49 protein-coding genes and 1 pseudogene (2 of these 50 running past the window's edge) are annotated in these 57,671 nt (G+C 62.7%); 27 read left to right on the forward strand and 23 right to left on the reverse strand.

The features are described 5' to 3' along the window. The 5 genes in view from ACFWAD_RS03695 to ACFWAD_RS03715 are tightly spaced (at most 48 nt apart) and all read right to left on the reverse strand, a layout consistent with a single transcriptional unit that may run on beyond the window. On the reverse strand, nucleotides 1-646 hold the 5' portion of the coding sequence (locus ACFWAD_RS03695; protein WP_378541453.1) for a CaiB/BaiF CoA transferase family protein. 491 nt of this gene lie to the left of the window's left edge; only the first 646 of its 1,137 coding nucleotides appear in the window; its start codon is at nucleotides 644-646; its stop codon lies off the left edge, out of view. Continuing rightward, complete coding sequence (locus ACFWAD_RS03700) at nucleotides 643-1,740, reverse strand: hypothetical protein (protein ID WP_378541455.1); 1,098 nt, start codon at nucleotides 1,738-1,740, stop codon at nucleotides 643-645. The genes ACFWAD_RS03695 and ACFWAD_RS03700 overlap by 4 nt, the downstream gene beginning before the upstream one ends. 48 nt (nucleotides 1,741-1,788) lie before the next feature. Further along, nucleotides 1,789-2,745 carry an ABC transporter substrate-binding protein gene (locus tag ACFWAD_RS03705; RefSeq protein WP_378541457.1) on the reverse strand — a complete coding sequence of 319 codons (957 nt, stop codon included), beginning with the start codon at nucleotides 2,743-2,745 and terminating at the stop codon, nucleotides 1,789-1,791. A 30-nt stretch (nucleotides 2,746-2,775) separates the two neighbouring features. Continuing rightward, a complete protein-coding gene (locus ACFWAD_RS03710; RefSeq protein ID WP_378541459.1) occupies nucleotides 2,776-3,549 on the reverse strand; it encodes an ABC transporter ATP-binding protein in 774 nt (257 codons plus the stop codon). 11 nt (nucleotides 3,550-3,560) lie between these two features. After that, nucleotides 3,561-4,433 (reverse strand): ABC transporter permease, encoded by an 873-nt coding sequence (locus ACFWAD_RS03715; protein WP_378541461.1) that lies wholly within the window; start codon nucleotides 4,431-4,433, stop codon nucleotides 3,561-3,563. Nucleotides 4,434-4,668: 235 nt separating this feature from the next. Here ACFWAD_RS03715 and ACFWAD_RS03720 point away from each other — a divergent pair, with 235 nt between their 5' ends. The 3 genes from ACFWAD_RS03720 (at nucleotide 4,669) to ACFWAD_RS03730 (ending at nucleotide 7,529) form a co-directional block, all read left to right on the forward strand. After that, the gene (locus tag ACFWAD_RS03720; RefSeq protein WP_378541463.1) at nucleotides 4,669-5,559 is read left to right on the forward strand and encodes a LysR family transcriptional regulator; all 891 of its coding nucleotides are present in this window, start codon (nucleotides 4,669-4,671) and stop codon (nucleotides 5,557-5,559) included. Continuing rightward, nucleotides 5,556-6,482 carry a LysR family transcriptional regulator gene (locus ACFWAD_RS03725; protein ID WP_378541465.1) on the forward strand — a complete coding sequence of 309 codons (927 nt, stop codon included), beginning with the start codon at nucleotides 5,556-5,558 and terminating at the stop codon, nucleotides 6,480-6,482. The genes ACFWAD_RS03720 and ACFWAD_RS03725 overlap by 4 nt, the downstream gene beginning before the upstream one ends. Before the next feature lie 186 nt (nucleotides 6,483-6,668). Continuing rightward, nucleotides 6,669-7,529 (forward strand): alpha/beta hydrolase family protein, encoded by an 861-nt coding sequence (locus ACFWAD_RS03730; RefSeq protein ID WP_378541467.1) that lies wholly within the window; start codon nucleotides 6,669-6,671, stop codon nucleotides 7,527-7,529. Between the two features lie 67 nt (nucleotides 7,530-7,596). Here the strand turns inward: ACFWAD_RS03730 and ACFWAD_RS03735 are convergent, their stop codons facing one another. After that, entirely contained in the window at nucleotides 7,597-8,112 is a 516-nt protein-coding gene (locus ACFWAD_RS03735; RefSeq protein WP_378541469.1) for a hypothetical protein, read from the reverse strand. 68 nt (nucleotides 8,113-8,180) lie between these two features. Beyond that, nucleotides 8,181-9,080: a LysR family transcriptional regulator gene (locus ACFWAD_RS03740; protein ID WP_378541471.1), complete on the reverse strand. Its 900-nt coding sequence runs from the start codon at nucleotides 9,078-9,080 to the stop codon at nucleotides 8,181-8,183. Nucleotides 9,081-9,200: 120 nt separating this feature from the next. Here ACFWAD_RS03740 and ACFWAD_RS03745 point away from each other — a divergent pair, with 120 nt between their 5' ends. The 5 genes from ACFWAD_RS03745 (at nucleotide 9,201) to ACFWAD_RS03765 (ending at nucleotide 14,042) form a co-directional block, all read left to right on the forward strand. Continuing rightward, nucleotides 9,201-10,418, forward strand: coding sequence for an MFS transporter (locus ACFWAD_RS03745; RefSeq protein ID WP_378541472.1), 1,218 nt, complete (start codon nucleotides 9,201-9,203; stop codon nucleotides 10,416-10,418). A gap of 47 nt (nucleotides 10,419-10,465) precedes the next feature. Continuing rightward, on the forward strand, nucleotides 10,466-11,959 hold the full coding sequence (locus ACFWAD_RS03750; protein WP_378541474.1) for an amidase: 1,494 nt from the start codon (nucleotides 10,466-10,468) through the stop codon (nucleotides 11,957-11,959). A 20-nt stretch (nucleotides 11,960-11,979) separates the two neighbouring features. Continuing rightward, complete coding sequence (locus tag ACFWAD_RS03755) at nucleotides 11,980-12,498, forward strand: MarR family winged helix-turn-helix transcriptional regulator (protein WP_378541476.1); 519 nt, start codon at nucleotides 11,980-11,982, stop codon at nucleotides 12,496-12,498. 237 nt (nucleotides 12,499-12,735) lie between these two features. Continuing rightward, the gene (locus ACFWAD_RS03760) at nucleotides 12,736-13,119 is read left to right on the forward strand and encodes a hypothetical protein (protein WP_378541478.1); all 384 of its coding nucleotides are present in this window, start codon (nucleotides 12,736-12,738) and stop codon (nucleotides 13,117-13,119) included. A 56-nt stretch (nucleotides 13,120-13,175) separates the two neighbouring features. Continuing rightward, nucleotides 13,176-14,042 (forward strand): NmrA family NAD(P)-binding protein, encoded by an 867-nt coding sequence (locus ACFWAD_RS03765; protein ID WP_378541480.1) that lies wholly within the window; start codon nucleotides 13,176-13,178, stop codon nucleotides 14,040-14,042. 44 nt (nucleotides 14,043-14,086) lie between these two features. Here ACFWAD_RS03765 and ACFWAD_RS03770 read toward each other — a convergent pair whose 3' ends face one another. Further along, nucleotides 14,087-14,335, reverse strand: coding sequence for a DUF3253 domain-containing protein (locus ACFWAD_RS03770; protein WP_378541482.1), 249 nt, complete (start codon nucleotides 14,333-14,335; stop codon nucleotides 14,087-14,089). A gap of 104 nt (nucleotides 14,336-14,439) precedes the next feature. Between ACFWAD_RS03770 and ACFWAD_RS03775 the strand changes: the two genes are divergently transcribed. Continuing rightward, nucleotides 14,440-15,066, forward strand: coding sequence for a class I SAM-dependent methyltransferase (locus ACFWAD_RS03775; RefSeq protein WP_378541484.1), 627 nt, complete (start codon nucleotides 14,440-14,442; stop codon nucleotides 15,064-15,066). A 113-nt stretch (nucleotides 15,067-15,179) separates the two neighbouring features. Next, nucleotides 15,180-15,650 (forward strand): hypothetical protein, encoded by a 471-nt coding sequence (locus tag ACFWAD_RS03780; RefSeq protein ID WP_378530241.1) that lies wholly within the window; start codon nucleotides 15,180-15,182, stop codon nucleotides 15,648-15,650. Nucleotides 15,651-15,754: 104 nt separating this feature from the next. Here ACFWAD_RS03780 and ACFWAD_RS03785 read toward each other — a convergent pair whose 3' ends face one another. Next, nucleotides 15,755-16,780: a LacI family DNA-binding transcriptional regulator gene (locus ACFWAD_RS03785; protein WP_378541485.1), complete on the reverse strand. Its 1,026-nt coding sequence runs from the start codon at nucleotides 16,778-16,780 to the stop codon at nucleotides 15,755-15,757. Nucleotides 16,781-16,983: 203 nt separating this feature from the next. Here ACFWAD_RS03785 and ACFWAD_RS03790 point away from each other — a divergent pair, with 203 nt between their 5' ends. The 4 genes from ACFWAD_RS03790 (at nucleotide 16,984) to ACFWAD_RS03805 (ending at nucleotide 20,997) form a co-directional block, all read left to right on the forward strand. Continuing rightward, nucleotides 16,984-18,303, forward strand: a complete 1,320-nt coding sequence (locus tag ACFWAD_RS03790; RefSeq protein WP_378541488.1) for an aryl-sulfate sulfotransferase — start codon at nucleotides 16,984-16,986, stop codon at nucleotides 18,301-18,303. A 44-nt stretch (nucleotides 18,304-18,347) separates the two neighbouring features. Then, a complete protein-coding gene (locus ACFWAD_RS03795; protein WP_378541490.1) occupies nucleotides 18,348-19,214 on the forward strand; it encodes an ABC transporter permease in 867 nt (288 codons plus the stop codon). Nucleotide 19,215: 1 nt separating this feature from the next. Then, nucleotides 19,216-19,974 carry an ABC transporter ATP-binding protein gene (locus ACFWAD_RS03800; protein ID WP_378541492.1) on the forward strand — a complete coding sequence of 253 codons (759 nt, stop codon included), beginning with the start codon at nucleotides 19,216-19,218 and terminating at the stop codon, nucleotides 19,972-19,974. A 66-nt stretch (nucleotides 19,975-20,040) separates the two neighbouring features. Then, nucleotides 20,041-20,997: an ABC transporter substrate-binding protein gene (locus ACFWAD_RS03805; protein ID WP_378541494.1), complete on the forward strand. Its 957-nt coding sequence runs from the start codon at nucleotides 20,041-20,043 to the stop codon at nucleotides 20,995-20,997. A 37-nt stretch (nucleotides 20,998-21,034) separates the two neighbouring features. On the opposite strand, the gene ACFWAD_RS03810 is transcribed toward ACFWAD_RS03805, so the two are convergent. Beyond that, nucleotides 21,035-21,946 carry a LysR family transcriptional regulator gene (locus tag ACFWAD_RS03810; RefSeq protein ID WP_378541496.1) on the reverse strand — a complete coding sequence of 304 codons (912 nt, stop codon included), beginning with the start codon at nucleotides 21,944-21,946 and terminating at the stop codon, nucleotides 21,035-21,037. A 94-nt stretch (nucleotides 21,947-22,040) separates the two neighbouring features. Between ACFWAD_RS03810 and ACFWAD_RS03815 the strand changes: the two genes are divergently transcribed. The 3 genes from ACFWAD_RS03815 to ACFWAD_RS03825 are packed head-to-tail and all read left to right on the forward strand — an operon-like array spanning nucleotide 22,041 to nucleotide 25,033. Further along, on the forward strand, nucleotides 22,041-23,252 hold the full coding sequence (locus ACFWAD_RS03815) for a YbfB/YjiJ family MFS transporter (protein ID WP_378541498.1): 1,212 nt from the start codon (nucleotides 22,041-22,043) through the stop codon (nucleotides 23,250-23,252). A gap of 45 nt (nucleotides 23,253-23,297) precedes the next feature. Then, nucleotides 23,298-24,326 carry an NAD(P)H-dependent flavin oxidoreductase gene (locus ACFWAD_RS03820; RefSeq protein WP_378541500.1) on the forward strand — a complete coding sequence of 343 codons (1,029 nt, stop codon included), beginning with the start codon at nucleotides 23,298-23,300 and terminating at the stop codon, nucleotides 24,324-24,326. Beyond that, nucleotides 24,323-25,033, forward strand: a complete 711-nt coding sequence (locus ACFWAD_RS03825; protein WP_378541502.1) for a hypothetical protein — start codon at nucleotides 24,323-24,325, stop codon at nucleotides 25,031-25,033. The genes ACFWAD_RS03820 and ACFWAD_RS03825 overlap by 4 nt, the downstream gene beginning before the upstream one ends. 18 nt (nucleotides 25,034-25,051) lie before the next feature. On the opposite strand, the gene ACFWAD_RS03830 is transcribed toward ACFWAD_RS03825, so the two are convergent. Next, nucleotides 25,052-25,537, reverse strand: a complete 486-nt coding sequence (locus ACFWAD_RS03830) for a hypothetical protein (protein ID WP_378541504.1) — start codon at nucleotides 25,535-25,537, stop codon at nucleotides 25,052-25,054. 20 nt (nucleotides 25,538-25,557) lie between these two features. Further along, on the reverse strand, nucleotides 25,558-27,393 hold the full coding sequence (locus ACFWAD_RS03835; protein ID WP_378541507.1) for an acyl-CoA dehydrogenase: 1,836 nt from the start codon (nucleotides 27,391-27,393) through the stop codon (nucleotides 25,558-25,560). 460 nt (nucleotides 27,394-27,853) lie between these two features. On the opposite strand from ACFWAD_RS03835, the gene ACFWAD_RS03840 reads away from it, so the two are divergent. Beyond that, nucleotides 27,854-28,939, forward strand: a complete 1,086-nt coding sequence (locus ACFWAD_RS03840) for a PQQ-dependent sugar dehydrogenase (protein WP_378530265.1) — start codon at nucleotides 27,854-27,856, stop codon at nucleotides 28,937-28,939. Nucleotides 28,940-29,046: 107 nt separating this feature from the next. Continuing rightward, nucleotides 29,047-29,451, forward strand: coding sequence for a DUF4259 domain-containing protein (locus tag ACFWAD_RS03845; RefSeq protein ID WP_378541509.1), 405 nt, complete (start codon nucleotides 29,047-29,049; stop codon nucleotides 29,449-29,451). Between the two features lie 25 nt (nucleotides 29,452-29,476). Here ACFWAD_RS03845 and ACFWAD_RS03850 read toward each other — a convergent pair whose 3' ends face one another. Continuing rightward, nucleotides 29,477-30,160, reverse strand: a complete 684-nt coding sequence (locus ACFWAD_RS03850) for an SDR family oxidoreductase (RefSeq protein ID WP_378541511.1) — start codon at nucleotides 30,158-30,160, stop codon at nucleotides 29,477-29,479. 111 nt (nucleotides 30,161-30,271) lie between these two features. Here ACFWAD_RS03850 and ACFWAD_RS03855 point away from each other — a divergent pair, with 111 nt between their 5' ends. Then, a complete protein-coding gene (locus tag ACFWAD_RS03855) occupies nucleotides 30,272-30,877 on the forward strand; it encodes a TetR/AcrR family transcriptional regulator (RefSeq protein WP_378541513.1) in 606 nt (201 codons plus the stop codon). Here the strand turns inward: ACFWAD_RS03855 and ACFWAD_RS03860 are convergent. The 7 genes and pseudogenes from ACFWAD_RS03860 to ACFWAD_RS03890 form a co-directional block, all read right to left on the reverse strand. Continuing rightward, nucleotides 30,843-31,280, reverse strand: a complete 438-nt coding sequence (locus ACFWAD_RS03860) for an SRPBCC family protein (protein ID WP_378530273.1) — start codon at nucleotides 31,278-31,280, stop codon at nucleotides 30,843-30,845. The genes ACFWAD_RS03855 and ACFWAD_RS03860 overlap by 35 nt on opposite strands. A gap of 88 nt (nucleotides 31,281-31,368) precedes the next feature. Further along, entirely contained in the window at nucleotides 31,369-32,334 is a 966-nt protein-coding gene (locus tag ACFWAD_RS03865; protein WP_378541515.1) for a ferritin-like domain-containing protein, read from the reverse strand. A gap of 30 nt (nucleotides 32,335-32,364) precedes the next feature. Beyond that, the gene (locus ACFWAD_RS03870; protein ID WP_378541517.1) at nucleotides 32,365-32,577 is read right to left on the reverse strand and encodes a hypothetical protein; all 213 of its coding nucleotides are present in this window, start codon (nucleotides 32,575-32,577) and stop codon (nucleotides 32,365-32,367) included. A 192-nt stretch (nucleotides 32,578-32,769) separates the two neighbouring features. Further along, nucleotides 32,770-33,993, reverse strand: coding sequence for a lipase family protein (locus tag ACFWAD_RS03875; RefSeq protein WP_378541519.1), 1,224 nt, complete (start codon nucleotides 33,991-33,993; stop codon nucleotides 32,770-32,772). 319 nt (nucleotides 33,994-34,312) lie between these two features. Next, nucleotides 34,313-34,969 carry a TetR/AcrR family transcriptional regulator gene (locus tag ACFWAD_RS03880; protein WP_378542902.1) on the reverse strand — a complete coding sequence of 219 codons (657 nt, stop codon included), beginning with the start codon at nucleotides 34,967-34,969 and terminating at the stop codon, nucleotides 34,313-34,315. Between the two features lie 241 nt (nucleotides 34,970-35,210). Next, nucleotides 35,211-35,348 (reverse strand): annotated as a pseudogene (locus ACFWAD_RS03885) (hypothetical protein); the annotation flags it as partial. After that, nucleotides 35,341-35,586 carry a hypothetical protein gene (locus tag ACFWAD_RS03890; RefSeq protein ID WP_378541521.1) on the reverse strand — a complete coding sequence of 82 codons (246 nt, stop codon included), beginning with the start codon at nucleotides 35,584-35,586 and terminating at the stop codon, nucleotides 35,341-35,343. The pseudogene ACFWAD_RS03885 and the gene ACFWAD_RS03890, both read right to left, overlap by 8 nt. A gap of 228 nt (nucleotides 35,587-35,814) precedes the next feature. Between ACFWAD_RS03890 and ACFWAD_RS03895 the strand changes: the two genes are divergently transcribed. After that, the gene (locus tag ACFWAD_RS03895; protein WP_378541523.1) at nucleotides 35,815-36,519 is read left to right on the forward strand and encodes an SDR family NAD(P)-dependent oxidoreductase; all 705 of its coding nucleotides are present in this window, start codon (nucleotides 35,815-35,817) and stop codon (nucleotides 36,517-36,519) included. A 58-nt stretch (nucleotides 36,520-36,577) separates the two neighbouring features. Here the strand turns inward: ACFWAD_RS03895 and ACFWAD_RS03900 are convergent, their stop codons facing one another. Together ACFWAD_RS03900 and ACFWAD_RS03905 are read right to left on the reverse strand one after the other, a co-directional pair. Further along, complete coding sequence (locus ACFWAD_RS03900; protein WP_378530313.1) at nucleotides 36,578-36,946, reverse strand: hypothetical protein; 369 nt, start codon at nucleotides 36,944-36,946, stop codon at nucleotides 36,578-36,580. 25 nt (nucleotides 36,947-36,971) lie between these two features. Beyond that, the gene (locus ACFWAD_RS03905) at nucleotides 36,972-38,318 is read right to left on the reverse strand and encodes an APC family permease (protein WP_378541525.1); all 1,347 of its coding nucleotides are present in this window, start codon (nucleotides 38,316-38,318) and stop codon (nucleotides 36,972-36,974) included. 146 nt (nucleotides 38,319-38,464) lie between these two features. On the opposite strand from ACFWAD_RS03905, the gene ACFWAD_RS03910 reads away from it, so the two are divergent. Further along, nucleotides 38,465-39,136 (forward strand): DNA alkylation repair protein, encoded by a 672-nt coding sequence (locus ACFWAD_RS03910; protein WP_378541527.1) that lies wholly within the window; start codon nucleotides 38,465-38,467, stop codon nucleotides 39,134-39,136. 69 nt (nucleotides 39,137-39,205) lie between these two features. Here the strand turns inward: ACFWAD_RS03910 and ACFWAD_RS03915 are convergent, their stop codons facing one another. Then, nucleotides 39,206-40,576 carry a lysine N(6)-hydroxylase/L-ornithine N(5)-oxygenase family protein gene (locus ACFWAD_RS03915; protein WP_378541529.1) on the reverse strand — a complete coding sequence of 457 codons (1,371 nt, stop codon included), beginning with the start codon at nucleotides 40,574-40,576 and terminating at the stop codon, nucleotides 39,206-39,208. A gap of 312 nt (nucleotides 40,577-40,888) precedes the next feature. Between ACFWAD_RS03915 and panD the strand changes: the two genes are divergently transcribed. From panD to entS, 5 genes are all read left to right on the forward strand, one after another. Then, the gene (gene panD / locus ACFWAD_RS03920; protein WP_378532694.1) at nucleotides 40,889-41,284 is read left to right on the forward strand and encodes an aspartate 1-decarboxylase; all 396 of its coding nucleotides are present in this window, start codon (nucleotides 40,889-40,891) and stop codon (nucleotides 41,282-41,284) included. 114 nt (nucleotides 41,285-41,398) lie between these two features. Beyond that, nucleotides 41,399-48,034, forward strand: coding sequence for an amino acid adenylation domain-containing protein (locus tag ACFWAD_RS03925; RefSeq protein WP_378541531.1), 6,636 nt, complete (start codon nucleotides 41,399-41,401; stop codon nucleotides 48,032-48,034). Then, a complete protein-coding gene (locus ACFWAD_RS03930) occupies nucleotides 48,031-55,809 on the forward strand; it encodes an amino acid adenylation domain-containing protein (RefSeq protein ID WP_378541533.1) in 7,779 nt (2,592 codons plus the stop codon). The genes ACFWAD_RS03925 and ACFWAD_RS03930 overlap by 4 nt, the downstream gene beginning before the upstream one ends. Before the next feature lie 161 nt (nucleotides 55,810-55,970). After that, nucleotides 55,971-57,005: an iron-siderophore ABC transporter substrate-binding protein gene (locus ACFWAD_RS03935; RefSeq protein WP_378541535.1), complete on the forward strand. Its 1,035-nt coding sequence runs from the start codon at nucleotides 55,971-55,973 to the stop codon at nucleotides 57,003-57,005. 41 nt (nucleotides 57,006-57,046) lie between these two features. Beyond that, nucleotides 57,047-57,671: the start of an enterobactin transporter EntS gene (gene entS, locus ACFWAD_RS03940; protein WP_378541537.1), read on the forward strand. Its footprint extends 701 nt past the window's final position; only the first 625 of its 1,326 coding nucleotides appear in the window; it begins with the start codon at nucleotides 57,047-57,049; the stop codon falls past the right edge of the window.

Here is a 57,671-nt window from a genome sequence, read left to right on the forward strand (position 1 = left end):
GCCACTCGATCCAGTTGGCGGTCTGCAAGTGGATTGCGACGTCGAGCAGGGAAACTCGGACGGAGGATCCCTTGCCGGTGCGCTCACGTCGCAGTAGCGCTGCCAGTACCGCTTGAGCGACGACGTAGCTCGTTGCATGATCTATGACCGGTGCGCCCACACGTTGCGGTGGGCCGTCAGCCTCGCCCGTCACCGACATCAAACCACTCTCCGCTTGCGCGGCGATATCGAGCCCGGCGCGGGTCGCGGACGGGCCTTCCACCCCGTACCCGCTCACCGAGACGCTGATGATTTCTGGTCGCAGGCGTTGGAGTTCGGCTGAGGAGAATCCCAATCGATCAAGGGTTCCCGGGCGCAGATTGTGCAGCAAGATGTCGCTCGACGCGATCAGGTCCCAAGCTCGCTGCAGATCGGCGGAGTCCTTGAGGTCGAGGCAGATTGAACGCTTTCCTCGGTTGTACCCGTAGAAGATGCCACGCGCGTAGTCGGCGTCGATTTGTCGGGCTGGTTCACCGCCTGGAGGCTCGAGCTTGATGACCTCGGCGCCGAGGTCGGACAACTGCTGCCCGGCGCTGGGTATTGCGATCAGCTGACCGATCTCCACTACCCGGACACCTGCCAACGGCAGGTCTATTTCGTCGGTCATCGAATGATCTCCACATGAGGCGAAGTGACATCCTCAGCAGGCTCCAGGCAGCGCGCCAACAGAATTCCTTCGGTGTGGTTGCAGGGGTTCAGTCGGTTTCTGTCGCCGTCTGCTCCCCCGATTCGGATCGTCACGGTTCCGTCGTCATTGCGCTCGAAGTGTGCGTCGTTGAGGTTGACGGTATGGTCGCGGTACTCGAAGGACTCGAACCAGTGGTTGTACAGCATCACTCCGAAGTAGGTGCAGTCCGGGATGGTGAATGTAATGTCCACGGCAGTGGCGTCTTTCAGCGACCACCACCCGGCAACGTACTGGTTGGAGCTGGTGCCGTAGAAGTCTCCCCAACCTCGTTGCTCCGAGGTCACGCGAATCTCGTTGGGCGACTGACTGAGTGTTTCGATGAGCTGAAGACTGCGTCGGAGGCTGACGTCCATGCCCCGGGCAAGTTTCGTGAGACGCTGGGCCAGCCACGCCGTATCGAGATCGGGGCGTGCACCAGGCGGCGGGCCGAGGCGCTCGATGTGGAGCGCGGGATCGATCTCCGCGCTCCGCGTCTTGTGGTACACACGAACCACTACGTCGAAGCAGCGCTCGTCCAGCCGAATGCCGTTGCGCCCCTCAAGTTCTTGTGCAACGAAGATCTCGAAGTTGCCGTCCGCGTCGCACACCTTGTCGTCGATGACGATGTTGTCGGCAACCCTGTCGGTCCCAGACGCGCCAACACGATTGGCGAGGACGGCGACGTAGGGCACTGTGCCACGGTTACCGTGAATTCGATACGTCTCTTTGGGGTCGATCATCGCAGTCCAGTAGTCGACGTCGATGCCGTCTCCCCAGAACTTTCGCATCGGTGACATCAGAGTGAAGAGTTCAGGCCGGAGCACGTCTTGGCGTTCGATATTCATCTCGGCGAGGTAGCCGAACAGGCGAAGTGCGTGCCGCACACCTTCGGCGCTGTCCAGCGGCGATCCGGTGGCGGCAGCTGTCGAACCAAATGTGGCAAGGCTGTCGGTGACCGTGGACCATGCCTCTGTGAGCTGCCAGCGATCGTGCTGAGACTCGGATTGGGTTGCCTGGTCGGCGAGTTCTGTCATCGTTTCTTCTCTTTCGGTAGTTGTCGAACTGGTGTGTATGGCGTTCGGTCAGCAGAGGGGGTCGAAAGGTACGTCTGCGTCGGTCTTGCCCGAGGTCTGGTTGTTCACCCATGTGACGTTCTGTGTCCATCGGTGGGGTGAAATTTCGACCGGCCAGAGGTTCTTCTGAGAAGCCCACACCTCGGTGGCTTTGTCGGCAGGAACATTCATTCGCTCGGTGAGAAGTTCAGCTCCTGCTTGCTCGTTCGCGGGGTCGGCAATCCACCCTGCGGCGGCTTTGAGCGCAGCACAAACGGGGGCGGAGGCACCGGATTCAGCGAATTTCGCGGTCGTGACGAGCACGGTGCCCAAGCCGTATGAGCTCACGCCGTCAGAGTCCACTGGGTCTACTTCTGTAATCGGTGTCATCGGTATTCCTTGAGCATCGAATACGGCTTGGCTGGCAGCGGTGAGAACGGCGGCATCGATGTCGCCCTTTCGTGCGAGTGGTATCTGACTCGCTGTCGGTGCCGCTGCGATGAATTGCACCGTGGAGGCGTCGATGTTTCTCTCTGCGAGAAGCTGATTGACGAATTGCTCGGCCGCACCGCCACGTGACGGTATGGCGATCCGCTTACCGGGTAAGTCGTCGACGGTGGTGATGCCGCTGTCTTTCGTTACGGCGATGGCAAGATCGATCGACCCGAAGGGGGACAGCGGACGCAGTCTCTGCCCTTGCTCTATAGCCGGCACGACGGTGCCGGGTGCACCGACTGCGAGGTCGGTCGTACCGCCGATGAGACCGCTGATGAGCTCGGGCCCGTTCTTTCCGTCGATGAGTTCGACGTTGAGGCCTTCCTTGTCGAACATTCCTTGTTGGGCGGCGACGTAGACAGGCAGGGACAGTGCGCTCGCGGGGTAGACCCCGATGGCGACGCTACCGTCGTTCGCGCGACCTCCCCCTCCGCATGCGGAGAGCAGTAGGGCCGCTGCTATGACTGTGCCGACGAAAGGTCGAAGTTTCATGGATTTCCTGCTCCTTGATGGCTGGGCACATCAGTGGTCGAGCTGACCGCGCAGCCGGTTGAAGATTTCGATGTATCGAGGTTCGGCGGTGAGGGTTTCGAGTTCGCGGGGGCGTTCGATGTCAATGGAGACGTCGTCGATCACTCGGCCGGCCCCGAGCAGGAGAACGCGGTCGGACAGACAGATGGCCTCACCGAGGTCGTGGGTTACGAAGATGACCGTCCGGCCGACCTCTGACTGCCAAAGCTCGAGGAATTCGCGCTGTACTTCGACGCGGGTTTGCGCATCGAGGGCGGCAAACGGCTCGTCCATCAACAAGATGTCCGGATCCAGAGTCCACGTCCGGGCCAACGCGACACGCTGGCGCATCCCTTGGGACAGCTGCCAAGTCCACAGCTGTGAGGCCTCGGACATTTGAACGGCAGCAAGCCAGCGCGCTGATTGAGTTCGTCTCTCCGCCTTGGGCACTCCCCTCAATTCGAGACCGTACTCCACGTTCTTCCGCGCTGTTCGCCACGGGAACAGGGCATCGCGGGCCATCATGAAGCCCATCCGGGAGCGAGCCTCGAATGGTGTTGTGCCGAGGACCTCGGTCTTGCCTTCCGTCGCGTCCACCAATCCAGCGAGCGCGTTGAGCAGAGTGGTCTTTCCGCAACCGCTCCTGCCGACCAAGCTCACGAACTGTCCGCGAGGGATGGTGAGGTCGAGATTGTCGACCACTGTCTTCGCCGACCCGTCGGGCGAGGGGAAGGATATCGTCAGTCCGTCGAGTTGGACGGCGGGTGTAATCACGTTGGTATCCATGATGATTCCTGTCATCGTCGAGTCGGGGGCTGCCACCGAAGGAGGTAGCGCTCAGCGAAATTCATGACCTGGTTGAGGACGACTGCGACGATTGCGAGAAGGATCAGGATCGCGTAAACGGCTTCCATTCGGAACTGGGCCGAGTAGATCGACACAAGCTGGCCCAGCCCGTCCCGCGAAGAGATCAGTTCCGAACCCACCACGCCGAGTAGCGAGTAGATCAGCCCCAATCGAAGACCGGCAAAAATGCCGGGGGTCGCGACGGGGAGAAGAATGTGCCAAAACACCTGCGTCTTACTGGCATTCAGGACAGTGGAAAGTCGGAGCCACTCGTCGTCGACCGACTTCACACCGGCTCGTGCGCTCGAACACACGATGAAGAAGACAAGTGTGAATGCGAGAGCGACCTTCGCCGTCATCGTGATCCCGAAAATGACGATAAGCAGAGGCGCCAGCGCAAGACGTGGCATGGCATTCGCAGCATCCAAGAACGGACTCATGATGCGTTCGAGGGTCGGGAGCAGGCCGAGCGAGAGTCCTACCGCCACGCCGACGGCACTCGCAAGGATCCAGGCGATCACGACTGCAGTCATCGTGGCGCGCAAGTTGGACGAGATCTCACCCGAATTCACCGCTGCGGTGAAGTAGCTCCACGCTTCTCCTGGCGTTTTGGCCAGAACCGGCTCGATCCAACCTCGTGATGCGACCAGCTGCCACGCTCCGAGTAAGACCAAAAGCAACGCGAACTGGGCCAGTCGCACCACGATGGTGAGTCGAGTGCCCGTGCGACGCTGTCGGGCGGGCTTCGGCTCAGAACGTGCCCGCCCCGCAGCGTTGGGTGACATAGTGCCGGATGACGCACTCGTGGAGATGGTTTCGGTCATTTCCGTGCCACCTCCCGAGTGCTCACAGGCGGCGATGGGTGCTCGGCAAAAGCAGACGTATGCGTCTCGTCGAATCTCCCCGGGTTGTTGCTCACTGCGTTCATATGTGAAGCAGATCACGCGATTATTCTTCCCGTCTACGCCACATTTGAGAGGTATGCCATAGGGTTTCCCTATGGCTTGCCGGCGCGGAACCGAGCGAGCACGCAGACTTCTACAGAGACGGGAGCCCCCAATGGACCGACGTCACCTGGAATACTTTCTCGCCCTTGCTGATCGCGGCAGCATTTCGGCTGCTGCTCGCGGACTTGGAGTGAGCCAGCCGACCATCTCGGAGGCTTTGGTCAGAATGGAGAACGAGTGCGGGCTGACGCTCGTCCGGCGCGGCTCGCGGGGAGTCACTTTGACCGACGCCGGACGTGCCCTCACTGGTCCGGCGGCCCAAGTGCTTCGGGCGTACCGGGATCTGGATCACGCTTTACACCCATCGAACGTGGTGGAGCGTGGGCGGCTGACGGTCGTGTGCCCGCGGACATTGGCGCGTGATCCAGCGGCCACAGCCCTGGGCGCGTTCAAAAGTAAGTTTCCGAATGTTGCGGTGACGATGCTCAGCAACGACACCGACGGAATCGGAATGGTGGTCGCCTCGGGTCAGGCTGACGTAGGCATCGGGGTGGACGAGGTGTTCGACGAAGGTGTTGAACGTATCCTTCTCGGCCGGCAACAAATCGTTGCGCTGGTGCCGGCCGCACGAAGTACAGGCGAGGGAGTAGCTGAGTTGACGGATCTGTTGCGCGTCGGCTTGATCACCAGTCCGCGTGGTGATGTGACTCGGCGACTACTGGCAGAACGCCTCGGCGAGGGCACCGTGGACGAAGCGGTGGTTGCGGAGACAATCTCTGCGGCCTCGATGATTCCACTAGTACGCGCGGGAGTCGGAGTCGCATTCCTTCCCGAATCCGTCGCCGACACCGTCGGAGAAGGCGTGGTGCTGTGTCGTACTCGGCCCCCGCTCAGTCGAGATGTGTGGATGCTTCACGGTTCGACGCCATCGCCTGCGGCACAAGCGTTTATCGAGACGACTACTCGCTTACGTGACGAAGGCGGACTGGGGAATGCCGAATGAGCAACTTCGGAGAGTCTCCGGCGCCACGAATCGATCCGCGGCAACTTCAGGACTTCCTTGCGGTCGTCGAACACGGCAGTATCACGGCGGCAGCGGCGTACCGATTCACGGGAACATCGAGCGTCTCTCAATCAATTGCACGACTCGAAAGGCGCGTCGGGGGAAAGCTTTTCAACCGCGGTCGGGCAGGGGCGTCGCTGACTGCGCGCGGACGGAATTTCATCGATCCAGCACGCGATGCGCTGGCCGCACTCGACAGGCTGGTGGTTGAGAGCGAGTTTGCGCTGTCGGCATTCCCCCACCTCAGTGTCGCCACGACAGCGAGCCTTGCGGACGATCCCACCGCGGTACTGCTCGGAGCGCTGCGTACAAAGGTGCCGAACCTGAGAATCACCATCTCAGATCCGCCTGGGTCATCGGTGGCCGATGCGATTCACCCAGTCATGGCCGGCACAGCTGACGTGGCAATAATGGAGTCGCCGCCTGCCGGTGTCCCGGGGACGCGAATGGTGCGCCTGCCGGACCACCACTTGCGGCTCGTCTGCCCGCCTGGCACTCGAGCCCCGGCTGACGGGGTATTCATCGGCGAAGACCTCATGCGTATCGGTCTGGTCGTCGCACCGCGGTTCGAGACATCCGACGTCTATCGCCACTTGCGTTCGATCGAACCGCGGATCGACCACGCCTTCGTGATGAGGTCACAGCACCGCGATGCGTTCGCGGATTTCGCGTTCGAAGGGATCGGTGCTGTCATCCTCGAACTCGCCAGTGCTGAGCGCGCATCCGCACGCGGTTGCACTGTGGGTGAGATATTCGAACTGCCACCGCGCAAGATCGCAGCCGTAGCAAGGGAAGGCCAGAACACCCAGATCGTCGAACATTTCTTACGGCTGTGCGCCGAGCAATCCGCGTGCGAGCCGTAGGCGGAGGCGATTTCGGCCTTGGGTTGCGGGTATTCGCGACCACCGACGGGCTACCGAGAACGACGATTTTGTTCACAGACACAACACTTCTCGGATTATCGGTTTCCTCGAACAAAGCCGGCGCTTCGCCTCCCAGTGAACATGTAATACGCGTCACTTCGAATCAACTTCGAAAGGTTGACCTTCATGCGAAAATCTCTGAAATGTTTCGCGAATGCTGCAGCGACGGTTGCGCTGTGCGCGACACTCGGACTCACAGGCGCGACCGGAGCGGCGTCGGCCGATACGCCCGGCATTCCGAGCGTCGGGCACAACTGGGCGAGTACAGGGCCGTACACACCGAGTGTCTCGATCGGGCTGGTGCACACTCTGTACTACCCCCGTCAGCTCGGCGCGCGCGGTGAGAAGCACCCGGTTGTGATCTGGGGGAACGGGACCGGCGTGCTCCCCGGTGCATACACTTCCTTGTTACGTCACTACGCGAGCCACGGATTCATCGTGGTCGCCGCCAACACCCCGGCAAGCAACTTCGCCGTCACCATGCGGTCGGGAATCGACCTCATCGCGGACAAGGCAGCCAGCCCGTCGAGCGTCTTCTTCGGCAAAGTGGACCTGGAACACATTGGTGCGGTGGGGCACTCGCAAGGCGGGTCTGCAGCGATCAATGCCGCGATCGACGACCGCGTCGACACCGCTGTCGCGATCCAGCCTGGGCCGCTCAACGATGTCGACCTCATCGACGAGCCAGTTCTCTATCTCGCTGGTCAGGCCGACGCAATCGTTTGGCCGGCGATCGTGTGGGCGATGTACGAGGACGCCGACCACGTGCCCGCCGAGTATCTGGAACTGCGGGGCGCCACGCACTTCGGTACGGCGATCACCGGTGGGGATATGCGCGGACCGAGCACGGCGTGGCTGCGGTACTGGCTACTCGACGATCCGAACGCCCGCACCGAGTTCTTCGGAGCGAGCTGCGGATACTGCACTGACACCCAGCAGTTCTCGGACTTCGACCGCAACGATCTGGCCCTGCAGATCCCAGGCTGACGGTCAGCCTCGTCGAGTTATTCGGAGATGAACAGCCGCTTCGGCGGGGTCGGCGGGGATCTGAACATCAGATGACGACGTAGCCGTACATTCGTTCGCCCTGAGCCACAGCTCTGGCAGCCAGTTCGGCGAAGGCGGTCAGGAACGGCGCTGATTCTTCCGACGGTTCACTCGTCTCGTCGATCGCCCAGGCCGCAGCAGCAGTGGCGACACCCTCAGTGTTCAATTCCGCTAGTGCATCACGTAATTCGTCGGAAACAGCGAGCACGAGGGTGTCGCCGTCCTCGCTCATTGCGACGAGTGTCCCGCGGCGTGGGCCTTTTGCAACCTCGTCGTAGGGGCGACCGGTGAGAGAGGCCTCGAGCCGGCCGAGCGAGACGGCCGGATCGACGCCCTTCGCCTGCAGAATGGGAGTCCCGCTCGCGGCCAACTGAATCCGCGGTCGGGTGGCGACGTCCGGAGAGGTTCGATAGAGGGCTTCGTTGGCCTCGATCACTGCCGGATCCAGGTCGACGAGTCCTTCGAGCGCAGCAGCGGCGTGCTCATCCGAGGGTGCCGTGAAGTAGTCGGTGATGGCGGACATGGCGCGATCATTCCACACACGATGTGCACCAATGTCCCGGAGTCCTTCCGCGACTGGATTGATCGCCGTCAGGCAGGGCTTTTGTGTGCTTCCTCGATGGCCTTCGCGAAATGGCGAAGGCGGGGGCATTCGAGATCGGTACGCCACACGAGACCCAAGGCGGATTCGGGTAATCCATTGATCGGTACGAATCTGATGTCCGAGCGCTGACTGTAGGCGGCCGTCGCGGCGCACAGGATGAGGCCGACTTGACCGAATGCGACCTGAGACAGGCCTTCCTGAACGGTGCTCGCGCCACCCTGCGTGGGAACCTTGGCTCCGCTCGGCGTCGTGTTCGGGGAATTCACGCGCTGCCAATAGCCAGGGGCGGGTCCGGCGATGGGCACCAGGCATATCTGCGCTAACTGCTCGGCGTCGATCACGTCCAGTTCGCTGAACGGGTGATGGACTGAGACGGCCAGCGTCTGGGCCTGTCGAGAAAAGACGAGCCCGGTTGTCAGCTCGGGTTCTTCCACGGGGAGAAGGGCCACCGCCGCATCGATTCGCCCGGCGAGTACGTCACTGAACGGATCACCCAGCGGTAGTTCCTTGATGGTCACGCATGTTTGCGGATGCTGTTTCTCGAAACGAGAGACGGCCGTCGCGATCGAATCGTAAATTGCTCCTTGGAAACCCACCCGAAGCGGTGTCGGTATGTTGCGCGCCTTCGTTTGAGCGTCCTCGATAACTCCGACGAGTGCTCTGTGGGCGGGAGCCAACGACTCGAGAAATTCGGTGCCGAATTCAGTCAGCTGCACGCGGCGACTGGTCCGCGCTACCAGGCTTGTGCCGATACGACGTTCCAATGCGCTGATCAGTTGACTGACCCGGCTCTGGGAGATGAACAGCCGTTCTCCGGTGCGACCGAAGTGCAGTTCTTCAGCGAGAACGAGGAAGCACTCGATCTCACGCATCGGAGGCTCCGACATGTTTCACCCCGATCCTCGACTCATTCGACCACTCCATCATGGCTCATCGATGAATTGAGCTAATGGGTGGATGAGCGATTCGCCGTTGATCCGGTGACCTGCGAGGGCTTCTCTGGTTACATGCCCCACTCTGCATCCGCACAGAACAGCGCTGCGCCCACTTCCTCCACCCGCGCACACAGCGTCGAGAACCACTGGGCTGCCGTCGCCCTGATCGCAGCGTCCACATTCATCGTTGTCGCGGCGGAGATGATGCCCGTCGGACTTCTTACCCCTATCGGTGCCAGCCTGGTGGAGAGCGAAGGCACCATCGGGCTCTCGCTGGCCATCACCGGATTGGTGGCAGCGGCCACCGCGCCGTTCGTGCCCGTAGTGACCCGCCGCTTCGATCGTCGGTCGACGCTCGTCGTCTTGATGCTGTTGGTCGCAGCGGCGAATGCCCTCACGGCCCTTGCGCCCAGCTTCGCTGTCCTCGCTGTGGCTCGCGTCCTGCTCGGAGTGAGCATGGGCGGAGTTTGGGCATTCGCCGCAAGCCTGGCTCCGAGGTTGGTGGAGACCAGATCTGTCGGGTTAGCGACCACGATCATCTTCAGCGGAATCGCTGTCGCCTCAGTTCTCGGTGTTCCGGCCGGGACGTACATCGGGGCAGCGGCCGGGTGGAGCGTGGCATTCTGGGCTCTCAGCTGCGCCGCGACGCTGATCGCGCTCGCCATGTTCGCTGTCCTGCCCACGATGCCTGCTGATCAAGCCCTGTCGCTCGGCAGTCTCGTGGAGGCTTTTCGGAACCCGGGAGTCCGGGTCGGAATCGCGATTACCGCTCTCCTCATCACCGCTCATTTCGCGGCCTACACCTATGTGCGTCCGGGGCTGGAGTTCTTCGCAGGGTTGAACGCTTCGCAGGTCGGCACGATGCTCCTGATCTACGGTGCATTCGGTGTCGTCGGCAACTTCATCGCCGGGCCGTCCGCCGCCAAGTCCCCGAAGATGGTGGTCGTCATCCTCAGCGTGGGAATAGCGTTGACACTTGCCCTGTTTCCGATCTCGGCTGCTACCTTGATCGCCGCCGCCTTGCTCATGGCGGCTTGGGGCCTCTTCTACGGTGGTGTGTCCGTGAGTACCCAGACATGGATCGCGCAGTCAGATCCCGCCCACCGAGAGGCTGCTTCGGCGCTGTGGGTTGCAGTCTTCAATGCAAGCATCGCCCTCGGCGCGTTCGCCGGCGGACGCATTCACGACTACGCCGGTTCCCAGTCGGTCTTCTGGATTGCAGCTGGAATCGCCTCTCTCGCAATCTTTCTCGCGACGGTCCGCAAACCCGTCGTAGCGGACATGAACTGACAACCTAGTCGCCCACGGAAAACTTTCAGACAGGCAGGACAACAGATATGCGCGAGACACCCGATTCAACCTTCATGGACGTGACCGAGATGCTCCGGCGCTACCGAGACAAATCGCTGTCGCCGGTGGAAGTGCTCGAATCCACTATCGAACGAATCGAGATACTCAACCCAACCTTGAATGCAGTGGGGCACACTTTCTTCGATGCTGCACGAGCACAAGCGAAGTCAGCGGAACGCCACTACGCCCGCGGCTCGGATGCGGGGCTTCCGCTCGCCGGCGTTCCCGTGGTCGTGAAAGAGGACGAACCGATTCAAGGACAACCCTGGACTCAGGGTTCCAAGGTCTATGAAGGCGTGATTGCCACCCACACTTCGACTTTCGTGAAAAGGATCATCGACGCCGGTGCGATCGTTCACGCGCGATCGACGGCGCCCGAATTCTCCTCGGCCGCGTTCACACAGTCCGAACTGTGGGGAGTGACTCGCAATCCGTGGAACGCGGAATACTCCTCCGGCGGGTCTTCCGGCGGATCAGCAGTCGCACTTGCCACCGGTATGACGCACTTGGCCACCGGTTCCGACGTTGCGGGATCGATCCGGACTCCGTCGTCGTTCAACGGCGTCGTCGGGTTCAAGCCGCCACACGGCCGTGTCCCGGTCGACCCGCCCTTCAACCTCGATCGCTACTGTCACTGCGGCCCGATGGCCCGCACCGTAAGCGATTGCCTCACAATGCAGTCCGTCATCGCGGGACTGACCTCCACCGACATTGCCTCGCACGTGCAGGCATCGCAACTGCCCGACCCTGCAACGCATTCATGCGCTGGAATGCGTATCGCCGTGATACCCGCATTAGGTGACTGGCCGGTCGATTCGGACGTCGCCGCCAACACCGCCAATTTGGTGGATACCCTCACTGCGCTGGGCGCACGCGCCGAGATCGTCGAAGTCGACCTGTCCCGCACCGCCGTCATGCGCGCTGCTGCCATTCACTACGACCACGTGTTCGGTGCCTCGATCGCCGCCGAGGCATCCGCGCACCCCGACAAGGTAACGGAGTACGCGAAGGAATTCGCGCGATGGGCACGCCGCACCCGTGGCGACGCGACTTTCCTGGACGGACTCGCGATCGAAGCCGAACTGTATTCATCGATCGGATCGCTGTTCGACACCTATGACGCATTGATCACTCCGGCAGTGGCGACGGACGGCTTTCTTGCCGGTGACGACTACGTCGGGCACGGAATCGAAGTGGCTGGAACCGAATTGGAGTTCTACCTCGAGGCCGTACCGGCCATCACCTTCAACATCCTGAGCGGCTGCCCGGTGCTGACAATCCCCACCGGTTTCGCTCGGAACGGAATTCCAACGGGCACACAGATCGTCGCGCGGCCGCACGACGACCACACGGCCTTCGCGATTGGTCTCGCCCTCGAGAAGGTTCTGCCCTATCCGAATGCGCATCCAGACGGTTTCGCAACACGCGGGAATTGCTCGGGGTTCGAAACAAAGTCGGGTGCCTGGTTGACCAGAATGTAGTTAGGTGCCATATTAGTTGCATGGCAGTGGACGGAACCGATGACGACTCACCCACGTTGGATCAGGCACGGCGGCAGTTGGAGCACTACGGTCTCGGGGCCGACCCGCAGGCGGTACTCGTTGCGGTGCGGCTGATCTCGGCGGGTGCGCGACTCGGCCGAGCGACCGAGGTTCACTTTGCGAGGTATGGCCTGTCGACGGGTCGATACCGACTTCTTGCGGATCTGGAAGACCACGACGGAGAGAAGTCCCCCTCGCGTCTGGCGGCTGATCTCGGCGTATCGCGGGCCACGGTCACCGGCCTGGTCGACGGGCTCGAACAGGAGGGATTGGTCACTCGGCGGCCCTCCGTGGAGGATGGGCGCGGTGCCGTGGTCGTCCTGACTGCTCGCGGTGCTCAGCGTTTGCGTGACATGGCGCCCGAGCACTTTGCTCGTCTCGAGGAAATGGTCGATGAGCTCACCGTCGACGAGCGTGCGGTGTTTCTGGATCTGCTCTCGCGGGTCGTTCGCGGTATCGGTGCGCTGACTGCGGAGTAGTCGACCTGGGTCCCAGATGTTCGTGTAACGATCCGAATCGCCGTCAATTTCGACAGAGGCTTCTCTTTCCATACCCAAATAGTTAGCCACCTAATCATAATCGGAAAGTCGGTCTCCTTCATGTCCGGTCTCACCCCACCGACCTCGCGCGAAAACAAAAGGGAGAATACTAATTCCAAACGAAGAGCCTCAGTTGCCGACCGTCGCGCCGCACGACCCTTCACATTGTGGCGCGAGGTGCTGGTCGCCTACCTGGCCCCCGCACTGATGGCGGGGGCCGGCGGAGTCGCGTCTGGGCAGGCGGGTCTGACGCTGGCGGCATTTACGTCCATTGCGGGCACCTCGGCAGTGGTGGCGTTGCTGATCGGTTCCTGGCTGCAGCGCCGCGCAAGGTCGCGACCGTGGACCACGGCCCTGCCTCGCATCTTGGTGGCAGCAATTCTTGCCGTCGGAGCGGCTGTAATCGCCGGACTTGTCGGGTGGTTCGCCTCCCGTTGGCTACCAGGTCACACGAGCGTGGTCGACACCGCTTGGCTTGCTCGCCTGCAGTTCGATCTGCCGATATCTGCCGTCGTCGCTGCCGTCATCGTGGGCTGGCGATGGCGCGGTCAGAAACCTTGACAGGCAACACATATCAAAAGATCCCGGTTTTCCGGGGAACAACCGAAAGGAACACGATGATCGTCATCATGGGAGCGTCCGGAACCACAGGCGGCGCGTTGCTACGCAGTCTTGCCTCCTCGGGTGTGCCGAGCAGAGCGCTGTCACGCGACCCGGACGGGCTGCGCGCCAAGCTCGGCGACTTGGCCGACGGTTTGGTCGAAGTGGTGCCGGCCGATGCCGCGGACCTCACTTCGCTACGCACGGCTTTCAAAGGGGCCGAACAGCTTTTCCTCGCCATGGCCAACGGCCCGGAACAGGTGGAGCTCGAAACGCGCGTCATCGACATAGCAGCCGAGAGCGGCATCGAACACATCGTCAAGATCTCCGATCCCGCTGCCGCAGCCGACTCGCCTATCACTCTCTCCCGCGGCCACCATGCCGTCGGAGAACACCTGCGTGCCTCTGGGCTCCGCCACACTCTGCTCCGCCCTTATGCGTTCATGCAGAATCTGTTGCTCCTTGCTCCGGCGGTGGCGGCGCAGGGGGTCATTCTGGGCGCGATGAAGGACGCACCGTGCAATTGGATCGATTGCCGAGACATCGGTGACGTTGCAGCCGCCGTGCTCACACGCGCCGACCTCGCCGGCGGCACCTATGTCCTGACAGGCAGCGAGGCAGTCGGCTACGGCGGAATCGCCGACTCTCTGACCCGCATGCTTGGTCGCCCCGTCCGCTACATAGACCTGCAACCGGACGAACTGCGACAAAACCTCGTCGATCACGCCCACATGCCTCCATGGCTCGCCGAGCACATTCTGGAGATCCAGCACCTTGCCATCTCGCGCCCCGAAGCACCCACCGACACGGTGGTCCGTGTCCTGGGGCGCGAGCCCCGCAGCCTCGATGCGTTCCTACGTGAGCATCTTGACCGTTTCCGCTGACGTGACGCTGCGAGAGCAGTACCCGGCAGAAGTCACTCGGTTGGTCAACGAGCCCAGCGAATCCTTATCGGACCTCGTGCCGATTCAAGGTCGACGACTTCGCCGCCCTGGGTGATCTGGACTTCGCCGTCAGCGACCATTCGGCGGGCAGCCTCTCGGACGGGTTCCATCAGCGGACGCCAATTGTCGGGTGCCGTCGCGCGAGCCACGTCTGAGGGGCAGATGCTCGACTCGGCTGATCGCGTGCTGAGTAGTTCCCGGATCTTCGCCGACAGATCCTTTTCTTCCACCATATGAAACACCTTCCGGTCGTGACCGCTCGCAGTCAACAGCGAATGAACCTTCGATCCGGCGCGTTGTAGCGAAGGGATGGTGCACATCGATAATTATTGACGGCGTGGAGAATTCGAGTGCAAGACGCCGTGATGTAGTCCGAGAGTCATATTCGACCCGATCCCAGGAGTACACAGATCTCTTCGGTTCCATGGATTCGACGCACGCATCCGATCGGGCCCTGGTGACCAGTTGGGCTGCTGCTCTGACCGGCCCCGTGCTCGATGCCGGGTGCGGGCCGGGGCAGTGGACAGACTTTTTGGCCCAGAGCGGTCTGGCTGTGAGCGGGATCGATCTGGTTCCCGAGTTCGTCGAACGAGCCCGCACCCAATACCCAGATCTTTCCTTCGAGGTCGGGGGCTTCGAGGCATTGGACGCGAAAACACATTCACTGGGCGGCGTGCTGTCCTGGTACTCGCTCATTCACCACCACCCGCACGATATCGAGGCACCGCTGGCTGAATTCGCGCGGGTGATCCGCCCCGGTGGTGGGTTGCTGGTGGGCTTCTTCGAAGGCGCAACCGTGGAGCCTTTTGATCACGCCGCGACGACTGGTTATCGATGGCCGGTGACCGAACTTGCCCAGATACTGGTCACAGCGGGTTTCGATGTGATCGAAACCCATACCCGGACGGGGAGTGGTTATCGGCCGCATGGCGCAATCACTGCCAAGCGGCGCAGCGGCGAATAGGGGATCGAGCCAGAGCGAGCGGTCCTCTTTCATTCATTTCGTGTGAGTGGTGTGCTGGATGAGTCACTCCCCTGTTTTCAGCACCGGATCATCCACAGTTGAAGGAAGGCGCCATGACCACGATTCATCTTCACCAGACAACCACCGCGACGCCCGAACAGGTCCTCGCCGGCCTGACCGACTTCGGGCCGGGCCGCGAGGAAATCTTCGGCCGCAGCGCGGACAGCTACCTGAAAGTGCACCAACAAGGACCCCATGACGCGGATGTCACGGAGGGCTCCAGCGGTATTTGGGAACGCCTGCACTACGACTGGACCGACCCGCATCGCGTCGTGATGACAACCACCGACTCCAACTTGTGGGGCGGCGCGTCGAGCCACACCTACACACTTACGCAGCAACCGACGGGGCTGACCGATGTCGACGCCGTCGTGGTCCGCGATGGCAAGAATCTCAAGGGAAAGCTCCTGGCATCGGTACTCGGTCTCTTCGGCACCCAGGTGCTGGGTAAGTCGTTCACGAAGTCCATCGAGGCCATCGAAGCTCGCAACGGCGGAGCGAAAAAGCAGGCGGGAGAGGGCTGAAATTACCAATTCGGCAGTCGGCGGCTCCGGCTTCCGGATGGCGGTGGGCACCAAAATAGTGGTGAATTCCGAGCCTGCTGTGCGACCGGTCGGTGTGCACGCAGTCAGCAACCGCAGGTGTTGCCGACATGTAGGGATGGTTCCCAGGGTGCTGAGTGCGCTCCGGTCGTCTCAGGCGAGACGGCTTTGGCAGTCAACAATCTTTCGAGAGCATGTTGGGTGATGCTCTCAACCGGCTGTTGGGCGCTGGTCATGTCGAACTGTCCGTACTTCGCCTGGCTTCCGTCGAATGCCACGATCTTGACGTCCTCGGGGATCCGCAATCCGTGGTCGATTACGGCTCGTGTTGTTGCAGAGGTTTGGCCGTAGGTGCCGACAATGATGCCGGCTGGGGGCGCAGTGCACATGTCCAGGAACTTTCGTGTTGCGTCGTAGGCTCCGTCGGCGGTGAGGTCTGTGTGAATGTGCATGATTTCGGTTTCGTCCACGGCAATTGCACCTCGATAGCGTTGCTCGACAGTTTCGCGGTCACCGTGGTTCACGTCAGCCTCGGTGAACCCGCCGACGAAGGCGATGTTGCGACAGCCGTGCATTTCGACGAGATGACGGGTCGCGATCTCCCCGGCTTGTACGTGGTCGACTCCGACGATGGGCGCGTCAACGTCACCGCGAACATTGTGCATCCAGACCACCGGAATTCGAGCTTGCGCGCACATCGCCGCGGTTTCTGTTGCGTTGGAAGCGCCTACCACGATGAGTCCGTCGATACCTGCCTCGACGAATGCGGACACAAATTCCGCTTCTCGCACGGGGTCGTAGCCGGTGTTGGCGACAATGGTGAGGTGGTCACGGGCGCGTGCCGCCCTTTCGATGGTGCCGACGAACTCCCCGAACAACGGCATCGTCAGATCGGGTACCAGCAAACCGATCTGTCGCCACCGCCGCTGTTTGCGCAATGCCTGCGCGCGTCGGTCAGGCCGATAGTTCAACTCGGCCATGGCCTGAGAAACGCGGGCGCGCAGGACATCTGAAACTTGGCGAGGGCCGTCGTTGAGTACGTAGCTCACCACCGCCGTCGATGTACCTGCACGTCGCGCCACATCGGCGACGGTCGGACGTTTAGCATCCACTGCAATCCTCCTCTGCCTCATCATCTGCCCAGCCTCATCATCTGCCCAGCCATCACCGCAGCCCATAATCGCTCATGGGAAAAGAGATTGAATCACCATGATTGTGACAGTTCCACAGTGCTGGGGCCGTCCCTAATCTAATCGATTAGAAGAGTTGCGGCATCGACTCGCGGACGTAACAGAGGATTGGTGGAGTAGTCGGCATGGCATTCGTAAGGCTCACTGGCGTCACTTATTTGGACCCCGAACTTGTCCACGACAGTTATGTGCTGTTCACGGGCGCGGACTCGGTGACCCGCCTGATCGACCTTGCAGGGGCGGTTCTGCACGAGTGGCCATATGCGGGAGTCCCACCCCGCATTCTCGACCCTGCACTCAACGACGGGTTGGTAGGCGACGTGGGTGTGCAGTTGTCCGCGAGCGGCGATCCTCGCGGTGGCATTTATGCCAATGGCACCATCGGTCAGCTTGATTGGGCAGGCGAGCGACGCTGGGAATGGGGTGCCGAGGCTCACGACGGAGTCGCGCGCCAGAACCACGACTGGGAGTTACTTCCCAACGGCAACCGGCTGATCCTGGTGACTGTTCCACGGGTGGTGCCGACTCTCGGTGATTCTGTAGTCGGCGACCAAGGTCTCTACGAAGTCGCTCCGGACGGCGCCATTGTGTGGTCGTGGCTGGCCGGTGATCATCTGGAAGAGTTCGGATTTTCCGATGAAGGCTGGGCCGCGCTGCGCGAGACCGTCGCCCGGGACCCGGAAGACCCTTGGGGATACCTGGAGATGAACAGCGCCAAGTCGCTGGGACCCAACCGCTGGCACGATGTCGACCCTGACGGTGTTTTTGCGCCGGACAACATCATGATCAGCTTCCGTAAGGCCAACATCGTTGCTCTCATCGACAGATCCACCGGATCGCCCGTGTGGCAGTGCGGCCCCTACTACACCGCGCAAGCTGGTGCCCAACATCAGCGGATCAGTGTGCACAAAGTGCCCCGTCCACTCGATCAAACCTCGGGACAGCACAACCCACACATGATTGCCCCGGGACTGCCGGGGGCCGGCAACATTCTGATTTTCGACAATCAGGGTGGAGCGGGTTATCCGTCGGCGGCGATCGGAATCTATGCCGGCTCGCGGGTGCTCGAGATCGATCCGGTCACTTCGGAGATCGTCTGGCAGTACACCGCTGAGGACTCAGGGCAACCTCCCTGGGCCTTCTTCAGTTCGTTCGTCAGCAACGCGCAACGATTGCCGAACGGAAATACCTTGATCACCGAGGGGATGCAAGGTCGCCTGTTCCAGGTGACACCCGGCGGTGCTGTGGTGTGGGAGTACCACAGCCCGTACGAGGGGTACGGCGTTGCCGGCGAGCCCGAAGTCACACAGATTCGGGTACCTGGCGTCGACCGCCTCAGTCTGACTCCGCTGGTGTATCGGTCGCAGGCCGTCCCGTTCGAATGGACCCCGCTTCGCCCACCGACTATTTCACTGCCACACATCGATCTGCGTCGCCGGAACTGAAAGCGAAAAGCGCTTCCGCCCAATCAACTCATGAGAGGTAACCGATGACGACCGGTCTGCCACCCCGTGCCGACGAATCGACGCCGAACCGTGTCGTAGCGCCTGCGCCGCGCAAGGCGTGGTTGCCTGCCGACGCGATCCAACAGATCGGTGTGCGACTCGGTTCGGCCGGCTGGACCCTTCTCGGCCTGATGATCGCCGCGACGCTGTGGTCGGGGATCGTCGCCACCGGCCGCTTTCCTCGACAGCTGTTGCCCAGTGTCCCGGAAATCCTCTCGGCCGGGCAAACATTATGGCGGGACGGCCTGCTCACGGATGACATCCTTGCAAGTTTGTCGAGGGCTGCAAGCGGTTTCGTGTTGGGTGCGGCGATCGGGTTACTCGTCGCCGTTGTCACCGCAACAACTACAGCGGGACGCAAACTGCTCCAGCCAGTGCTGCGGGTGTTCTCACCCATTCCCACCATCGGGCTCGTTCCGCTGGCCATCTTGTGGTTCGGGCTGGGTGAAGACAGCAAGGTCCTTGTGATCGCGCTCGGTGTATTCGTGCCTGTCTGGATCAACAGTCACGCCGGATTATCCAGCACTCCAATTGATTACCTCGAAGCCTCCCGCTGTCTGGGTGCGGGCAGGTGGCAAACGTTGCGAAAGGTCATCGTGCCTGAGGCCGCACCCGACATTGTCTCAGGTCTGCGGGTTGGAGCGGCAATGGCATTTGTGCTGATCGTAGTGGCTGAAATGACCGGCACCACAGTCGGAATCGGCTATCGCATCTACCAGGCACAGCTGTTCTCCCAGGCCGACCGGTTGATCTTTTGCCTAGTCGTCCTGGGTGTGATCGGCGCGCTGTGTGACTTCGCTGTCAACGCAACCACGGCACCACTCATCAGCTGGGCGAAAGAACAACACTGACATGGCCATAGAGACCCACAACCTGGTTGTCCAATTCCCGGGTACCCCACGACCCACTCTCGACCGCATCGCGATGACCATCCCCGAAGGTTCGTTCACGGTGCTCGTCGGGGCATCTGGAAGCGGCAAATCCACACTGCTGCATTGTCTTGCGGGATTGACTACCCCAACCAGTGGCAGTGTCACCGACAACGGTGAGATCGTTACCGCCCCCGACCCTCGGCGCGGCGTCGCTTTTCAACGCGACGTGTTGTTCCCGTGGATGACGGTGGCCGACAACATCGATTTCGCGCTCGTCGCCCGCAGACTGCCGCACAAGATTCGCCAGGCGCGTATCGGTGAACTACTCGAGTTGGTCGGGCTCGCGCCGCAGGTCAGCAGGCAACGACCCGCCGAGTTGTCCGGGGGTATGCGTCAGCGCGTGAGCATCGCGCGTGTTCTCGCCGGCGAGCCCGAGGTCATGCTGATGGACGAACCGTTCGCTGCCCTCGACGCTCTCACCCGATTGCGTATGCAGGACCTGCTCATCGATTTGTGGACGCGCCTCAACCGCACAGTTGTGTTTGTCACCCACGATGTTGATGAGGCGATTCGGCTCGGTGACACCATCAACGTGCTGAGCGGCGGTGGTATCGCCGAGCGCATCGTCAATCCGCTCGACCGCCCACGCCCTGCCGACAGCCTCGCAGACCTGCCCGGTTACAGCGAAATTCGCAAAACCCTGCATCACCAGCTCGGCATCGACCACGCAGCGCAGTAACGAACTCTGCCTGCGATGGGCGGCGTTCCCGCCGTTCTTCTACTCATTTGCAAAGGACGATCTATCGTGACCACATCTCTACGCCGTGTCTTTCTGAGCGCGATCGCCGTCTTGGCAATCGCCGTATCGGCCACCGCATGCGCCGGTACGGATTCCGATTCCGACACGCTTACAGTCGGATTCGTCGTCGACCCGTCGTGGGCGCAGATCCCCGTCGCCGCCGAGACCGGATTGTTCGACGATCAGGACGTAAAAGTCAACGTCGTGAACTTTTCCTCCGGTGTGGAAGCGCTGCAGGCTTTGGCCGCCGGCCAGGTCGACATCACCACCGCCGCTGACGTACCCACTTCGGCGGCGATCGTCCGAAACCCGGCGTTGCGCATTGTCGGTGATGGTTCACGTTGGCAGGGATCCAAGATCGTCGCCCGACGTGACGCAGGAATCAACACCACCGCCGACCTCGCCGGCAAATCCATCGGAACTCCGCTGGGCACCAGTGCCGCTTACTACATTTCAAATGCACTGACTGCCGGAAACCTCGAGGCCGATCTTGTCCAGGTTTCGCCCGCAGCTGTCGTTACTGCCGTCAGTCAGCGCAATGTCGACGCCGTCTCCATCTTTCAGCCCTATCAGGCACAGGCTATCGAGGCGTTGGGCAAAGACGCTGTCGAATTGACCGGCGGCACATACAGTCAGCACAGCCTGTACCTCTCCACCGAGACGGCGATCTCAGCCAAGAGTGACGCAATTACCAAATTCTTCTCCGCGATCCGTGAGGCCGGCGCCAGCCTGACCAGTAAGAACGACGAAGCCGTTGATGCCGTAGCCAAGTCCACTCAGCTCGACGCCAACCTGTTGCGATCGATCCTGGGTGAATTCGACTTCACCCTCCAACTCGCGCCGGACCTTGCGACCAACTTGCACGAACTCGCGGAATGGGCGCAAGCTGAAGGGAATATCGTGGCTGGCGTCGGCCTGCCTGACTACGCCACATTTCTCGAAACTCGTTTCATCACATATTGATTGGGTGAGGACGCCGCAATAGGGTCGCCCTCCGCCATTACCAGTGGGGGTCGTCGGCCGGTAGCCATATTCCGTCTTCGTGGATTCCGGGATCGGCAACCTCGCGAGTGAGAGCGTCGACGGCCGCGAGAACAGCAGGGCGCGTTTCGTTCTCGCGGCACAGAAGCGACCACGTCCAGATTGCCGTCGGGTCGACCATCGAGCGTGCAGTGAGATCGGTTGGCAGAGTTGTGGTCTGGCCCTTGGGTGAGTTGACCACGGGGCGGCCGATGGCACGGACGTGATCGAAGAATGCGGGGCCGGTGATACCGCCGTCGTTGATGCGCAGGATCTGTGCGCCGGTATCGCGGGCGAATTCTTCGGCGAAGACGTTCCACGACAACCAGGAGGTGGTGTCGTCGTCGACCAGTAGGACGACGTCTTGCGCCTGCACCGGTGTGGTGTCCGCACCGGAGGAGACCGCGTAAATCCGATCCGCGCCGAGTAGTCGGGCCTTCAGGCCATGTTGGGCGACATCGGTTTTCCGCACCCAGGCTATGGCAAGGTCGAGGCTGCCGTCTGCCACGCGCGCGGCCTGCGCGTGCGAGGGCACCACCCACGGGTCGACGTGTAGTTGCGCGACCCCTGAGGTGCGCGCGATCAGATCTGTCGGAAGCCAATTGACGTAGCCGATCCGGACAGGCTCTGCTCCGGACAGACGTTCCGCGCGACGACGCAGATTCTCGGCTCGCTCGAGTAACGCGCGGACTTCGGGGAGCAGCGCCGCGCCGGCGGGGGTAAGCGCGACGGAGCGGCGGTCGCGGACGAACAGCTTGACGCCGAGGTCTCGTTCGAGCGCCATGATCTGCTGCGACAACGAGGGCCCGGCTATCAGCAGCCGTGCCGCGGCCCGGCCGAAGTGCAGTTCCTCGGCGACGACCTCGAAGTATCTCAGCTGACGAAGCTCCACGATCACAGATGCTACGTGCGGTGGGAGGCTGCGCCTATCAGTCAGGAGCAAAGTGGTCGTGGCGGTCCGGCACGACCGGGCACACGATAAGTCCATGACCTCAGCCCGGAATGGAGTCTCTCCGCGTACGCACGCTGTCCAGGCAGCCGCTGCGCTGGCCGCGAGCATGGGAATCGGTCGATTCGTCTACACACCGATACTGCCGTTGATGCACACGCAGGCCGGTCTGTCCGCCTCGCTCGGCGCCACTCTGGCCACCGCCAACTACATCGGGTATCTCATCGGCGCGCTCGCCGGAATCCTCATTCCCGGGGTCGTGCGCTCGGCAGTGGTGATGCGTACTTCGTTGGTGGTCCTCATCGCGACGTTGGCGCTCATGCCCACCACACACGACGGATCGATCTGGTTCGCCCTGAGGCTCGTCGCAGGCATCTCCAGTGCGCTCGTCTTCATGATCGCTGTCAGCGCTTCGCACGCGCACCTTCGGGGAAAGTTCCAACACCTCGCCGGATGGGGGTTCGGCGGAGTCGGGCTGGGTATCGCCTTGTCCGGTGTCCTCGTGTTCGGTATCCGCTTCATCGGCACCTGGACCACTGCCTGGTTGGCGTCCGCGGCCCTTGCAGTGGTGTGCGCCGTCGTAGCCTGGGGGCTGACACCGGAACCGCGTCCGATCATCACACCGGACGCCCCGGGAACTACCGGTCCCCGACGCGCCCATAGCTGGTTCATGGCCTTGTTCATCAGTTATTTTCTGGAAGGAATCGGCTACATCATCGCGGGCACGTTCCTCGTTGCCGCCATCGATCTCGCCGCACCAGAATGGGTAGGCAGCGCCGCCTGGATCGTGGTCGGGTTGGCCGCATTTCCGTCCTGCGCCCTATGGGCCTGGCTCAGCCGGCGTTGGTCGCGACCGACCTTGCTGCTCGTCGCACTCTTGATACAGGCAATCGGCATTGCGCTGCCTGCCGTGATCGGTGGCGTCGGCCCCGCGCTGATTTCCGCTTTCCTGTTCGGCGTGACCTTCCTCGGTGTCGGGTCCATCGTGTTGGCAATCGGCGCACACCTGCAGTTCCCACGCGCCGTGGCGCTGCTGACCGCTGGCTACAGCGTCGGCCAGATTCTCGGTCCACTCGTAGTCACTCCGTTGCTGCGAGACGGGTATCGCGATGCTCTGCTGCTCGGCAGTGCCGTCGTCCTTGCGGCGGCTGTGGCCGCCACAGCGTTACGGTTCCGATTCCCTGCCGATCTCGAGGCGGGCCCTCGGACGGCCACTTCGAACAAGGAGGTAGTTTTTGATGTCAGATGATGAAACCGCCGGAGCACTATCCGTCGAAGGACTGGAGATGTTCGAATGAGCGCACTCACAACCGATCTCGACCTGAAGGTCCCTGTCATCGCGGCTCCCATGGCCGGCGGTGCGTCAACGCCGGCTCTCGTCGCAGCTGCTTCTCGGGCTGGCGGTCTCGGCTTCCTTGCCGCCGGGTACAAGACGCCACAGGCTCTGGCCGACCAGATCGACATCGTTCGTGCCGCGGGAGTGTCGTTCGGCGTCAATATCTTTGCGCCCAACCCGGTACCAGTCGACGCCGACGCTTTCCGAATCTACGCCCAGGCGATCCAGGTCGAGGCGGATCGTTACGGCGTCACACTTGCCCAGGGCGAACCGGTCGAGGACGACGACTATTTCGAGGACAAGATCGATCTGCTCCTGGCAACCCCGGTTCCGGTGGTCAGCTTCACTTTCGGTTTTCCTCGGCCCGCCGTCGTCAAGGCGCTGCGCGCGGCCGGTTCAGTTGTCGTGCTGACCGTGACTTCGGAGGCAGAGGCAGTTCTTGCGGTCGACGCGGGAGCTGACCTCCTGGTCGTTCAATCCTCGGCTGCCGGTGGTCACTCCGGAACCATTACTCCCCTGCAGGTTCAGGCAGAAACACCGATCGTCGAACTTATCGCGCAGATCCGTCACCGCACGTCGGTTCCGCTCTTGGCGGCCGGTGGACTGGCGACCCCCGCCGACGTCGCAGCGGTAGTACGAGCCGGAGCGGAGGCCGCGGTAGCCGGTACTGTGCTGCTACGCACCGAAGAGAGTGGTGCCTCGGCTCCACACAAGGCAGCTTTGGCCGACACGTCACGCGGAAGCACCGTCGTCACACGAGCTTTCACGGGACGTCCCGCACGGGCACTTCGGAACGAGTTCATCGACCGCTACGACGCACAGGCGCCCATCGGCTATCCAGCGATCCATCACCTGACCAATCCCATGCGCAAAGCCGCCGTCGCGCAGAGTGATCCCGAGCGAATGCACTTGTGGGCCGGGACCGGGTACCGCCACGCCACTGCGGAATCGGCAGAGGTAGTGCTCGCGCGATTGACCAACTTGTGATGGCGCGGACGCAGGACATCACGTTGCCGGAAGTAGTGACGTACGACGGTTTGCCGGCGTCTGCGGGTGGTGCGCACTCGCTTCGAGTCAAGAGTCCTGACAAGGCATTTCAGTGCCTGCACACGTTCTCGCAGGCCTGCACCGAACCAGTGTCTTTGCCGTCGTGGACGTTCGAAATCTACAAGGGTGCACCGCAAGTGCCGACCGACCAGTTGTCATCGCTTGCCACCGAACTCTTCGGTGGGCCCCGCCACAAAGCGCAAACCCATACCGAATGGAACGTGGCGGCCGGATCCGTCAACGAAGCGCTCGACGCCCTCGTTGCGGTCGGCCTCGAGGCCGTGACGGCCTACGGGCGTTCGCTCGCGGCATTGACCTACAGTGCGCGCGTGCGTCTAATCGACCCGAGCACCAGCGCGCCGTACCCCGATGTCACTCCGGACGCGTTCGGCCACTTCGCTGTTGACGGGTATGGTCGGCTGTTGGGGGATTCTGGAATTCGCGCAACATTCGGCAACGGCGCGTCTTCACTGTCCGTGTGGCTCAACCTACCTGCAGACGAACGGTTGTCGCCCGGTGCGCGTCACCTACAAGACCATCTCCCGTTCCGGCTGTCCACAAAACACTGGCGTCTCTGGCGGCCGAACCGGAGCGGAGACTCGTACCGTTCCAACAAGATTCCGTCACCGGTTTTCGATCAGGCTTGAATCACGCAGCAAACGGTCTCAGCTCGAGCAGAGTTTGCCGATCTCGGCGACTATGCGATCCGAGCTGCGAACCACCCACACCGCGCGTGCGTCTCGTATTGTCGGCATCAAAAATCGATCTTTCTCAATGGGCCAGTGCACAAAGGGAAATCCGCGGGCCAGCTCATCTTGGACTTCTCCGGCGATCAGAGCCCTCAGCTCCTGCGCAGGCTGTTCGATGTGTGGCCCGCCGAACCCGAAGCCCCTCAGTGGGCTGGTTCCTGCACTCTTGTACTTCGGTCGCGGACCAGCGTCGAGCGCGAGGTGGCAGTAGCCGTCATCGAGCATCGACACCGTCCACGCGCAGTTCTGCATGTAGGTAGAAGGGCCGTGCCAGCGGCACTGCAGATCCCTGCCGACAGCCTGGCACGCAGTGGCGACGTTGGCGGGAGCGTCGTCTGGCGCATCCGGCCCCATGATCGGAAAGCTCCAGACTCCCACGTAGTCGATGTCGGGCATGTGCATGCCTTCACTGTGGCACGTTGTCAGAACGCTTCTTCCTCCAGTTCCATGATCTCGTTGTCGAGGGAACCCAGGATTTCTTTCGTCGACGCCAGGATGGGCAATATGTTCTTCGCGAAGTACGACGCGATGACCACCTTGCCGCGATAGAAGGACCGGTCTTTTTCCGACGCGTCGCGATCCAAGGCTGCCAGCGCGACTTCGGCCTGTACGAGTAGTCGCCATCCGATGAGCAGGTCACCCACCGCGTACAGAAAACGCACTGAGCCGAGGCCTATTTTGTACAACTCGGAAGGCTGGTCTTGGGAACCCATCAGATAGCCGGTGAGCGTCCCGGCCATCTCTTGCACGTCGATCAACGCGGTTTCGAGCAAAACTCGCTCGGCCTTGAGGCGACCGTTGCCTGCCTCGCTGTCGATGAACTCTCGTATGCGACCGGCTATGTGAGCGAGTGCAACGCCACGGTCACGGGCGATCTTCCGAAAGAAGAAGTCCTGCGCCTGGATCGCCGTGGTGCCCTCGTACAGGGTGTCGATCTTGGCATCGCGAATGTACTGCTCGATGGGGTAGTCCTGTAGATAACCGGAGCCGCCCAAAGTCTGCAGGCTCTCGGTGAGCAGTTCGTAGGCTTTCTCGGATCCGACGCCTTTGACGATGGGCAGCAGCAGATCGTTCACTCGTGCCGCCAATTCGGCGTCGGCACCCGAAACCAATTCGGCGACATCGGCATTCTGGTGTGCGGCAGTGTAGAGGTAAACCGCTCTGAGGCCTTCGGCGTACGCCTTCTGCATCGCCAGACTGCGTCGGACGTCGGGGTGGTGGGTGATGGCCACGCGGGGTGCGGTCTTGTTTGTCAGTTCTGTGAGGTCCGCGCCTTGAATTCGTTCTTTTGCGTACTCCAAGGCGTTGAGATAGCCGGTGGACAACGTTCCGGTAGCTTTGGTACCCACCATCATCCGGGCATTCTCGATCACCTGGAACATCTGGGCGATACCGTTGTGAACATCACCCACGAGCCAGCCGACGGCGGGAACGTCAGTCGCCCCGAATGTGAGTTCGCAGGTCGGGGAAGACTTGAGGCCCATCTTGTGTTCGACGCCTGTGACGTAGACGCCGTTTCGCTCGCCCAATTCGAGTGTCTTCGAATCGAAGTGGAACTTCGGAACGTAGAATAGGCTCAACCCCTTGGTGCCGGGGCCGGCTCCCTCGGGGCGGGCAAGCACCAAGTGGAAGAGGTTCTCGGCAGTGTCTCCGACGTCGCCGCCGGAGATGAACCGCTTGACACCCTCGATGTGCCACGTGCCGTCATTCTGCTCGATTGCTTTCGTTCGGCCTGCGCCAACATCGGATCCGGCGTCGGGTTCGGTCAGTACCATCGTTCCGGCCCAGCCACGCTCGAATCCTTCTTTGGCCCAGTGCTTTTGCTGTTCGTTGCCGATGCTGTAGAGCACGCTCGCCATCAGCGGACCCATGTTGAAAAAGCTCGCCGATCCGTTTGCCGCGACCAACATTTCGCCGATCGCCCAGACCAACGGCGCGGGAGCAGGAACGCCGCCCATGCCCTCCGGTAGTCCGAGCCGCGACCAACCAGCCTCGTTCACCGCCTCGACGGTCTTGCGTAGAGGTTCCGGGACCACGACGGCGTGGTTGGGTGCGTCGAATTCGACAGGGTTCCGATCCGCGTCGGCAAAGGATGCGGCGACCGGGCCCTCCGCCAGCCTCGCTACTTCGGCAAGAATGTTGCGCACAGTGTCGGTGTCGAGGTCCCCGTAAGCGCCGGCATCCAACAGTTCGCCGATCCCGAGTACCTCGAACAGGTTGAACTCGATATCGCGCACGTTGCTTTTGTAGTGACCCATTGTTCTCCGACCCTGGTGTTGTCAGCAATACGGTGTTGTCAGCAATACGGCTCGTCAGCGGTACACAAGAAAGCCTGCCCCACAAGGAATTCAGTACGCAACCGTAGGTTGAGACAGGTGTCGTTGCTGTGAAGTAACACGGTTGCGGTTCGTGTCGAACATGCACTCTTACAATCGGTTGCCGAATGTGGCGCGAGTCGGCCGAGGAATGCCTGTGCGACGCCCAGGTCGGTTCAAAGAGGTTGCACACCAGACGAAGTAATGATCCTCACCTCAGGGATTGTGCGCAGTCACCGTGATCAGTGCGTACGCAACTCGGTGAACCAGGAGTTTCCCCCGACGGTAGCGGAGGTGTTCCTTGATCGGTCGCGGCGGTGCCGAACGCCGAGCCGTTCCCGTTTCATGGACCAATTCGCGCTACCGTCGGGGTAGATACTGTTCGAACCGGGGAGAGGCGCCCATGACACGACGACAGATCCGAGGACTTGGCGCCGCCGTGCTCGTATCAGCCTTGATGACTGCTTGCAGTACCGAGGACACTGAAGGGCCTGGTCCGGGGGTAAGCACTGCAACAAGATCGGCACCCGCCGCGGCGTTCGGTGAACCCGAGAGCTTCGCCGACGGCTTGGACGCGCCCTGGTCGATCGCTTTCCATGGCCAGACGCCACTTGTCAGTGAGCGCGACACCGCGCGAATCCTCGAAGTCGACGGCAGCGGAAGCGCCCGTGAGGTGGGAGTTATTGACGGCGTCAGCCCTAGGAACGAGGGTGGTCTCCTCGGGATCGCTGTACATGAAAACGACCTGTATGTGTACTTCACCGCCGACGGGGAAAACCGGATCGAGCGTTATGGAATCACGGGCGATCCCGGAGCGCTTGCCCTCGGGCCGGCTGAGACGATTCTCGACGGCCTCGCTTCGGCCAACTACCACAACGGAGGTCGCATCGCGTTCGGCCCGGACGGGATGCTGTACGCCACCGTCGGTGATGCCGGTAGTCGCGACCGGGCTCAGGATCTCGATTCGTTGTCCGGGAAGATCCTTCGCATGACCCCGGATGGTGATGTGCCGCAAGATAACCCGTTTCCGAACTCGCTCGTCTACAGCTACGGTCACCGCAACTCGCAGGGCATTGCCTGGACCGAGGACGGCACGATGTATGCCAGCGAGTTCGGGCAAGACACCTGGGACGAGCTCAACAAAATCGAAGCAGGCGGAAACTACGGGTGGCCCGAGGTCGAAGGGATTGCGGGCGAAGACGGATTCATCGACCCGCTCCAACAATGGTCACCTGATGATGCCAGCCCTAGCGGAATCGTCATCCACGACGGCACGATCTACATCGCCAATCTCCGCGGTGAGCGACTCCGGGCTGTGCCGTTGACCGACCCCGCAACGGCTGACGAGCAGTTTGTCGACACGTACGGACGCCTTCGCGACGTTGCCATCGCTCCCGATGGGGCGCTGTGGATACTGACGAACAACACGGACGGTCGTGGCGATCCGAAAACTGGCGACGACCGCATCATTCGCGTCCCGTTGCGCTGACGTCGATATCCGGTGAACGCGCCCTCCATCCCGAGGATCCTCGCTGTGGCCAGTGATTCACTACTATCGGTGCGACGGATAACGAGGGCACGGATCGGAGAGACGGCATGGGGACTTGGGGTTCAGGACCTTTCGACAACGACGTAGCGGGCGACCTGCTCAGCGCAGTACAAGCGGGTGACTACGACATCGACGATTACGCACGCCACCCCGACGACGGTTACCTCGATGCCGATGATGCTCAAACAGCGATCGCTGTCGCCGAGATCCTTGCGGTTGCGCACGGGGTTGCGCCGAAGCCTGTGCAGCTAAGCGAAATTGATGCCGCCAGTTATGTCGAAACCTTGAGTCCGGAGCAGAAGGCGTGGGTCCTCGCCGCTCTCGAGCGCGCAGTCTCCGACAGTGACACGTCCGAGTTGCACGAGTTGTGGGAAGAGAACGGTCCGGAAGACCTCGAGGCTTGGCGGGCACCGATTTTGAGCAGATTGGCCAGTCTCAAAGCGCTGGGATGAGTGTCACCCGCCAACAAGATCTTGGTCATGCGGAGTTCGACGAGGACAGGCTTTGCTTGACGTATCGGGTGGTGTCGTCGGCGAGGATCTCGGCCAACCCGCTTTCGATGCCGTCCAGTGCCTGAGTGGCGACATCGGCAGGATCGATTTTCTGTTCGGCGGGTACGCCCGCGGCCATGTCGGTGTCCATGTATGCGACATGTAGTGCCGAGACGGAGATTCCGCGCGGCGCCAGTTCTTCACGAACGGCGTCGGTCATCGCCCATGCCGCGGCTTTCGATGCCGCGTAAGACCCCAGTGCGGCCGGATGGAACCAGGACAGTACCGAAAGAACATTGAGTACTGTTCCGCCGCCGTTGTTTTCGATGACGGGAGCAAAGGCTCGGGTCACGGTGAGTGGGCCGAAGAAATTGACGTTCAGCTCGCAGCGAACGTCATCTATGTCGCCGACGATCAACGGTGCCGAGGTAGAGATACCTGCGTTGTTCACCAGTAACGTCGCATCAGAGGCGGCCTGTGCCGCAGCCGCGATCGATTCGGCGTCCGTCACATCCAATTTCAGGGGGATCACGCCGGGCAGATCGACAGTTTCCGGATTGCGGGCGGCCGCGTACACCTTTGCGCCGCGTTCGACGAGTCCCGCGGCCAGATGACGTCCGAGCCCGCGATTGGCTCCGGTCACGATGGCAACCGTCTTGTTCAGATCCATGATTCTCCCAGTGCTGTGGCTAGCGTCGGCGGCTCCGACAATTAGATTATGAGTCAAATCTAAGTTCGAGCTAAGATAGATGTCAAGTGAAATCCAAACAGGAGGCGTTTGATGGGCCGCGTATCGCAGCAACAAGCGGAAGATAACCGTCGGCGCGTCGTGGAAACCGCGGCTCGCCTGTTCCGAGAGAAGGGCACTCACCTCAGCGTTGCCGACTTGATGAAGGCGTCAGGGCTGACCCACGGTGGTTTCTACAAGCAGTTCGCGTCCAAGGATGCGCTCATCGACGAAGCGACCGCCCATGCCTTTGCGGAACTGACTCAGCTGCACGCTGCGGGACTGGAAAGGCATGCCGGGCAACGTGACGAGGCTCGGCAAACCCTGATCGACAACTACCTCTCCGTGGAGCATCGCGACAACCCGGCAGACGGATGCCCCGCTGCCGCGCTCGCGGCCGACATGGCGCGCGAGCCTGCAGACAGCGAGGCCCGTCGGGTTTACACGGAGGGAGTGGGGGATTTTGCCGCAGCCCTTGCCGACGAACGAGCCGACGAAGAAGCCGACGACGACGCGGACGGTCTTGTCCGGCTCTCGACCATGCTCGGTGCACTAGTTCTTTCGCGAGCTACCAAGGGCTCTCATCTCTCCGAGGAAATTCTCGATTCCGCGCGCGCTGCACTGATCAGAGGGCTTCGAGAGCCTTCGTCATCTTCTTGACTGTTTCGGGTGCCACCTTGGCCTCGAATCCCGCTTTCAGGAGTGGGGAGGCGATCTTGGCCGCGCCGTTGAATTCGACGTTCGCTCGATAGTTGATTTCGGTGGAGCTTGCGCCGATCGCGGTCAAGGTGATGTCGTCGGTACTGGTAGCGGTCTTGTTCTTGCCTTCGAGGACGACGTGAGTCGGTTCGTCGGTCACCAAGGTGTACGTCAGTTCGGTGCCGATGCCGAACAGCTTGGACACGTTGTGCCACTGGGTTCCGATTGCGATCGGACCGTCCGAGGTCTGGGTGCAACTCTCGGTGCCCGGATCCCACAGTGGGGCGTTGGCGAAGTCGCGGAGAAACGCGGCCGCCTTCTCGATCGGTACTTCGGCGGTGAACTTTCGGGTGACTTCGACCATGTTTCGTGCCTTTCAGTTCGGTCTCGTAGGTCTAACTCTCGCGCATCCGGTTCCAAGAGTCAGACACAGAGCTTCTCGATCGAGTGCTCTAGTTGATTCCGACGACTTCCTGGGCGATCGCCGCGAGTCTTGCCTGAGCAGCGGAGACGACGCCGTGTCGGTTCTTGTGAGCTTCCTCGTACGCGACGATGTCTCGTACCTGTGCGGCCTCGGTCAGTTCTTTCACCGCGGAGACGGCTTGGGTGACGTTGAGTTCGTCGAAGTCTTCGATGGGAAGTTCCGTGGGCTCGAGTAGCCCACTCGACTTCCGTACCGAACGGAAGACATCTGCGGCACCGTCGGCACCCTCTCGACGAGTGACCTTCTCTGCAGTGGCAATAGCCGCATCCCTACTGGCCGACAGCGTCTTCACAGTCACATCGCCGGCATATGCGCCCCAGCTGATCAGCTCACCCAATACCGGCGGCGAGGTGCGGACAGCGTCGATGGCACGGTCGAGACCGCGAGTGGACCAGGAGACCGGAACGTTGACCAGCCGTATCGCCGCGCCGGTGGCAGCTTGCATCGGAGTGCGCCGCAAAGCTGCCGGTCCGCCGAGTGCCTCCTCAGCCAGGACGGTCGTCAGCCAGTCCACAGTCGCCGAATGTGCAGTGATGAGTCGGTCGGCCAATGTCGCGACGGTCTGATCGCCGCCCGCGGTGGCCAGGGCCTTGAGGTAGCGGGAACGGTCGAGGAGCTGATGTTCGAGCCCGAGGTCGCCGAGGATCGCCTCGTCGAAGGGCTGAGCCTGTTCCACCATTGCTTTCATTCCGGCTGTCGCCCGTCCGATGAACGGACCGATCAGTTCGGGTACTCCGCCCAGATCGCGAATGGTGGCCTCGATCGAACCGGCCCTTTCGCGACCGTTCTCTGCATTTTCCGTGAGTTCGCGTCGAACAGCTTCGGTTCTAGCCTGCGCGACGCGTGTTTCGGCGACCTGAATTTCGGCGTTCGTCAAACCCAGCAGGATTCGCAGCTGCGTGATCAAGTCAGCCGTGGTTTCGGAGTTACTCATAACGGGGTCGTCCCTTCGTCGGTGCGTGCTTTACGTGATGTTCAGCTTCTGCTCGACGAGTGCTCCGCGGGCCGCGGATCCACCGCCGCTACGCGGGCTACCCCGACCTACCGCGTAGTAACCACGAAAGATGAAGGGATTGTCATTGCCTGGACGAGTGAGATGCCGGACCAGTACGTGAAGCAGAGCCCACGACGTGATTGCACGCCCCCCATGCGCCAGCGGCAGCTGGAGATCGCACACCCCGGTCTCACCGCCGACATGATTGCTGCGAGCGCGTCGACAATCATGTCGGAGATTCAATCAAGTCGGTGATTCACGGAATCCGACCGGTAGATGGACCGTATATCTGCTTGACCTTCTCGCGCATGCGTTCGGCGGCGTCAGCGATTGCTGACGGCGATAGGCACGCCACTGGCGCTCGTCCTCAGCCCCTCAAGCTCCGCACGCGGAGTTGACGGGTGCCTTGTTGATTCGGTCCCACAAGAACTTTGCCGCAAGCGGCATGCCGGTCACTGTTCCGAAATCGTGGCCGAGAGTTGATCCCGGCAGCAGCGGGGGAGTGATGTCGTCTTGCGTGTATTCCACTGCTGCTCCCAACGCGCACCATCTGTCTCTCAGTGCCGCAACGGAATCCGCGGGAACGATGTCGTCGTTGGTGGAGGTGTGGAGGTATACCGGGGCAGAGGGGGCCGTGCGTCCGATCTGTTGCTCGTCGACGACCGCCGCGAGTTCCGGTTCTTCGGACAGGATCTGAGAGAAAGATTTTCCGTCGGCCGTGTAGTCGGTACTACGAGTGCCCAACGATGTCAGCCCGGTATCCGGCACGCACTGTGTCGCGCTGGTCGTCAGCCATTGCTTTCCCTTGTCGTTGAGCCGCTTGTCGAAGATCGGCCCTAGCTCGGGGTACCTCGCCATCAGGCTGTTGAGGGTGTATCCGACCGCTCCGGTGAGCAGTGACCCGTCAGCCTTTCGGAGAACCTCACGCAGGTCGGGATCGGCTGCCCCCGCATAGGTTCCGAGCACGTTCAACTCGGGTGCCCGTGTGCCGACGATCTCTGCCGCGGACGCGCTCGCCCCGCCGCCTTGGGAGTAACCCCAGAACGCGATCGGTGTGGAGTCAGGCAGATTCCACAATTGATTCGAGGCGCGAGCGGCATCGACGACGGCGTTGCCCTGCTCGACCCTGTTGACGTAGGTGTGTATTCCGGGAGTGCCGAGTCCGATGTAGTCGGGCATCACTACACGAAACCCTGCGGTGAGCAGCAAGCCGGCGTCTGCGACGTTGTAGTTGACGGGCAGGCTCAGTTGAGGACTGATCTGAATGTTGAAGGCCCACGCGAGGTTCTTCGAACCGGCGCATTGATCGCCTTGGCCGAACGTACCCGGAGCAACGACGACGGTGGGACGTTCACCGGGCCCGCGCCAGGGAAACGCCGGTGTGATGGCTGCGCCCGTAGTAGCCACGGGAGTGCCGTCCACGAGCGTCGAGGTGTACATGATTTTTTCCCCGTTGCCCGGCCACGTGCCGGCTATGCCCGGTATCTGGCCGAGTAAGGGGGTTGTCTCGGACTTGATCATCACTCCCTCCCCCGCCGGCAGCGAAGTCGGTGGTTGGTAAAAGTCCTGCGATTCCGCTTGTGCGAGAACAGGGGTCATGGAAACGGCTCCTGCAGCGAGGAAGCCCACTGTTGCGAGACGGAGTAGTGCAACTTTGTGCATTTCTTCTCAGATCTTCCGTGTAAGACATCATTGTCTAACTTTCTTTCAACGTAGCGCACTTGTGACGGGGCTCGCAATGGTCAATGCTCATCGGGGTTCGCCACAGTTGGCGCGCATGAAGGTGCTCGTGTGGTGAGCTGCGGCCCAGGAAGGTTCTTGGCTTGCCAGAAGTGCCGAAATGCCGAAGGGTTCCGACGAGAGGGGCCGGGTATCGGAGTCGATCAGGCGCTGCGAGGGGTGGCGGGCAGCGATCGAATCAGCTGGTCGAGGCGTCAGTGCCGATCAGTGCGCTGAGAATCGTGGACATGACCTTGACCAGGCTGCCGACGGGCGGACGGGTGGGCGCAGTGCTCCACTGATGTACGAGGGCCATGAGTGCGCCGATGAACGCTGTCGATGCCATTTCGTATCCGCCGGGGGGAACAAAATCCTCACCCACGGCATTTTGAACTGTCGTTTTGAAGAACGCGGCCCATTCTGTGCGTCGTTCTACGCGGTGTGCTTCCACTCGCGGGCTGACCCCGACGATGTCTACGTACGAGATCTGGGCTCGCCGAGGATCAAGGCCGATCGACTCGACGAAAGCCGTCATTGCTGCTTTCGCGAGATCAGCAAGTGTCACAGGGTTTTCGGTGGCGATCGCAGTCAGCATCGCGTCCCGGGCGTCGCTTTGAATCTGGTCGTACAGTGCGATCAGCAAATCTTCGCGGCTGTCGAACTCGTCGTAGAACTGTCGTCTTGCAAGGCTCGCGGCGGTGCAGATATCCGCGACCGAACTCGAGGCGTATCCCTTGTCCGAGAAGACTTCCAGCGCAGCCCAAATGAACTGCAACCGTCTTTCGGCGCGCCGAGCCGACACCGGTCGACCACCGTAGTTTCGAGTCTCGTCGCTGACCTCCTGCACGTCGTACATGATAGTCCTCTCGCCCGGTGGGCGACGCACAGACCGCAGGCGAAGATCGCTCCACATCGGAAGCGTATGACCTGCTCGGTCCTCCTGTGAAATGCCGAGCCTGAGAAGTGCCGGGTTCGTCGACGTCGATCAGGTCGACATCGTCCAACTCCCGTTCTTTCGACATCACTTCGGCTCCGACGCCGTAGAAGCGGAACATCAGCTCGAACGTGACCGAGGCTCCGGTTGCGATGAAGTTCGACTCCAGTCCGGGAATTTCCTTCGGTCCGAAGTACACGTCGAGGGATCCGTCGTCGTTGACTTTCACTCCGGGAGTTTGAGAGGACACCGAGAACTTTGTCGCGTGACGGATGAAGGTGTGGTCGTTGCCGTCATACATTGCCACAGAACAGTATTGGGAGAGGTACGCCGGACGGTACGCGCATCCGGTACGTGCGATCGGAGCGGAACAGATTGCCTGCGCGATGGCGAATGTTCACAGGGCAAAACTGCCCGACGCCCAACCGTTTGAGACCGATGAAGGCCATGTGATAGACGACGGCGCAGTCGGTGTACGGGTAGACCTCGCCGTTCGCGAAGTTGCCATTCTGTCCTTCGATGAAATCGCGCCCGGCCACGCAGGTCTCTCCTCGTCGTCGACCGCGGATTGTCCGCCTCGGCGAGCGGATAGATGCCAATCTTGCTGCAGTACTCCAATCCTGAGTCGAGGGCGGCTACCTGGCTGCTCCCGGCGCATCGCGACTCACTCGAAACGGGTGATGTGCAGGTCGGGACAATTCGGTTCGAACTACCGGCCACGACCGGATCGATAGGATGGGAATGAGCAAGCGACGAAGGGTGAAATTGTGGCGAGGGCGGTTGTTGTCGGTGCGAGCCGAGGTCTTGGTCGTGCGTTGATCGAGGGTCTGAGGAGCGATGGCCACGATGTTCTCGGCATATCGCGTCGGCGTCCTGACGGGTTCGACGTCTCCGAGTGGATCGAAGCCGACCTGACCGACCCTGTTACGGCAGCGAATTCGATCGATCAGGACCTTGTCGGTGGTGTAGATACCCTGATCTGCAACGTCGGAATTTGGGAAGGGGATGCCTTCACTTCCGATTATGCGTTCACAGATCAATCCGACGTCGAAATGCTGGAAATGATCAATGCCAACGTTACGGGCACGATTCTCTTGCTCAAGCGCCTGATCCCCCGGATGATCAGCCGTCCTCGACCTCGGATCATCCTGACCGGTTCTACCTCGGGTCTCCCGCGAAGTGGTAGGCCGGAGGTTGCGTTCGGTGCATCGAAGTCCGCGATCAACGGCATGGCCGACGCGGTGAGAGAGGGCTACCGGAAGGACCGACTCGCAGTGACGGTTCTGCACCTCGGATATCTCAATACAGAAGATGGACTCGAGGTACCCCGAGACATCGCTGCGGCCAGGGGAGAGGGTTCACTGGTCCCGGTGCATGACGTTGTGGACACGGTGCGCTCGATCTCGAGTTTGTCGTCCTCGGCGTCAGTGCGGGAAATAGTCCTCACTGCGATCGACGATCCGCGATTCTGATTCACGGCTGTCGACTCTGTCGGTGAATCTGGTTGCCGAGAAGACGTATTCAGAGAATTTAAACCCCGATCAAGAAGTAAGCTCCGATCAGATACGTCAGGGTGAGTCCCGCCAAGGCCCACGCCAGGTAAGGACGGATGTAGAGGCGCCGCAGCCGGTGTAATCGCAGGGAGGCTCGCAAGAACGCGCCGACGGTCCCGAGCAGCAACATCAGACTGGGGACGAAGACTGCCAGTCGGCGATCTTTCTGTGAGCACAGCAAGGTGTCGGTGCCGAAGCATTCGCCTCGTCGGGAGCCCAACCACACGATCGCGACAACCAGCAACGCGGTAGCCAGAACGACGGACAGCCCGTATGTCAGGGTTCGCCTGTTGATCTTTCGCTCCCGACGCTGAATGACATCTGACGCGTCAGAACTGTCGGTCATCACACCCCCTCCTGAACATCGCACCTCACTTCGTGGATCGACGGTGGGAGAGGGCATACAGCACCACTCCTACGGCCAGGAGCAATGATGCCCGCAACCATGTCGCTGCGCTCTGCTGGGTGAGCAATGCAACGCACGTACCGAGAGCGAGGATCGGAAAGATGATCGGAGTTCGGAAGTGTTTGTGTTGCACTGCGTCACGACGTAAGACCAGGACGGCGATGTTGGTGCTGATGAATACGAAAAGCAGCAGCAGCACCACCGTCTCCGCCAGGGCGGACAACGAGCCGGTGACGCACAGAGCCATGGCAACGGCTGTGGTCGCGACAATCGCCACCCAGGGTGTCCGGCGACGCGGCAGCACCCGTGCAAATGTGCTCGGGAGCAGGCCTTCCGCCGCCATTCCGTATGTGAGCCTGCTCGCCATGATCATCGTCAGCAGTGCTCCGTTGGCGACGGCGACCAGTGCGATCAGGCTGAACAGGCGCGGCGGAACACCGACATCGGCGGCAGACACCACTGCCAGCAAGGGGCCGGAGGATGCGGCGAGTTCGTCGGCGGGCAGAACCACCGAGACAGCGAGGCCGACGAGGACATAGGCGGCACCCGCTGTCAGCAAGGCTCCGAACAGTGCGCGTGGGTAGACCTTGCTCACGTTCTTCACTTCTTCGGCGACGTTCGCGGACGTTTCGAAGCCGACGAACGAGTAGTAGGCAAGCAACGCAGCTGCCAACACTGCGAGTGCGGGTGATCGGCTGTCGTCGAATTCGACGACGCGGCTCAGGGTTCCGTCGCCGTGACCGAGAACTATGCCGGCAAGGACCACAACCAGGACAAGGCCGGTGACCTCGACGACTGTCATGACGACGTTGGCGCGCATCGACTCCTTGATGCCTCTCGCATTGAGAAGTCCCACCAGTAGAAGGAAGACGAGCGCTGCCGGAACGGTCGGGACGTCGATGAACGCTTTGAGATAGTCGCCCGAGAATGCGAGAGCGAGTCCCGCTGCACTCGTGACACCGGCCGCCAGCATCGAGAAGCCGACGAGGAACGAGATCAGTGGTTTCCCATACGCCCGCTGGGCGAACACGGCAGCACCGCCCGCGCGCGGATATTTGGTGACCAGTTCGGCATACGACGTTGCTGTCAACAACGCCATGACCAGCGCTACGAGCAGCGGGACCCAGACGGCTCCACCCACCTCACCGGCGATGACGCCCACCAATGCGTAGATACCGGCACCCAGAACATCTCCGAGGATGAACACGAAAAGGAGTGGGCCGGTTATCGCCCGGGTGAGAGTGTTCGTACCGCCGCCTTCGTCGCGGCGTGCGGTTTCGTCCACGTTCTCGGCCCTCGCGGCGCGTCGCATGTGCAAGGTTCATCCTGTCTTCATGGTGACGTGCCGCCACCTCAGGAGCAGTCATGTACCCATTGGCCGTAGTTTCAAACGTAGGTCGTCCGCCTTCCCGTGCTTTGCTTGTAGGGGAATCACAGAAGTAGTGACTGGAGGACGAAGTGGCCGAAACGACGGTTGCCGCGGTGATGGACGAGTTGGCTGCGCTCGAAGATCCGAAGGCGCGTGCGGTGAACGAGAAGCACGGCGACGATCACGGCGTGAATCTCACAAAGCTGCGCGCTGTTGCGAAGCGATTGAAGACTCAGCAGGAACTCGCACAACAGCTTTGGGCGACGGGCGACACCGCGGCCAGGTTGCTGGCCATTTTGATCTGTCGCCCGAAGGCGTTCGAGCGTGACCAGTTGGACGTCATGTTGCGTGAGGCCCGCACTCCCAAGGTGCAGGACTGGCTCGTCAACTATGTCGTGAAGAAGAACCCGCACGCCGAGGAGTTGCGGGTGGCCTGGACCGCGGACCCTGATCCTGTGGTCGCGAGCGCCGGGTGGGCTCTGACCACCGAACGTGTCGCGAAGAAGCCTGAGGGCCTTGACCTTTCAGGGCTACTCGACGTCATCGAGGCGGAGATGAAGGATGCGCCTGATCGCCTGCAATGGGCGATGAATCATTGCCTGGCTCAGATCGGGATCGAACATGTCGAGTACCGCGCCAGGGCAATCGACGTCGGTGAGCGGCTGCGAGTGCTCGAGGATTACCCGACGCCCCCGAACTGCACCTCGCCGTTTGCGCCCATCTGGATCTCGGAGATGGTGCGACGACAGGCCGCCGAGTAGAGAGGCCAGCTCTTCCCGCGGCGGCCCGGTGACGGCAAGCGTCAGTTACGCAACTATCGGTGTTCGGAGCTATCGGGTCGCAAGACTGTTCGGCGTGTTTTCCCTTCCTGTGGCTACCTCGACCGTGAAGCCTTCAGTTCGAGAACCGTTTCGCGGAAAGCGATGTGCAACTACGGAGCCGAGAATCTCCCCTGCACGGACGGCCACGTTCGACAGAAGTGACGCAGTCAGCCCGTGTGTCTTTTCGGTGCCGCCTTGCAGGTAAATGCCCGCCCGGACTTCCGGTTTCGTGGTGAGGCGATAATCCCGCGCCACTTCCGTCGCCGAATCACCCACGGGTGCGAGGTCACCGAGGATCTCTCGCAGCGGCATCGGCGTGAACCCGGTTGCGAGCACGACAGCGTCGCAGGAAAGCGTGTCGGTGACGCCGTCGAGAGTGCTGCGGACGCTGACGTCGATACCGTCCTGGCCCTCGATCACGTTCGTGATGTACGACGCCTTGCGCATGAACAAGCGCCGCTTGCCGCGGACGATCTCCTGGTATTCGGTCGTGTAGAGCTCGTTGATCAGCTCGATGTCGACTACGGAGTAGTTGGTTCCCTTGTGAAGGGAGAGTAGGCGCTCCCGTTGTTCCGGTGTCGCGGCATGCAATTCGTCGACGGTCGAGGGGTCGAAAATCCGGTTGGCGTACGGGCTGTCGTCGGCGGGGCTGTAGCCGTAGCGAGAGAAGACGCTGTGCACCTCGGCATTCGGATAGTGCCGGTGCAGGTACTGCACTACCTCTGCGGCGCTCTGTCCGGCTCCGAGTACGACGAAACGCTGATGGCGCAGTTCGGGGAGGTTCTGGAGGTGGAACAGGAACTGGTGATTGTGGAAGCACCGGGGTGACGGGGCTGCCCATTCAGGCAGCCGCGCACGCAGACCCGCACCGACCACGACGTTGCGTGTCCGCAGGATCTCACCCGCGGACGTCTCGACGCTGAACTCGTCGACAGTGCCGCTGGAGGATCTGGATCCGGTGATCCCAGTCACAGTGACGCCGTATTTGACGTCGGCGTCGACTCGATCGGCCGCCCACCGGAGGTAGTCGTCGAACTCGTGGCGAGTGGGGAAAAAGGTTTGGTGATTGACGAAGTCCACAAGTCGACCCTTGTCGAACAGGTAGGTGAAGAAACTGTAGGAACTCCTGGGGTTCCGAAATGTCACCAGATCCTTCGGGAACGCGATCTGCATCGTTGCTCCGTCGAGGAGCATGCCTGGATGCCAGGCAAAGGCGAGTTGTCGTTCGACGAAGCGGGCGCTGATGCGATCGGCGGGGATACACGTCGCGTTGTGCTCCTCGATCGCAATCGCCAGAGCCAGGTTCGAAGGTCCGAAGCCCACCCCGACGATGTCGAGTGCGCCGGGTGTCGAATCTTGTTTCGCCTGAGTCGAAGTCATGGCATCAGTCCATCCTCGCCGTTGGCGGCGGTACGAATATGTCGTCGGCCCGGTCTCGGCCAAGTAGTAGTGCAGCCTAACCTGATTCTGCGTTGCGATGGGGTCCGCGTGCTTCGTCCGGTCCGCGCTCCGGAGTCTCGGACGTTTGTCCATGACGGTTTCACGAAAGGCCCTGTGCAGCACGGATTGTCTCTGGCCCTGGGGGTTCGCCGGTGGGCCCGGCAGATCGCACCGCACCGGTCCCATTTGGTGGAATTGCTACAACCCACCGATTGCTTGGGATAGGCTACCCTTCTGAACGTGAATCGAATCATGCTCTCAGGGAAGATCCACCGTGCAACCGTCACACAGGCCGATCTGCACTACGTCGGATCGGTCACGATCGACGTAGATCTCATGGAGGCGGCCGATCTACTCGAGGGGGAACAGGTCCACATAGTCGACATCGACAACGGCGCGCGGCTGGAGACCTATGCGATCGCCGGCGCACGCGGTTCTGGCGTAATCGGCATCAATGGCGCTGCTGCGCACCTTATTTCACCAGGTGACTTGGTGATCATCATGTCCTACCGACACCTCGACGATCGCGAGTTGGCCGATTTCGTGCCCCGAGTAGTGCACGTCGACTCGGCGAACACGATCGTCGAGCTGGGATCCGACCCAGCCGAGCCGGTTCCCGGCGCCCAGGACCAGTACGCCAGTCGCTGACAGCCGGTTCGCTGAATCTTTCACGCGGGGTTCGGAATCAAGTCTTTTTCTTTACATTTTCATGGGGATTACGAGGGATCGAAGGGTTGGGCTGTGCAGCGACAGGCGACAGGGATGGACGACGTTCGAGCAGTCGTGGCGGAAGCGATAGGTGTCGCGCCGTCCACAGTCGGTGACCATGTCAATCTCTTCGAACTCGGCCTCGAATCGCTGGTCGTCATGCGGTTGGTGGGGCGCTGGCGCCGCAGCGGGCTGACCGTGACGTTTGCCGATCTGGCCGAGGTTCCGACTGTTGCACACTGGTCGACGATTCTGACCGAGACGAACGAAGTCGAGGCAGCCTCGGCGGCATCGGACGACCGCGCGGGCAGCGACGCTGCCTTCGATCTCGCAGTCCTACAGCACGCCTACTGGGTGGGCCGCGGTCACGACCAGTTTCTCGGCGGCGTCGCCCCTCACCTCTATACCGAATTCGACGGTCCGATCGTCGATCCAGAACGGCTTCGAAGCGCCTTGGCGACGGTCACCGCGAGGCATGGAATGCTTCGCGCCCGGATTACCGACAACGGGCAGCAGGTAATCCTGCCGAGCCTCGATCGCACCCTGCTCACCGTCGCCGATCTCACGGCAGCTGCTGAGTCCGAGATCGACGCCCACCTCGACGCCACTCGTCATCGACTTTCCCATCAGATGCTCGACATCGAAGCTGGGCAGGTCTTTTCGGCCGAGTTGACCGTCCTGCCTGGTGGCCGGTCGAGATTGCATCTCGACGTCGACATGATCGCCGGAGATGCCGTGAGCTACCGCATCCTTCTCGACGACATCGCCCGGGTGTACGGCGGAGAGACGCTGCCGCCCCTCGGCTACGACTACGGTAACTACCTCGCCGACCGCCCGACGGAGCGCCGCGAATCCCGTTCTGCTGCACAGTCCTACTGGCAGGCACGCCTCGACGATCTGCCGGGTGCGCCGACTCTGCCGCTGGTGGACGGGGATTCCGGTTCCGCCGCTGCGACCCGGCTGTCGTTCCACCTCGACGCCGACGGATACGACCGGCTTCGCATTGCTGCCCGAGCCAACGGAGTGACGCCGGCAGTCGCGGTGGCCACGGCGTTCGCCGAGGTAGTCGGCGCGTGGTCTCGTGAATCGCGTTTCCTGTTGAACGTTCCGATGTTCGACCGCGCCGACACCCACCCGGACGTCGCTGCACTGGTCGGCGACTTCTCCAGTTCGGTGATGCTCGACGTCGATCTCACCGAGACCGTGTCCTTCCTCGAACGGGCCAAGGCCGTTCAGGCGACCCTCCATGCGGACGCCGCCCATGCCGACTACTCCGGTGTCGAGGTCCTGCGGGATCTGAGTCGTTCACGGGGAGAGCAGGTTCTGGCGCCGGTGGTGTTCACCAGTGCACTGAGTCTGGGGGAACTCTTCCATCGCCGGGTCCGCGAGACGTTCGGCGATCCGGTGTGGATCATCTCCCAAGGCCCTCAAGTGGTTCTGGACGCGCAGATCACCGAACTCGACGGCGGACTCCTCGTCAACTGGGACATCCGCGCCAACGAGTTCCTTCCTGGAGTGCCCGAGGCAATGTTCGGCGCCTTCGAACATCTGGTGTCCTCGATCGTCGACGGAGGGAAATCATTCTGGGACAACGCAGTTCCCGCACTGACTGCGCCTGTCGGCGCCTGGAACTCTGACGTCATGAACTCTGACGTCATAGAGGCGCCGGTACCGGAGGTCCCGAATACGGCCTCGTCGCTACTGCATGCCGCATTCTTCGAGAGGGCCGCAGCCACCCCGGATGCGGTCGCGCTGACGTGGGCGTCGGGCACCACGATGACATACGGCGCGCTCGCCGACAGCGCGCTGCGGATGGCGGCGGCACTCGTCGGGGCCGGAATCGCGGTTGGTGACACCGTCGGAATCACCCTGCCCAAGGGTTCTGACCAGGTCGTCGCGGTCCTGGGCGTCCTCGCGGCTGGGGCCGTGTACGTACCGGTGGGCGTGGATCAGCCACACTCGCGCGCAGATCTCATCGCCGACGCCGCAGGATTCCGCACGGTAATCGGGCGGGACTTGTCCGTAGCTGCGGCCCTTGCACACGATCCGATCGCCCAGCCGCATCTCGGATCCCCCGACGACCCGGCGTACATGATCTTCACCTCGGGATCGACCGGTCGCCCCAAGGGCGTCGTGGTTCCTCATGTCGCGGCGATGAACACGATCGGTGACATCGTCGACCGGTACCGCTTGGACGAGTCGTACCGTCCACTGTGCCTGTCCGAGTTGGACTTCGACCTGTGCACCTTCGACTTGTTCTCGTGCCTGTCCGTCGGAGGCACCGCCGTGCTGATCGAGGAACACGAACGGCGCGATCCGCAGCGCTGGGCCCGGATGATCGTCGAGCACCGGGTCAGCGTCCTCAGTTGCGTACCTCCGCTTCTCGACATGATCCTGTCCACCGGCATCGATCTCGGAGCCACGTTGCGAGTGGTGATGCTCGGTGGGGACAAGGTGACAACCGATCTGTACCGTCGGCTGACTGCAGCGATACCTGGATGCCGGTTCGCCGGACTCGGAGGCGCTACCGAGACTGCGATTCACAACAGCATCTGCGAGGTGCGGACTGTCGATCCGCGATGGCGCACGGTCCCTTTCGGAACGCCACTGCGGAACATGAAGTTCCGCGTGGTCGACAGGCACGGGCGTGACGTTCCCCAGTGGGTCGGCGGCGAACTGTGGGTGTCCGGCATCGGCCTGGCCACCGGCTATCTCGACGACCCGCAACGCACGGCAGAACGGTTCGTCCAAGCATTTGGTCGTCGCTGGTACCGCACGGGCGACCTCGTTCGCTACGTCGAGGACGGCATGGTCGAATTCATCGGCCGTATCGACAACCAGGTGAAGATCAACGGTTTCCGGATCGAACTCGGCGAGGTCGAGTCCGTGATGAACCAGGATCCCGATATCGTCTCCGGTGCTGCTGCTCTCGACGTCTCCGGTTCGCCGAGTCTGGTTGCTGCCGTCGTACTCGAGGACGGCGCTACAGCATCGGACGCTACGGCATCCGTCGACATGATTCTGGAGCGTCTGTCCACTGCACTTCCGGCACACATGGTGCCCGACCGGATCGTGGTCACCACTGCACTGCCGGTCACGATCAACGGCAAGATAGACCGGGACGCAATCGTCGCCGCCGCCCGCACCTTGTCCGACACACAGCGCCGCGCCGCTCACGTGGCTCCCCGTACTCCGTTGGAGGAGAACATCGCCGACGTGTGGCGATCGGTGCTCGGTGTCGACCGTGTCGGTGTCACCGACACCCTCTTCGCGCTCGGTGGAGACTCGGTCCTCGCCACCACGATCGTCGCGCGACTGCGCGATCGTCTGAACACGGACGCGATAACCGTGCGGATGGTGTTCGCGGCGCCCACCGTAGCCGGCCTCGCCGCTCGGATCGGAGCATCCGGCGGGCTCTCGGAACGGGCAGCGACAGTCGCATCGGATGCGCCGCTGCTCAGCCTGACCGACGACGATCACGCTGCGATCGCCGACCGGTTCGGCGACGTCGAGGACATCTGGCCACTCTCACCGCTCCAACGTGGGCTGTACTACCAGATCAGCCTCGACCCGGCCGCGGCCCTGCTGTACACGGTGCAGAACGTCGCCGCCCTCGACCGGCACCTCGACGACGCACGCATCAACGCGGCAGTGTCCACCGTGATCTCCGAAAACCCCACCTTGCGAGCGGCATTCACGGTCACCGCCCTCGGCGAACCGGTGCAGGTGATCCGTCGCCGAGTCGACGCCGCCGTCCGCGTGGTCGACCTGACCACACACACCGACGCCGATCGACAGGTGATCCGCGAGCTCGCTGAGGACCGGGCGGCAGGTTACGACGTCGACGCACCGCCACTGTTCCGGGTGACCCTCCTGCATTTGCCCGGCAACGAAGACCGGCTGGTAGTCAACTACTGGTTCGGGGCCTTCGACGGCACCTCGTCGTGGCTGCTGGCAGACCGTATTCTCGATCTCCACGACAACCGCGCCGCGCCGGCACCCGAAACGAGCTACCGAGATCATCTCGCGTGGCTGACACGACAAGACCGCGCCGCATCGTCGGCGGCGTGGCGAGATATGTTCGCAGACTTCGATTCTCCGACACTCCTTACCAATCGCACCGCCGATCGCGCAGGGGCAGCGTTGCCGCAGCGCCTCGAACGGCTCCTGCCAGGCGCCACCTCGGCTCGTCTGGCCGACATCGCCCGGACCGCTCAGGTCACTCCGTTCACCCTTCTCGCCGCTGCATGGGGAGCGGTCCTGACAGCGGTCACCGGACGCACGGACGTCGTATTCGGCACCGCGCTGTCCGGACGCCCGATCGAGGTCGCCGGCAGTGACCGGACGATCGGCGCCTTCATCGACACTGTTCCGGTGCGCGCGTTCGGTCGTGGATCCGACACTGCGGCGACGCTGGCGAGACGGATCCAGGATCAGCGGCTCGATCTGATGCCTCATGATCACCTCGGGCTCGGCGCCGTCCAGAAGGCGATCAGACTCGGAGAGTTGTTCGACACGCTGCTGGTTCTGCGGAATGCGGCCGCGCAAGATTCGGGTACGGCACCGCGCCTGCGGCATCTGTCGACCGTCGACGGCTCGGAATTCCCGATCTCCATCGCCGTCGACCCCGGTGACCGACTCAATCTCAGCGTCACCTACCTGCCGGATCTGGTCGACGAGTCCACCGCCCGCGATCTGCTCGACCGATTCCACGACGCCCTCGAGACGATCGCCGACGAACCTGATCGGCCGCTCGCCCGGTGGGCAACCCGTCGAATTCCCAGTTACCCGAGCCTGACCGGCACCCCCGACATCACGATTGCCGAACTACTTTCCGAGCGGGCCGAACTCGATCCGGACCGGACCGCGGTAGTTCTGGGCGAGGAGTCGGTGACCTTCGCCGAACTCTCCTCGCGTATAGACTCGTTCGCTGCTGCACTGATCCGCCGGGGAGCCGGGCCCGAACGTATCGTGGCGCTCGCTCTGCCTCGCACCGTCGAGACCGTGGTGGCCTTGTTCGCAGTGCTGCGTACCGGGGCGGCCTATCTACCGCTCGAACTCGATCACCCCACGGATCGGCTGAACGTGATACTCGCCGACGCACAGCCGAGCATCCTGGTGAGCACCAGTGCCGTCGTGTCGCGGCCGTTTGTCACCGACGCCGATGTAATGGTGATCGACGACGCAGAAACCGTGGCAGAACTACGTGCCGATCGGGTGCTGACGGCCGCCGACCAGGTGGCATTCGCCCCCGGCGTCCCGGGCAGGCTCGAGCATCCCGCGTACGTCATCTACACCTCCGGGTCGACGGGGGCGCCGAAGGGTGTCCTGACGCCCTATCGGGGCCTGACCAACATGCAACTCAACCACCGCAGCAAGATCTTCGAACCCACGATCGCCGCTGGTGGTGGTCGGACATTGCGTATCGCCCACACCGTCTCGTTCTCGTTCGACATGTCGTGGGAGGAACTGCTCTGGCTCGTCGAAGGCCACGAGGTACACATCTGCGACGAGGAACTACGCCGCGACGCACCACGTTTGGCGGCGTACTGTGCGCAACGGAAGATCGACGTCGTCAACGTCACCCCGACCTACGCGCAGCTCCTCCTCGACGAAGGCATCCTCGACGGTGACCGCAGGATGCCGCTCGTGCTGCTCGGCGGCGAAGCCGTCCCGGACTCGTTGTGGTCCAGGCTTCTTCACGAACCGGGTGTAGAGGGCTACAACCTGTACGGGCCAACTGAGTACACGATCAACGCGCTCGGCGGAGGGACGAGCGACAGCGAGACGGCGACCATCGGTTCGCCGGTCACCGAAACCCACGCCTACGTCCTCGACCCCTGGCTGCGCCCGGTTCCGGAAGGCACGATCGGAGAGCTGTATCTGGCCGGAGCTGGTCTCGCACGCGGATACCTCGGCCGGTTCGGCACCACCGCAGCTCATTTCGTGTCGAACCCGCTGGCGGACGGTGGCCGGATGTATCGGACCGGCGACCTGGTACAGGTGCGTCCGGACGGTCTATTCGACTACTGTGGCCGCGCCGACGACCAGGTCAAGATCCGCGGCTACCGCGTCGAACTCGGCGAAGTCGAGGCGGCGGTCACGTCCTGCCCGGGCGTGGGGTCCGCGGTGGTCCGAGCGATCACCGCACCGGCAACCGGGACTCGCCAACTGACCGCGTACCTCGTCCCTGACGGGAGCGTCGAAGTTGAAGGGCTGTTTGCTTCCGTCCGAGACCGCCTCGCGTCACGGTTGCCGGACTACATGGTGCCGACGTCGTTCGCGTTACTCGATCGAATTCCGATGACCGTCAACGGGAAACTCGACGTCCGTGCCCTGCCGGAACCCGACTCCAGCGGCGGCAACCATCAGCCGCCGCGCAGTCCGGTCGAAACCGTCCTGTGCGAGATCGTCGCCCGCATCCTCGGCGTCGACCGGGTCGGTATCGACGACGACTTCTTCGGGCTGGGTGGGGACAGCATCACTTCCCTCGCCGTGGCATCTGCGGCTCGAAGCGCAGGCATCGGCCTCACCCCTCGCGCGATCATGCAGAAGCGCACGGTGCGACTGTTCGGGACCGAGTTGACCGTCGAAGAGAACTCGGCGGCTGAGGAACGTGCCGCCGTGACGAGCGTCGAGGTGACGGACCTCAGTGCCGACGAACTCGACGAGTTCGAGAACAGCCTGTGAACGCACAAGCCCGGGCCGAAGCCACAGCAGGCCGATCGAAGATCCTCGAAGTCCTGCCGCTGACGGCGCTGCAGACCGGAATGTATCTGCAGTCCAGCCTGGCGGCGCCGGAGAGCGATCCCTACCTCTCCCAGACGGTGGTGACCTTCCGGTCGGCGGTCGACGCCCGGATCGTCACAGCGAGTATCACCGCGATGCTCGACCGCTACCCGCACCTGAAAGCTGTTCTCCGACAACGGAGCAACGGAACCCTCGTATGGGTCGTGCCACGGGCGACGGTGCCACAGATCTCGCTGTCGGCGGCGGGAGCAGACCTCGAGGAAGCCAGAGCGGTCGATCGCGCCGCCGGATTCGAATTCCTGCGGAGCCCGCTGATCCGGTTCACGGTCGTCGATCGTGCACTGGTGATCACCTACCACCACAGTCTGATGGACGGATGGTCGGAAGCGCTGTTCGTTCGCGAACTGCTGAGCGTTTACGAAGCGGGCGGCACGGCCGATCGGCTCGAGCCTGCGGCCGAATTCGGAACCTTCCTCGGGTGGATGGCGAAGCGGGACGCCGACGCTGCCCGTACGGGCTGGGCCGGCTACCTCGACGGTCTGGACGCGCCCACCCTCGTCGCATCCGGCACCGAGGTGGTGGAGAGTACCCCGGTTCGGCTCGACGTCGTTCTCCCACCCGATCTGGGCGAGCGGGTCACGTTGTGCGCCAAGGACGCCGGGGTGACGGTCAATGTGGTGGTCCAGCTCGCCTGGGCACTTGTCCTCTCCTCCTTGACCGGCAGGCGCGACGTCGTGTTCGGGATGGCCGCATCCATCCGTCCGTACGACCTGCCCGGTGCCGCCTCGATCGTCGGTCTGCTACTCAACACCGTCCCGGTGCGCGTGCGGGTCGATCGGACCGTCACTACCCGCGATCTACTCGCCCACATCCAGTCCGGACACCTCGACCTCGACGACCACCGACATCTCGGCCTGTCCGACATCGCCCGCACCGCCGGTCATTCGACGCTGTTCGACACGACAGTGGTCTACCAGAACTATCCCAGCGCAGTCCCGGACGACGGCGCCAGTGTCGACGACGTCACCGTGCTCGGTGCACCGATGAGTTTCCCCCTCGCTCTGGTCGCGGGCCCCGAGCCCTCGCTGTGGGCGTTTGTCGTCTACCGACCCGAATCGATCCCGGCCGACGTCGCATCCACTGTGGCAAAGCTGTTCACGGACCTGCTCGACGAGCTGACTGCCGATTCGGACGTACCCGTGTCGCTGGCGCTTGCGAACGCGCGGACAAGCACAGAGGTCCACGACACAGGCCAGATCGTCGCCGTACCGAGATTGGAACAGCAACTGGCGCACAGGTTCGCGGAGTCCGCGGCCGAGGTGGCGATCGTGTCCGGTGCCGACACCGTGACCTACGCCGAGTTGGCAACCCGGGTCGCCGACTTGTCGGCGGCACTGCGCGATGCCGGGACAGGGTCGGAATCCACTGTTGCAGTCGCTGTTCCACGCGGACCCGACATGGTCGCTGCACTCCTTGCCATCCTCGACGTCGGTGCGGCGGTGGTACCGATCGACATCCGGTACCCGCGGGATCGCATCGAGTACCTTTTGGCCGACGCGAATCCCCACACGATGATCGTCGACCCGGACACCAGCACCCTGCTCAGCGCACTGGTACCCGCGACCACGCGCATCACGACCTCCGAGATCCCTCAGGATTGTGGGCCGGCGCCTTTCGTCTCCGAGTGGACCGGAGATCTGCCCGCGTACCTCGTCTACACATCCGGCTCGACCGGCGCGCCGAAAGGTGTTCTCGGTACCCGAGACGGGCTTGCGAATCGTTTGCACTGGGCCGTGAATCGATGGGGTCAGCCACGTAGCCGTCTGGCCAAGAGTTCCCTGAGCTTCATCGACGGAACCACCGAACTCTTGACCGGTCTACTGGCTGGGCAACGTGTGATCCTGGCCCTCGACGACGAGTTCACCGACGCCTACGCGCTGGCCCGGTTGGCCACCACTCATCGAGCGGAACAGATGACGGCGGTCGGTTCCCTCGCCGCCGCGCTCTGTGATGCAGCTGCAGCCGACGTCGCGACGGTTACCCACTGGATCGTCAGCGGTGAAACGCTGACGTCGGGCGTGATCGAATCGATCGCAAAAGCCTGCCCTGCAACACATCTGACCAATTCCTACGGGTCTTCTGAAGTGGTCGGCGACGTCGCCACTCATGACGTGTCGATTCCGGGGAACGATTCCCCGGCGGCCAGCGTCGTCGGTTCGGCAGTGCCGAACACGACAATCCGGGTCCTCGACGAGTTTCTCCTTCCCGTTCCTCGCGGTGTGGTGGGCGAGATCTACGTCGCGGGAATTCAACTCGCTCGCGGCTATCACCGGGCGCCGACGGCGACAGCGACTCGATTCGTTGCCTACCCGGACGGCGCCGCGGGGGAGCGGATGTACCGCACCGGGGACCGCGGGCGACAGCTGCCGGACGGCACCCTCGACATCGTGGGACGCACTGACCGGCAGGTCAAGATCCGGGGACATCGAATCGAGCTCGGGGAGATCGAAGCTGCGACCGCAGCAAGTGGACTCGTCGACGACGTGGCCGTAATTGCCGTATCCGACGCTGCCGGACGACCGCGACTGGCCGGGTTCGTCGTTCCGAGTAGCAGTGAAGCCGAGCGGGGCGCCGAGAAGTCACACGTCGCCGACACGATCGGCGACGAGATCAGCGTGCGATTGCGTCAGACTTTGCCGGAGTACATGGTTCCCGCCTCGTGGATGGTATTGGCTGCGCTGCCGGTCACTCCCAACGGAAAGCTGGACCGGCTCGCTTTGGCTCGCATCGAGATCCCCACGACCTCGACGGGCGGCGCCGCGCCGCAGTCTGCGACCGAACTGGCGTTGGCGGTAATCATTGCCGACCTCGTGGGGATCGACGTGGCCGAGATCGCCGCTGCCGACGACTTCTTCGCTCTGGGGGGCGACAGCATCGCGGCCATCACGTTCGTGCACCATGCTGCCCGTGAGGGGATCGTGCTGAGCACGGCGGACGTATTTGCCAGGCGCACTGTCGCGGCAATCGCTTCGTGCGCGGACGCCGCAGTTCCCCGTAGCGCTCAGCCCGTGGGCAGGGGAGCCGCTCCCCTGACCGAGCTCGACGACACCGAACGTGCGGAACTCGCAGCCTCGGGAACCGATATCGACGACGTTCGTCCAGCGACCGCTTTGCAGCAGGGTATTGTCTTCCAATCGCTGACCGCGGCCGAGGGCTCGGACGAAATATACATAATTGCAACACAATTCGAGATCAACGGTGCGCTCGAGAGCGTCCGACTCGAGGAGGCGTTGCACGCACTCCTCGATCGACATCCGAGTCTGCGATCGACGTTCACGACCCTGCAATCGGGTCGCACGGTCGCCGTACTCCGACCACATCGCGACATCGAGGTGCGCCGATACACCGTCGGCTCCCTCGACGGTCCGAAGGCAGAGTCCCTGATCGCAGCAGACCGTCGAACCTTCGACGTCGAGGATTCTGTCTTGATCCGCGTCACCGTGCTCGACGAATCACCGGTCCGCCACCGGGTGGTCCTGACGATGCATCATCTGCTCGTCGACGGATGGTCGATGGGGACCGTCGGCACGGACCTGTTCCGCCTGTACCAGGGTCGAACCCTCACTGCCCCGGCTTCGTTCGACGACTACCTGCGGTGGTTGACCTCTCGCGAGAGCGCTGCGGCGACAACCGCGTGGCGGAAGGTGCTCGGTCGCGATCCCGAGTCACCTGGAAGCCCTGTCCGCCCCTGCCTGGTGTCCGACTCCGACGGCCGTGCCTCACGAGTCGCTGCCGAGGAGATCATCGTCGATCTGTCCGAAGCAAGGACCGGGAATCTCAAATCCTTTGCTGCTCAGTCCGGGTCGACGCTCAGCGAACTGGTGCACGCGGCCTGGGCCGTGGTACTCGCGGCCGTCACCGGGCAGAACGACGTCGTGTTCGGATCGACGGTCTCGGGTCGACCTGCCGACCTCGACCGCTCGGCCGACATGGTCGGACTCTTCGTCAACACTGTTCCGGTGCGCGTGGACGTTCCTGCTGCCGCGACAGTGTCCGACGTCCTCGGTCGCCTGCGCGAGCAGACCGTGTCCGTCCTGGATCACCACCACGTGGGACTCGCCGACATCCAGCGGATCGGTGGCGTCGGCCGGTTGTTCGACACCCTCGTCGTGTTCGAGAACTTCGCCGAAGCAGACACTGCCGGTATCGATTCCGCCGACTTCACGGTCCGCGTCGGAGATTTTCACACGATGACGCACTATCCGATCACCGTGACCGTCTTTCCCGGAGACCGCTTGCGGATCGTCGTGGAGTTCCGGCCCGATCTGGTGGACACCCGCAGCGCCGCAATGATGAGTGACGCCCTGCATGCGGTCTTGGCGTCGATGAACACCCCCGAAGCCCACCGTGTATCCGACCTGGCGCTCGTCGACGCCGCAGAGCGCCGACGCATCCTTGGTGAGTTCGCCGGAGCCGAATCGCCCTATCCGGGTGGCACGTTGGTGGAAGTTTTCGACGCGCAGTGCGTCCGAACGCCCGAGCTTGTCGCAGTCACCGATGCCCGGACCACTCTCACGTTCTCCGCGCTCGACATCCTCGCGAACCGTATCGCCCGAGCACTGCTGCGTCTCGGAGTGGGAGCCGAGGACGTCGTCGTCGTACCCGCGACGCGGTCTGCGCTCACTCTTGCCTCCATCGTCGCGGTGATGCGGTCGGGGGCTGCGTACCTGCCGATCGAACCGGATGCGCCCGCCTCACGCACCCAACGCATTGTCGACAGTGCCCGACCCGCCGCGATCGTGACGACACCGGACGACCGCGCCGTCGACAATGCCTTGCTCGACGGATCGGTGACACTGGGGGCGTGCACGATCGTCGACACTTCGACGCTCGCCGAATCCGAAGACGACCACCGCGTCGTCACCGACGCCGAACGACGCACCCCGCTGCACGCTGACTCGCCGGCGTACCTGATCTACACCTCCGGCACCACCGGCGTCCCGAAGGGTGTCGTCGTTCCGCATCGGGGGTTGGCGAACCTGTACTTCAGTCATCGGGATCGGGTGCATGATCCAACGGTCGCACGCACCGGACGCTCTCATCTCAACGTCGGTCACGCCTGGTCGCTGGCCTTCGACGCCTCCTGGCAGCCGCAGCTGTGGATGTTCGGCGGCCACGCGGTCCACGTGTTCGACCGTGATGCCGCGGCGGATCCGACCGCGCTGCTCCGTGAACTGCGCCGAGTGTCCGCCGATTTCGTCGAAGTGGTGCCATCGGTCCTCGAACACCTGATTCGCGCCGGGCTCGACTCCGAGATCAGTGCGCTCGGTGTGGGCGGAGAAGCCGTGACCCGGGAGCTCTGGGACAGGATGCGGTCACTGGATTCGGTTGTGCTGCACAACTTCTACGGCCCGACCGAGGTAACCGTCGACGCCGTCCACACCTCGACGGAACGCTCCGGAGAGCCTCTCATCGGACGGCCCGTCGCGGGTCTGCGTGCCTACGTCCTGGATGCAGGCCTGCGCCCGGTGCCCGTCGGGGTGGTGGGCGAGTTGTATCTCGGTGGCCCCGGCGTTGTGCGCGGCTACCGTGCTGCCCCGGCGCTGACAGCCCAGCATTTCCTGCCGGATCCGTTCGCCGCCGACGGGACCAGGATGTACCGCACCGGCGACCTGGTGTCGTGGACGGACCACGGATTGCTCGACTACACCGGTCGCGCCGATCACCAGGTCAAGATCCGCGGGCACCGGGTGGAACTGGGCGAGATCGAACACTGCCTGCGCGCGCTCGACGGAGTGGCCGATGCCCGCGTCGTAGCCCGCACCGATGGCACTGGCACAGAACGGTTGTCGGCGCACGTCGTGCCGGAACCGCGGCGCACGCTGGACATCGGAGAGTTGCGTGCCGGCGTCGCCGGCCGGTTGCCGTCGTACATGGTGCCTGCCAGCTACACGGTCCTCGACCGGTTCCCGTTGCTGTCCAACGGCAAACTGGACCTCGCTGCGCTCCCCGAGGGCAAGGTTCCCGACCGAGTGCCCAGCCCGCCGGAGACCGACCTGGAACACCGGCTGTGCGCCGAGATCTCCGACCTGCTCGGCATCCCCGACATCGGAGTCGACGACGACTTCTTCGACCTCGGCGGCGACAGCATCATGTCGATGGAACTGTCCGCGCGACTGCGTGCGCGCGGACTGACGGTCTCGCCCCGAGACGTCTCGACGGGGCGCACCGTACGGGCTCTTGCTGTATCTGCCGAGGCACCTGTTGGTGCACAGGTTGATTCGCGCTACTCCTCACTTTCGCCGTACGGCGAAGTGCCGCTCACTCCCATCGTGGCCTGGCTAGCCGGCGTAGACGGGCCGATCGACCAGATCTCTCAAGCGGTGCTGCTTCGGATCCCGGCCGAGTTCACCGAGCAGAGGATCGTCGCGATGATCGACGCGCTCGCGCGGCGGCACCCGATATTGCGGGCACGATTCGACGGTACCCAATTGGATATTCCTGAACCCGATGGTTTTCCCTCCGAATGGCTTTCGGTACTGAACATCACCGGTGAGCGCGACGATTCCGCCCGGGAGGCGGTTCGCGCTGAGTCGCGGGCAGCAAAGGCACGATTACGTCCGACTGACGGGCGCATGATCGACCTGGTGTGGTTCCGGCGTGACGAAGAGCCCGGTGAACTGCTCATCACCTTGCACCACCTGGTGGTGGACGGAGTGTCGTGGCGGGTGCTGTTGCCCGACCTCCACGTCGACGGTTACGGCTCTTCCACGACGCCCGTGGCGGAACCAGCCCCCGACTCGTTCCGGCGGTGGGCGCATGCGGTGCACGATTACGCGCATTCGGCGTCGATCCTCGATGATCTCGACCGGTGGGCAGCCATCGCCGCACCCGGCGCTCGGATACCGCTGATCCGCCCCCTCGATCCCACTGCCGACGTCGGCGCCACGTTGGACCGGGTGTCGTTCACGTTGACCGAGGACGAGACGGCCGCGCTCCTTGCCGGTGTGTCCACCGTGCTCGGGGGGTCGGTGGACGACGTTCTGCTCGGCACGTTCACCGCCGCGCTCGCGGCCTGGTCCGAGGCCGGAACAGAAGGTGCGGACGCCGAATTCGTCGTCGACGTCGAGGGGCACGGCCGCGGAGACGTCGGCAAGAGCTCTGTCGACGGATCGGGGGTCGTGGGTTGGCTCACCGACGTCCATCCGATCAGGATCACCGCACGCACCGATCGATTCGACGCGGTGCTCGCCGGTTCGGTTGCCTCGGCGCGTGAACTCGTCGCCGGGGCCAAGCGCGCACGGTCGGCGGTGCCAGGGGAGGGGATGTCCTACGGGGCGTTGCGTTACCTGAATCCGCAAGGGCGGAAGGTACTCGGTGAATATGACTCGGCAGCAGTGGAATTCAACTACCTGGGTCGATTCGACCTCGGCGGTGACGACGGCGGTGACGACGACGGCGGCAGGTTCAGGGCAAGCCCGCTGCGCGACAGTATGGATTCCGGACTCGGTGACGCCGTGCCGTGTTCTCATCCCGTGGTGGTGGACGGTTACGTGCACGATCGCCGTGGCGTCGGCGGCCTGACCACCTCCATGCTGGGCGCCACCGTGGCCTGGCCGCCTGCGGTGGTGGCTGAGGTGCCACGGTTGGTCGACGCGTGGGCAGCGGCGTTGCGATCCGTCGCCGCGATCGTTTCCGGTGGTGACGGGGGCTAATGAATCTGAGGCAAGGGTAACCTTCGTGCTACGTTAGGCGCCGTCACCCGCTGGGGGTGTATGAGCAGATCGATCGGTCGAGAGGTGTTGGAGTGAAAAGGATTATGGGAAGAGGGCCGTCAGAGCGGCGCAACCGGAGCGGCGGCAAGCGCGTCCGCGGAATGGTAGCTGTACTGGCGGCATGCGGCCTCGTGGTTGGAATGGCAGCCTGCAGCAGCAACGACGACAGCGGTAGCACCGAGACTTCGTCGGCAGCGAATGCCGCGTTCCCGGTGACGATCAAGTCTGCTCTCGGCACGGCCGAGATCAAGGAGGAGCCCAAGCGGGTCGCAACCTGGGGATGGTCCAACCAGGACGCCCTCCTGGCGCTCGGCGTCGTCCCGGTTGCGATGCCCACCTTCGCCGGACCTCAGTACGGGGCCGACGACAAGGGCATTCTGAAGTGGGACGCCGAGGCGCTCGACAAGCTCGGTGGCGAGCAGCCGACCTTGTTGTCGGGTGACGGAACCGGTGAGGCGCCCGTCGAGCAGTTCGCGAAGGCAGAACCGGATCTCATCTTCGCCCCGTACTCCGGTATCACTCAGCAGGAATTCGACGCGCTGTCGAAGATCGCGCCTGTGGTGTCCTTCCCGGACGAGCCGTGGACCGCGTCGTGGCAGGACCAGGTGACCATCGCTGGTCAGGCGTTGGGCAAGCAGGCCGAGGCCACCGCACTCATCGACAAGACCAATGCCGCGATCAGCGCGACAGCTGCGAAGAACCCTGCGCTGCAGGGTAAGACCGTGACCATCGCACTTCCGAACAGCCCGAGCACGTTCGCGGTGAGCAAGGACGCCGACGTGCGCGTCGAGTTCCTCGAACAGCTTGGACTGAAGAACGAGCCGACGATCCAGCAGGCAGATCCGACCAAGGACCCGGAGGCCGTGTACTTCGAGCTGAGCACCGAGCAGGCGCCCCTGATCGCGGCCGACGTGCTGTTCGTGGTCGCTTACGACAAGGACTCTCTCAACGCGTTCCTCGCCGAGCCTTTGGTTGCCGCACAGCCGGTGATCGTCGACGGCCGCACTGCATCCACCAAGGACTTCAGCGTCGACAAGAACTTCGCCTTCGGAGGACTGACGGTCCTGACCATCCCGTACATCCTCGACGACGTCGCCACGGTGCTGAACACCGCCGCAGGCAACGTCAAGGGATAGTCGAGGGACAAGGGCCGGATAACGGCCAGGGAGGAAACACCATGAGCGGCAAGGCTCTACTGCTGGACCTGTCGCCACTGCGCGAGAGCCCACCGTTCCGGAGCATCGTCATCGCACGCACCATCGCGGTGTTCGGAATCGGCATGCTGATCGTCGCAGTGCCCGTGCAGATCTTCGCGTTGACCGGATCGACGGCACACGTCGGATTCGCGTCGACGGTCACGGGCGTCGCCACCCTGGTCGGTCTGCTCACCGGGGGCGTACTCGCCGACCGGTACGACAGACGACGACTGATCGTATGGACCCGAACATTGTGCGGCTTGGCGTTTGTCGGGCTGGCGCTCAACGCGGCGTCGGCGGACCCGAGTGTATGGGCTATCTACGCACTCGGCGCCGTCGACGGCGCGATCGGCGCGATCAGCATCACCGCGCTCCTCGCCGTGACTCCGGCTCTGATCCCGGAGAACTCGTTCGCCGCGGCCGGAGCCATCAACGCACTCACCGTCCAGCTCGGCATGATGGCGGCCCCCGCGCTCGGTGGCGTGGTAATCGCCACCGGTGGGGTGACCTGGAACTACTGGGCTGCCGCAGCAGGCACCCTGCTCACTGTTCCACTTCTGGCGACTCTGCCGGAATTGCGGCCGGACGAGACGGACGAGGAGTCGC

The organism is Rhodococcus sp. NPDC059969 (assembly GCF_042738325.1).
Lineage (GTDB): Bacteria > Actinomycetota > Actinomycetes > Mycobacteriales > Mycobacteriaceae > Rhodococcus_F.

Coding starts and splice junctions, on each gene's coding strand:
- ACFWAD_RS03700 (WP_378541455.1), bottom strand. CDS start 1,740: ATGACAGAACTCGCCGACCAGGCAACCCAATCCGAGTCTCAGCACGAT.
- ACFWAD_RS03705 (WP_378541457.1), bottom strand. CDS start 2,745: ATGAAACTTCGACCTTTCGTCGGCACAGTCATAGCAGCGGCCCTACTG.
- ACFWAD_RS03710 (WP_378541459.1), bottom strand. CDS start 3,549: ATGGATACCAACGTGATTACACCCGCCGTCCAACTCGACGGACTGACG.
- ACFWAD_RS03715 (WP_378541461.1), bottom strand. CDS start 4,433: ATGACCGAAACCATCTCCACGAGTGCGTCATCCGGCACTATGTCACCC.
- ACFWAD_RS03720 (WP_378541463.1), top strand. CDS start 4,669: ATGGACCGACGTCACCTGGAATACTTTCTCGCCCTTGCTGATCGCGGC.
- ACFWAD_RS03725 (WP_378541465.1), top strand. CDS start 5,556: ATGAGCAACTTCGGAGAGTCTCCGGCGCCACGAATCGATCCGCGGCAA.
- ACFWAD_RS03730 (WP_378541467.1), top strand. CDS start 6,669: ATGCGAAAATCTCTGAAATGTTTCGCGAATGCTGCAGCGACGGTTGCG.
- ACFWAD_RS03735 (WP_378541469.1), bottom strand. CDS start 8,112: ATGTCCGCCATCACCGACTACTTCACGGCACCCTCGGATGAGCACGCC.
- ACFWAD_RS03740 (WP_378541471.1), bottom strand. CDS start 9,080: ATGTCGGAGCCTCCGATGCGTGAGATCGAGTGCTTCCTCGTTCTCGCT.
- ACFWAD_RS03745 (WP_378541472.1), top strand. CDS start 9,201: ATGCCCCACTCTGCATCCGCACAGAACAGCGCTGCGCCCACTTCCTCC.
- ACFWAD_RS03750 (WP_378541474.1), top strand. CDS start 10,466: ATGCGCGAGACACCCGATTCAACCTTCATGGACGTGACCGAGATGCTC.
- ACFWAD_RS03755 (WP_378541476.1), top strand. CDS start 11,980: ATGGCAGTGGACGGAACCGATGACGACTCACCCACGTTGGATCAGGCA.
- ACFWAD_RS03765 (WP_378541480.1), top strand. CDS start 13,176: ATGATCGTCATCATGGGAGCGTCCGGAACCACAGGCGGCGCGTTGCTA.
- ACFWAD_RS03770 (WP_378541482.1), bottom strand. CDS start 14,335: ATGGTGGAAGAAAAGGATCTGTCGGCGAAGATCCGGGAACTACTCAGC.
- ACFWAD_RS03780 (WP_378530241.1), top strand. CDS start 15,180: ATGACCACGATTCATCTTCACCAGACAACCACCGCGACGCCCGAACAG.
- ACFWAD_RS03790 (WP_378541488.1), top strand. CDS start 16,984: ATGGCATTCGTAAGGCTCACTGGCGTCACTTATTTGGACCCCGAACTT.
- ACFWAD_RS03795 (WP_378541490.1), top strand. CDS start 18,348: ATGACGACCGGTCTGCCACCCCGTGCCGACGAATCGACGCCGAACCGT.
- ACFWAD_RS03800 (WP_378541492.1), top strand. CDS start 19,216: ATGGCCATAGAGACCCACAACCTGGTTGTCCAATTCCCGGGTACCCCA.
- ACFWAD_RS03815 (WP_378541498.1), top strand. CDS start 22,041: ATGACCTCAGCCCGGAATGGAGTCTCTCCGCGTACGCACGCTGTCCAG.
- ACFWAD_RS03820 (WP_378541500.1), top strand. CDS start 23,298: ATGAGCGCACTCACAACCGATCTCGACCTGAAGGTCCCTGTCATCGCG.
- ACFWAD_RS03830 (WP_378541504.1), bottom strand. CDS start 25,537: ATGCACATGCCCGACATCGACTACGTGGGAGTCTGGAGCTTTCCGATC.
- ACFWAD_RS03835 (WP_378541507.1), bottom strand. CDS start 27,393: ATGGGTCACTACAAAAGCAACGTGCGCGATATCGAGTTCAACCTGTTC.
- ACFWAD_RS03840 (WP_378530265.1), top strand. CDS start 27,854: ATGACACGACGACAGATCCGAGGACTTGGCGCCGCCGTGCTCGTATCA.
- ACFWAD_RS03845 (WP_378541509.1), top strand. CDS start 29,047: ATGGGGACTTGGGGTTCAGGACCTTTCGACAACGACGTAGCGGGCGAC.
- ACFWAD_RS03850 (WP_378541511.1), bottom strand. CDS start 30,160: ATGGATCTGAACAAGACGGTTGCCATCGTGACCGGAGCCAATCGCGGG.
- ACFWAD_RS03855 (WP_378541513.1), top strand. CDS start 30,272: ATGGGCCGCGTATCGCAGCAACAAGCGGAAGATAACCGTCGGCGCGTC.
- ACFWAD_RS03860 (WP_378530273.1), bottom strand. CDS start 31,280: ATGGTCGAAGTCACCCGAAAGTTCACCGCCGAAGTACCGATCGAGAAG.
- ACFWAD_RS03865 (WP_378541515.1), bottom strand. CDS start 32,334: ATGAGTAACTCCGAAACCACGGCTGACTTGATCACGCAGCTGCGAATC.
- ACFWAD_RS03875 (WP_378541519.1), bottom strand. CDS start 33,993: ATGACCCCTGTTCTCGCACAAGCGGAATCGCAGGACTTTTACCAACCA.
- ACFWAD_RS03880 (WP_378542902.1), bottom strand. CDS start 34,969: ATGTACGACGTGCAGGAGGTCAGCGACGAGACTCGAAACTACGGTGGT.
- ACFWAD_RS03900 (WP_378530313.1), bottom strand. CDS start 36,946: ATGACCGACAGTTCTGACGCGTCAGATGTCATTCAGCGTCGGGAGCGA.
- ACFWAD_RS03905 (WP_378541525.1), bottom strand. CDS start 38,318: ATGCGACGCGCCGCGAGGGCCGAGAACGTGGACGAAACCGCACGCCGC.
- ACFWAD_RS03915 (WP_378541529.1), bottom strand. CDS start 40,576: ATGACTTCGACTCAGGCGAAACAAGATTCGACACCCGGCGCACTCGAC.
- panD (WP_378532694.1), top strand. CDS start 40,889: ATGCTCTCAGGGAAGATCCACCGTGCAACCGTCACACAGGCCGATCTG.
- ACFWAD_RS03925 (WP_378541531.1), top strand. CDS start 41,399: ATGGACGACGTTCGAGCAGTCGTGGCGGAAGCGATAGGTGTCGCGCCG.
- ACFWAD_RS03935 (WP_378541535.1), top strand. CDS start 55,971: ATGGTAGCTGTACTGGCGGCATGCGGCCTCGTGGTTGGAATGGCAGCC.